The organism is Afifella sp. H1R (assembly GCF_021462425.1).
In the GTDB taxonomy this organism is placed as follows: domain Bacteria; phylum Pseudomonadota; class Alphaproteobacteria; order Rhizobiales; family Afifellaceae; genus Afifella; species Afifella aestuarii.
The window spans coordinates 1,980,575-2,038,245 of the sequence record NZ_JAKEDY010000001.1; the positions used below are offsets into that span (position 1 = coordinate 1,980,575).

At 60.4% G+C, this 57,671-nt stretch carries 38 protein-coding genes, 1 pseudogene and 1 CRISPR repeat array (2 of these 40 running past the window's edge); of the genes and pseudogenes, 10 read left to right on the plus strand and 29 right to left on the minus strand.

The features are described 5' to 3' along the window. The 5 genes from L0F51_RS09430 to L0F51_RS09450 form a co-directional block, all read right to left on the minus strand. Positions 1-60: the 5' end (the start) of an HlyD family type I secretion periplasmic adaptor subunit gene (locus L0F51_RS09430; RefSeq protein WP_234628920.1), read on the minus strand. The gene continues 1,284 nt to the left of window position 1, outside the view; 60 of the gene's 1,344 nt are visible here — the first part of the coding sequence; the start codon lies at positions 58-60; its stop codon lies beyond the left edge, outside the window. Then, positions 57-2,396, minus strand: a complete 2,340-nt coding sequence (locus L0F51_RS09435; protein WP_370642384.1) for a type I secretion system permease/ATPase — start codon at positions 2,394-2,396, stop codon at positions 57-59. Before L0F51_RS09435 ends, L0F51_RS09430 begins: the two co-directional genes overlap by 4 nt. 24 nt (positions 2,397-2,420) lie before the next feature. Beyond that, complete coding sequence (locus L0F51_RS09440) at positions 2,421-4,379, minus strand: hypothetical protein (protein ID WP_234628922.1); 1,959 nt, start codon at positions 4,377-4,379, stop codon at positions 2,421-2,423. A gap of 167 nt (positions 4,380-4,546) precedes the next feature. Then, complete coding sequence (locus tag L0F51_RS09445) at positions 4,547-5,491, minus strand: hypothetical protein (protein ID WP_234628923.1); 945 nt, start codon at positions 5,489-5,491, stop codon at positions 4,547-4,549. A 113-nt stretch (positions 5,492-5,604) separates the two neighbouring features. Continuing rightward, complete coding sequence (locus L0F51_RS09450) at positions 5,605-6,519, minus strand: hypothetical protein (RefSeq protein WP_234628924.1); 915 nt, start codon at positions 6,517-6,519, stop codon at positions 5,605-5,607. Between the two features lie 350 nt (positions 6,520-6,869). Here L0F51_RS09450 and L0F51_RS09455 point away from each other — a divergent pair, with 350 nt between their 5' ends. The 3 genes from L0F51_RS09455 to L0F51_RS09465 all read left to right on the plus strand — a co-directional run bounded on the left by L0F51_RS09455 (position 6,870) and on the right by L0F51_RS09465 (position 8,999). Then, positions 6,870-7,499, plus strand: a complete 630-nt coding sequence (locus tag L0F51_RS09455) for a hypothetical protein (protein ID WP_234628925.1) — start codon at positions 6,870-6,872, stop codon at positions 7,497-7,499. 128 nt (positions 7,500-7,627) lie between these two features. Further along, positions 7,628-8,293, plus strand: coding sequence for a hypothetical protein (locus L0F51_RS09460; RefSeq protein ID WP_234628926.1), 666 nt, complete (start codon positions 7,628-7,630; stop codon positions 8,291-8,293). Further along, positions 8,286-8,999 (plus strand): response regulator transcription factor, encoded by a 714-nt coding sequence (locus L0F51_RS09465; RefSeq protein WP_234628927.1) that lies wholly within the window; start codon positions 8,286-8,288, stop codon positions 8,997-8,999. Before L0F51_RS09460 ends, L0F51_RS09465 begins: the two co-directional genes overlap by 8 nt. Before the next feature lie 32 nt (positions 9,000-9,031). Here the strand turns inward: L0F51_RS09465 and L0F51_RS09470 are convergent, their stop codons facing one another. The 3 genes from L0F51_RS09470 to L0F51_RS09480 are packed head-to-tail and all read right to left on the minus strand — an operon-like array spanning position 9,032 to position 11,590. Beyond that, complete coding sequence (locus L0F51_RS09470) at positions 9,032-9,739, minus strand: hypothetical protein (protein WP_234628928.1); 708 nt, start codon at positions 9,737-9,739, stop codon at positions 9,032-9,034. After that, the gene (locus L0F51_RS09475) at positions 9,736-11,067 is read right to left on the minus strand and encodes a hypothetical protein (RefSeq protein WP_234628929.1); all 1,332 of its coding nucleotides are present in this window, start codon (positions 11,065-11,067) and stop codon (positions 9,736-9,738) included. The genes L0F51_RS09470 and L0F51_RS09475 overlap by 4 nt, the downstream gene beginning before the upstream one ends. Positions 11,068-11,089: 22 nt before the next feature. Beyond that, a complete protein-coding gene (locus L0F51_RS09480; protein WP_234628930.1) occupies positions 11,090-11,590 on the minus strand; it encodes an ECF transporter S component in 501 nt (166 codons plus the stop codon). Positions 11,591-12,023: 433 nt separating this feature from the next. Here L0F51_RS09480 and L0F51_RS09485 point away from each other — a divergent pair, with 433 nt between their 5' ends. Continuing rightward, a complete protein-coding gene (locus L0F51_RS09485) occupies positions 12,024-12,542 on the plus strand; it encodes a hypothetical protein (RefSeq protein ID WP_234628931.1) in 519 nt (172 codons plus the stop codon). Between the two features lie 135 nt (positions 12,543-12,677). After that, positions 12,678-14,078, plus strand: coding sequence for a serine protease (locus tag L0F51_RS09490; RefSeq protein WP_234628932.1), 1,401 nt, complete (start codon positions 12,678-12,680; stop codon positions 14,076-14,078). Positions 14,079-14,102: 24 nt separating this feature from the next. Here L0F51_RS09490 and allS read toward each other — a convergent pair whose 3' ends face one another. The 10 genes from allS to L0F51_RS09540 all read right to left on the minus strand — a co-directional run bounded on the left by allS (position 14,103) and on the right by L0F51_RS09540 (position 29,489). Then, positions 14,103-15,101 (minus strand): HTH-type transcriptional activator AllS, encoded by a 999-nt coding sequence (gene allS, locus L0F51_RS09495; RefSeq protein ID WP_234628933.1) that lies wholly within the window; start codon positions 15,099-15,101, stop codon positions 14,103-14,105. A gap of 100 nt (positions 15,102-15,201) precedes the next feature. Further along, complete coding sequence (locus L0F51_RS20160; RefSeq protein ID WP_234628934.1) at positions 15,202-16,152, minus strand: DUF2877 domain-containing protein; 951 nt, start codon at positions 16,150-16,152, stop codon at positions 15,202-15,204. A gap of 14 nt (positions 16,153-16,166) precedes the next feature. Beyond that, a complete protein-coding gene (locus L0F51_RS09505) occupies positions 16,167-17,132 on the minus strand; it encodes a carbamate kinase (RefSeq protein WP_234628935.1) in 966 nt (321 codons plus the stop codon). A gap of 159 nt (positions 17,133-17,291) precedes the next feature. Then, positions 17,292-18,551, minus strand: coding sequence for a DUF1116 domain-containing protein (locus tag L0F51_RS09510; RefSeq protein ID WP_234628936.1), 1,260 nt, complete (start codon positions 18,549-18,551; stop codon positions 17,292-17,294). Positions 18,552-18,568: 17 nt separating this feature from the next. Further along, positions 18,569-20,233, minus strand: a complete 1,665-nt coding sequence (gene fdrA, locus L0F51_RS09515) for an acyl-CoA synthetase FdrA (protein WP_234628937.1) — start codon at positions 20,231-20,233, stop codon at positions 18,569-18,571. Between the two features lies 1 nt (position 20,234). Next, entirely contained in the window at positions 20,235-21,503 is a 1,269-nt protein-coding gene (locus L0F51_RS09520) for an MFS transporter (RefSeq protein ID WP_234628938.1), read from the minus strand. An 899-nt stretch (positions 21,504-22,402) separates the two neighbouring features. Then, complete coding sequence (locus tag L0F51_RS09525) at positions 22,403-24,223, minus strand: AIPR family protein (RefSeq protein WP_234628939.1); 1,821 nt, start codon at positions 24,221-24,223, stop codon at positions 22,403-22,405. Beyond that, complete coding sequence (locus L0F51_RS09530) at positions 24,216-25,235, minus strand: PD-(D/E)XK motif protein (protein WP_234628940.1); 1,020 nt, start codon at positions 25,233-25,235, stop codon at positions 24,216-24,218. The genes L0F51_RS09525 and L0F51_RS09530 overlap by 8 nt, the downstream gene beginning before the upstream one ends. Next, the gene (locus L0F51_RS09535) at positions 25,232-28,012 is read right to left on the minus strand and encodes a Z1 domain-containing protein (protein WP_234628941.1); all 2,781 of its coding nucleotides are present in this window, start codon (positions 28,010-28,012) and stop codon (positions 25,232-25,234) included. Before L0F51_RS09535 ends, L0F51_RS09530 begins: the two co-directional genes overlap by 4 nt. Before the next feature lie 4 nt (positions 28,013-28,016). Further along, entirely contained in the window at positions 28,017-29,489 is a 1,473-nt protein-coding gene (locus L0F51_RS09540) for an ATP-binding protein (RefSeq protein ID WP_234628942.1), read from the minus strand. On the opposite strand from L0F51_RS09540, the gene L0F51_RS09545 reads away from it, so the two are divergent. Further along, positions 29,465-29,992 carry a very short patch repair endonuclease gene (locus tag L0F51_RS09545; protein ID WP_234628943.1) on the plus strand — a complete coding sequence of 176 codons (528 nt, stop codon included), beginning with the start codon at positions 29,465-29,467 and terminating at the stop codon, positions 29,990-29,992. The genes L0F51_RS09540 and L0F51_RS09545 overlap by 25 nt on opposite strands. Before the next feature lie 50 nt (positions 29,993-30,042). After that, entirely contained in the window at positions 30,043-31,113 is a 1,071-nt protein-coding gene (locus L0F51_RS09550) for a DNA cytosine methyltransferase (protein WP_234628944.1), read from the plus strand. Between the two features lie 67 nt (positions 31,114-31,180). Here L0F51_RS09550 and L0F51_RS09555 read toward each other — a convergent pair whose 3' ends face one another. After that, positions 31,181-31,900 (minus strand): hypothetical protein, encoded by a 720-nt coding sequence (locus L0F51_RS09555; RefSeq protein ID WP_234628945.1) that lies wholly within the window; start codon positions 31,898-31,900, stop codon positions 31,181-31,183. A 72-nt stretch (positions 31,901-31,972) separates the two neighbouring features. On the opposite strand from L0F51_RS09555, the gene L0F51_RS09560 reads away from it, so the two are divergent. Beyond that, positions 31,973-32,449 carry a deaminase gene (locus tag L0F51_RS09560; protein WP_234628946.1) on the plus strand — a complete coding sequence of 159 codons (477 nt, stop codon included), beginning with the start codon at positions 31,973-31,975 and terminating at the stop codon, positions 32,447-32,449. Between the two features lie 223 nt (positions 32,450-32,672). On the opposite strand, the gene L0F51_RS09565 is transcribed toward L0F51_RS09560, so the two are convergent. The 8 genes from L0F51_RS09565 to L0F51_RS09600 all read right to left on the minus strand — a co-directional run bounded on the left by L0F51_RS09565 (position 32,673) and on the right by L0F51_RS09600 (position 48,992). Next, entirely contained in the window at positions 32,673-33,617 is a 945-nt protein-coding gene (locus L0F51_RS09565; RefSeq protein WP_234628947.1) for a hypothetical protein, read from the minus strand. 8 nt (positions 33,618-33,625) lie between these two features. Further along, positions 33,626-33,910: a CRISPR-associated endonuclease Cas2 gene (cas2, locus tag L0F51_RS09570; RefSeq protein ID WP_234628948.1), complete on the minus strand. Its 285-nt coding sequence runs from the start codon at positions 33,908-33,910 to the stop codon at positions 33,626-33,628. Between the two features lies 1 nt (position 33,911). Then, positions 33,912-36,089: a CRISPR-associated endonuclease Cas1 gene (cas1, locus tag L0F51_RS09575; RefSeq protein WP_234628949.1), complete on the minus strand. Its 2,178-nt coding sequence runs from the start codon at positions 36,087-36,089 to the stop codon at positions 33,912-33,914. Between the two features lie 1,305 nt (positions 36,090-37,394). Continuing rightward, positions 37,395-39,893 (minus strand): hypothetical protein, encoded by a 2,499-nt coding sequence (locus tag L0F51_RS09580; RefSeq protein WP_234628950.1) that lies wholly within the window; start codon positions 39,891-39,893, stop codon positions 37,395-37,397. Continuing rightward, entirely contained in the window at positions 39,890-41,293 is a 1,404-nt protein-coding gene (locus tag L0F51_RS09585) for an RAMP superfamily CRISPR-associated protein (RefSeq protein WP_234628951.1), read from the minus strand. Before L0F51_RS09585 ends, L0F51_RS09580 begins: the two co-directional genes overlap by 4 nt. Before the next feature lie 9 nt (positions 41,294-41,302). Next, on the minus strand, positions 41,303-43,186 hold the full coding sequence (locus L0F51_RS09590; protein WP_234628952.1) for an RAMP superfamily CRISPR-associated protein: 1,884 nt from the start codon (positions 43,184-43,186) through the stop codon (positions 41,303-41,305). Beyond that, positions 43,183-44,973, minus strand: coding sequence for a hypothetical protein (locus tag L0F51_RS09595; RefSeq protein WP_234628953.1), 1,791 nt, complete (start codon positions 44,971-44,973; stop codon positions 43,183-43,185). The genes L0F51_RS09590 and L0F51_RS09595 overlap by 4 nt, the downstream gene beginning before the upstream one ends. 208 nt (positions 44,974-45,181) lie before the next feature. Further along, a CRISPR array of direct repeats spans positions 45,182-45,505; the repeat unit is 34 nt; unit sequence CGCGTGAGCGGCGTCTCCGCAGCTCAGCTGTGAG. 1,342 nt (positions 45,506-46,847) lie between these two features. After that, positions 46,848-48,992, minus strand: coding sequence for a hypothetical protein (locus tag L0F51_RS09600; RefSeq protein ID WP_234628954.1), 2,145 nt, complete (start codon positions 48,990-48,992; stop codon positions 46,848-46,850). A gap of 1,219 nt (positions 48,993-50,211) precedes the next feature. On the opposite strand from L0F51_RS09600, the gene L0F51_RS09605 reads away from it, so the two are divergent. After that, on the plus strand, positions 50,212-51,363 hold the full coding sequence (locus L0F51_RS09605) for a hypothetical protein (RefSeq protein ID WP_234628955.1): 1,152 nt from the start codon (positions 50,212-50,214) through the stop codon (positions 51,361-51,363). Between the two features lie 162 nt (positions 51,364-51,525). Here L0F51_RS09605 and L0F51_RS09610 read toward each other — a convergent pair whose 3' ends face one another. After that, complete coding sequence (locus L0F51_RS09610; RefSeq protein WP_234628956.1) at positions 51,526-51,684, minus strand: hypothetical protein; 159 nt, start codon at positions 51,682-51,684, stop codon at positions 51,526-51,528. Positions 51,685-52,710: 1,026 nt separating this feature from the next. Here L0F51_RS09610 and L0F51_RS09615 point away from each other — a divergent pair. Further along, positions 52,711-52,988: pseudogene (locus L0F51_RS09615) on the plus strand (transposase); the annotation flags it as partial. A gap of 139 nt (positions 52,989-53,127) precedes the next feature. Here the strand turns inward: L0F51_RS09615 and L0F51_RS09620 are convergent. Beyond that, a protein-coding gene (locus L0F51_RS09620) for a calcium-binding protein (RefSeq protein ID WP_234628957.1) crosses the window boundary here: on the minus strand, positions 53,128-57,671 show its 3' portion. Its footprint extends 886 nt past the window's final position; only the last 4,544 of its 5,430 coding nucleotides appear in the window; its start codon lies beyond the right edge, outside the window; it ends in the stop codon at positions 53,128-53,130.

Genomic DNA, 57,671 nt, shown 5'->3' on the forward strand with positions numbered 1-57,671 from the left:
GCGAGGAACGGGCGCATACCATTCCTCCAGCGGGTAGTCTCCGCCAGCTTTCTTGCTCATGCCTGGTCTCCCCTCACCTCTCCGCCGGGCGCACCCCCGGGCCCGGGCTTCTTCGGACCGGCGAGAGCCTGCAGCATCGCCTGCCGCTCACCGATCGCCTGAACGGTGCCGTCCTTCATGACCATGATCTTGTCGACGCACCGCAGAAGTGCCGTGCGCTGGGTAATGGCGATAACCGTCGTGCCGACCGTCTTCGCCTTTTCGATCGCCTGGGCGAGCGCCTGCTCGCCGGCCGTGTCGAGATTGGAGTTCGGCTCATCGAGGATGACGAGACGCGGATTGCCGAAGAAGGCGCGGGCCAGGCCGATGCGCTGCTTCTGGCCTCCGGAGAGCGGCGCGCCATCGCCCGCGATCATGGTCTCATAGCCCTGCGGCAGCGACGCGATCAGCTTGTGCACCCCGGCGAGAGAGGCGGCCTCGAAGATCATCTCGTCCGTCACATCCTCGCGCATACGGGCGATGTTCGCCTTGATGGAGGCGGGAAACAGCTGAATGTCCTGCGGAAGATAGCCGATATTCTCGCCGAGCTGCCGCGGATCCCAGTTCTTCAGTTCCATGAGATCGAGCCGCACGCTTCCGGCCGTCGGCACGATCGATCCGACCAGCATTTTGCCCAAAGTCGACTTGCCGGCGCCGGAATCCCCGATGATCGCCAGGGTCTCACCGGGCTCCAGGCTGAAGGTGACGCCGTTCAGAATGACCCGCTTGTTGGGCGGCGGCACAAAGAGCACACGCTCCACATCGAGGCGGCCCGTCGGTTGCGGCAGTCTGAGGCGTTCCACATTGAGCGGTGAAGTCCGAAGCAAGGCGGCGATCCGGTCATAGGCCGCGCGGGACTGGATATAGGTGCGCCATCCCTCGATCGTGCCTTCGACCGGTGCGAGCGCGCGGCTCGCAATGATCGAGGAGGCGATCACCATGCCGCCCGTCAGCCGCCCGTCGAGTGCCAGATGCGCGCCCCAACCGAGCATGGCGATCTGGGCAAAGAGGCGCACCCCCTTGGACACGCCGGTGAAGAAGACGTTGCGATCCTGCGCCGTCACCTGGTGGCGGAGCGAGTTGGCATTCGCACGTCCCCACATGCGCACGGCCTCCGGGATCATGCCGAGCGCATTGATGATCTGCGAATTGCGCGACAGGGATTCCAGGTTGAGGTTGGCCATCGTCAGATGCGCATTGGCTTCCGCGAAGGGTTTCGCCGTGATCTGACGGTTGATGAACGCAACGGCCATCAACAGCACGATCGACGTGCAGACGATGAAACCGAGATGCGGGTGGACGAGGAAAACCGCCAGAATGAAAATCGGCGCGAGCGGCGCATCGAGCATCGCCAGAAGCGTGCCGCCAGTGACGAAGTTGCGGATATGCTGGAGATCCCCCAGCACCTGATAATCGCGACCGCTTCCCCCGAGCGCGGAACGCGCCGCCGCACTCAAAATGGGCGAACTCAGCCGCGTCTCGATCTCCGAGGCGGTGCGCATCAAAATGCGCCGGCGGAAAACGTCGAGAAGCACCTGCCCCACGATCGCGCCCGCCGTGATCAGCGTGAGCATGACGAGCGTATCGACCGAGCGGCTGGTGAGAACGCGGTCGGCGATCTGGAAAAGATAGATCGGCACGGCGAGAACGAGAACGTTCATTGCGATCGTAAAGACGAACACAACCAGCATGTTCGTCTTCACTTTCGCGACCGTCAGCGCGAGCGCCTGGCGGAAATTCGGCTGCGAGACGCGCTCCTGCATCTTCGGCCGGCCATCGGAACCGCCGCCTCCTCCACCGCTGCCACCGGACGGCGGCGGTGGCTTGCCGCCACCTCCCTTTTGCACGGGCAGCTCGGCGCGCTCGTTCTTTTCGATCTCGATCACCGGCGCAAAGGGGGGAGATTTCGCCTTTGCAGGTTCCGGCTCCCGGAACTTCGTCGGATTGGCGTCGTCGAGCTTTCCGGTGCCGCGCCCCTCCCGCTCCTGCGATGGTGGCGCCGACGAAGGCCTTGTCTGAGGCGCCTCTCCACGAGGAGGCTGCGGGCGAGCTTTCGCGGTGGAAGCCAAGGCAAGATCGTCGAGCTGCACCGCCCTCGGAAGACCCTGCCACGAAGCTCTCGGCTCTTTCGTCTTCCCATGCAGCCGGGGCGTCCTTGCGGCCAGCGCGACCACACGAAGAATGTCCTCTTCCATGCGTGTGATCGCCGCCTGGGCTGCGGGCGTCATCTGAAGGCTGCGGGACCGTGAGGCGTCAGACGAGGCGGGCGCCGCGGCCTGCGGCTGTTGCACAGAAGCGCGCTTGCGCGCGCTCGCAGCATCCTCGACGACATCGCCGGCGCTGCCTCCACCTGACATTTCCGTAGACATCAACTTCATGGTTCACCCGAAAAAGCTCGCCAGGCCGTCGCCCGGCATGTCGTATGAGTGGGATGCAAAACCGCCCTCCTCGTCAGGCACATCGATGTCGGGGCTCGTGAAGGCGATCACTTCCGGCGCAAGCTTCGCCGTGTCGAAAACGGACATGTTTCCTCTCGGAACGAGGTCCGCCTGCGCGAGAATGGAATCGGAATAGTAGTCGCCGCCGAGGAAGCGCACGGAACCGGCCGTGTCGTAGTCGATGATCTGGCCCGCATTGACGACCGCGTTGCCGCCGGTCTCGATATGCCAGGGCACGTCCGTCCCGGATTTGTTGACAAGCTCGGCCGCCGTCTGCCGCGCATAATCGACGGTGTCGGCATCGGAGAGGATGGTCGTCTGTTTGAGATGCGTGAGCTCGACCCGGTCGCCGGTCACGTAGAGGATGCGCAGATGCGAGCTGCCGAGAAAGTCGAGCGGCTCGCCGAGGGAGCGGTCGAAGGTCTCCTCCCCACGACCGAAGGCGGAGACGAGATCCGACATCGTCTCCGACACAGGCCGGAAATCGGTTCCGCCGACATTCTGGATGGAGGCAAAGTTGTAGAGGAGATTTCCAGAGCTCGCGATGCTGCCACCGGCCGCCGCCCCGGGCGCGATGTAATCATTGTCGAGAAGGATGCTCACCTGGTCGATGTAGTTTCCTTCGTAGACGCTGCCGCCGAAGATGATGACATCGTAGAAATCCTGGAGGGCCGTAAAATCGACGGAGCCGTATGAGACGTTCCCGCCCGTCTCGATCGCCGTATCCTCGCTGACCGAAGTGAGAACGACCTGATCGTCATCCAGGACGACACGGATCTGTTCGATGAAACGGGAGGTGACGAGGTCGCCGTCGATGACATCCACCTCGTAGTCGTAAGGCACAAAGTAGCCGGCGGGATCGGCGGGTCCGGGGGGCACACCTTCGCTGCGATCGAAAACAGCGACATTGTAGGCATCCGTGTAAGAGCTGCCGGCGCCATCGAAACCGGCCCCGGCCGGGCGCTCGTCGACATCGAGATGCACGGTCAGCTGATTGATCGCATTCGTTTCGTAATAGTCGCCCATGACGATCGTCGTGCGGGCAAACGTGTCGGCCTGCAGGACCGTCGCCTCGTTGACGACGGTGTTGTGGCCGAGGTCGATCTCCGCCGTCACCGCCACATCATGGGGATCTTTCGGCGCTTCGCCGACCTCGTCCTCACCGAGACCGAGCCGGTCGAAAATCTCGTCGGCCGTCGGGTAATCGAGGGACGGCTGCCCGTTCACGTAAGCGCCGTCATGGCCGGTCACTGGCCCGGCACCTTCCGGATCGTGATAGGCCGAGGGGAGAAGCGCCTGGCGGATCTCTGCGGGATTGTGCAGCCCGCCGGTCTCACCGTTCCAGGTGTCCGGTAAGACTTCCCCGCCGGGGTTCTCCGCGCGCCAGACCTCTTCCCGCCAGATCTGCGCGGCATCGATCATCGTCTGCAGGTCCTCGCCCGCATCGGGGACGAAAGAGACCGGGTCCACCCCATCGACCAGCGAGAGTTTGTCGCCGTCGTCGAGCACAGCGTGCTGACGCGCGATCCCGAAGCTTGAATCGACGGCCTCGTTGTAGACCGCCCGCACATCCGGCTCGACGAAGGCGCCGGGCGCGCTGACGCTCGCCGGTTCGCCAGGGCGCATGAAAACCGGGCCGCGATCGCTCAGAAAGACAGGATCATACCCATCGCCCGACGGCACGGGCGCCGGATGATGTCCCGCCGGATCGACCGACACGGACGGATATCCGCCAAGCCGCAGCGAAACGCCGTCCCCGCCCGCAGCTCCATCATCCGGGGCCACATTGACAAGCGTTCCCGGCGCATCCGGGTTCAGCTCAACCGGGCGACGCCCGAAATCGAAGTCGGGATGCTCGATGCGGAACTTCGCGGTCTCATCGACCGGTTCGAAGAACCCCATGAATCTGGATATGGCTTCTGCGACGGCATTGGCACGCACGGCGCGGCTCCGAGATTCTGACCGAGTTGAGGCAGAGAGAGCCGCGACATGGCGCGGCTCTCAGTGTCAGTGTCGCTCGAAGTTCGAGTCTCCTCAGCCTTCGAACACCATTCAGCTGGCTCGGCTGATCAGGCGTCGTCGCCCGCGATATCGCCGTCGTCGGAACCGCCCACGACGCTCGTATCGATGCGCGCATACTGCGTGTTGAGGCCGGTCTCGATCGTCTGGCCGAACGCGGAGAGATTGGCCGAAGCATCGGCAGAGGCCGTCGCATTGGCACCGACATCGCTGTCGCCGCCGACGTCTCCGACGCCCACACCGGAATCGGCCCAGCCGCCATCGATGCACCCGGCATCCTGGCTGACGGAAGCCCAGCCGCTGTTCGAGACAGACGGGCTCATCACCAGATCGTTGTCCGTGAGGAGCTGATCCTGCAGACCGCTGAGGACGTTACCATCTCCGCCGACGCTCAAGATATCGTCGATACGGCCCTGGAGCCCGTCGAGATCGACGAGATCGCTGTCGTCCAGGCAGTATTCGTTGAACGTCTCGGTATGCGAGCTGGCATTGAAGGAATCGGTCAGCGTGTGGTTGCCGACATTGTCGATGTTGACGCCGAGCGTGTTCCCGCTGTTCGTCGTGTTGACATCGTCATCCGACCAGTTGGTCGTGTTTTGCTCGGTGTAGCTCAGATTCTTCGAGATATTGACCGAGGAATTGCCGGAATCTTCCACATCGACGTCGACCGTCTTCGACACCGTGTTGGTGTTGTCGCTGCCGACCGACACGTCCTTGTCCACGGAGAACGAGGAGGTGTTGAGGGAATCGACCACCGCCACGTCGATGTCGTCACCGGCATCGTTGTCGTCGAAATCGAGACCGTCCTGATCGTCGATGTCCTGGTTGTCGTCATCCGAGAGATCGTTGCCGCTCATGAAGGACGAGTTCAGATTGCTCTCGGAGCCGTCGACGAAATTGTGGCTGCTGTCCTGGAATGCACCCACAACGCCGGCGCTGGTGCTGCCGGTGTTGTTTTCTTCGGCTGCCGGGGGAGCCGGATTGAAGTTGAACATAGCGTATTCCTTTGAAAGTCGTCGCTCGCGCAGGCAAAGCCGGTGCGTTTAGGGCCATGCCCGCAAGCGGATGTTGAAAGAATGCGTGTCCGGCCGAAGCCGTGAGCATGCGATCAGGTGTCGTCGCCCATGATGTCGGAGTCCGCGCTGCCGCCGACCACATCGAGATTCATGCTGGCGTACTGGATGTTGCCGCCCATGCTGATGCTCTGGTCGAAGCCGCTGAGGTCCGCGAGAGCGTCCGCGCCGGCATTGGCGTTGCCGCCGACATCGCTGGCACCGTCGACATTCCCGACGCCGGAGGCCGCGTCCGCGTAGCCACCGTCGATATTGTACGCCGCCTGGTCCAGATGACCGTTGTTGGTGACGGTCGGATTGGCGATGAAATCGCTATCCATCATCGTCTGGACCTGGTCGAGCGAGAAGACGTTGCCGTCTCCACCGAGCGACAGGAGATCATCGACATTGCCGCAAAGGCCGTCGATGTCGACGAGGTCGCTGTCGGAGATATGCTCCATCTTGGTATGGATATCGGTGTCCGACCAATTGCCGACGTTGTCGATCTTCTCGTTGAAGCTGTCGGTGACGCCGACACTGGCCGTGTTGTTGCTGCCGGTCGTGTTCACGTCATCGTCGGAGTAGTTGAACGTGTTGGTCGACGAGGCGTTCGAATTGAGGCTCGAGGAGAACGTTTCGTTGCCGACATTGGAGACATCGACCGTCGTATCCGACGTGTAGGTCGATTCATTTCCACTGAAGTAGGATTCGTCGGTGTCGATATCCGTCGTGCTCGAATTGCCGGAGCCGAGGACAGCGACGTCGATGTCGTCGCCACCGTCGTTGTCGTCGATGTCGACAACGTCCTGATCGTCGAGATCGAGATTGTCGTCGTCGCTCGCATCGTTGTTGCTGAGAACGTCGAAATCCTGGTTCGTCACGGACGCATCGACGCCGTTCCCCCAGCTGTCCTGGAATGCGCCGGCAACGCCGGCATTGGCGAATGCCAGATTGTTACGGTCAGTAGCCATTTTCACTTCCCTCTGGTCGAGAGACCGCCGGGGACCGCAACCCGTCATCTACGCGGATTGAACGGCTTCAACAGCCTCTCGCGTTGGTCGGAGCCCTGGTGGGCCCGGTTGCCGGAACATCCAGCAACTGCACCAATGGTGAGCGACGCAGGGGCAAATTGTCTCTCAGGAAATTCCCCGTTTCCGCGTAAAAAATCCTGACACGACAGAGTTATTCCTATACAGATAACAGGCATTACCCTAAAGCGCGTCAGGAATAACCTGACAGGGCGCCTTCTATGCTGCATTGACTTTGAATCTGGATGACGCCGACCTTAACCTCTGCGAGATAAACTCAAAGAGGTTCATCGGTGGACGAGACCTATCCGGCAGACGGCGCCGCAGCCGATTCGCGCCTTCCGGAGCCACCCACCTTCCAGGCGTTCTCCGCCCCGCCCCGAGGTTTGCAGGAGCGGCGGATGCGCATCTTCGCCACCATCGGCAACCTGGTGCTCAACTGGTCGAACAACGAGAGCCTGTTCGTCCACGTCCTCATGCTGCTGATGGAAACCGACCACCCGACCTCGGTCATCGTCTTCGGAACGCTCAACACCACGCGGGCGCGGCTCGATCTCGTCACCCGGCTGGCCAAGGCCAAGCTTCGCGATGAAACCATCGCCAAGAGGTTGAAGCTTCTCGTGAAACGCTTCGAAGCGGCGACGAAGCTGCGCAACGAGCTCAATCATTCCATGTTTGCGGTCGATCAGCTCGGCGAGATCACGCACACAAACCTGATGCGGATCGAGGAGAAGCGGGGCCGCATCTATTTCGGACGCGAGCGCCCGCTCGATGACCAGCGCCTCGACGAGATGAACGAAGCGGCGCGCGAGATGACCGAGCTCAACCGCGACCTCTGGCAATTCCTCCCAGAGCTCGAACGCCATCTGCGGGCAAACACGGAGAAAAACTCCAGCGGGCCTCCTCCCTCCCCTGACCGATGACAATACGAAACGCTCGAAGACACAAATAAACTCGAAAAAACATATAGATTCTAATTTTTAATTAGAATAACCTCTACTTACGGAGCACCCAAGGCACACGCAGAACGTGCCTCTGCTCAGGGGGAAGCATGCAAGCGGAACAGGAATGCGCGCTGTGCGAGGAGATATCGCTGCTGCACGATGTCGTCGGCACGTCTCTGAGCTCACTTAATCTCAAGCTTCTTCAGCTGACACGAAAATATGCCGACGACGAGCTGATCAGAGATATCGGTCGCGACGTCGACCAGCTCTCTCCTCTTATTCATCGCATCTATTCTGCGACACAACTTTCACACACCTGTTCAATCTCTCTCGATGAATTCGTGCGCGCGATGGCTCCGGTCATTGCAGCCCGCTATCATCTGCAGATCGACCTAATTTCCTCGAAAGAAAACGCCGGCTTTTTCCGCCTGCCTTTCTGCCTCGTTGTCGCCTGCGCAATCGAACGGATCATCGCCGCCGCACGCTGCCTCCGGCACGATGATGCTTTTGTCGCAGTCAGCCTTTCGGCCGTAGACCGATTTACAGTTGCAGCTCATATTGAAGCAAATGTTAAAGATGGGTGGGGAAATCCGGAAGGTTCGTTAGAAGACTTTGTTTTTTCGACCGCCATACAGAAGACAAGAGAAGAATTCTCACCACTCAGAGTCGAGATCCGACCCTCGAATGGGCAGAATGCTCGGTTCTCCATCTCCCTGGAGGCAAAAGACGATGCAAGCAGCTATGAAAGCGTATCGCATAGGCGTCGTGGATGATCATCCCTGCGTGATCGCAGGCATCCGTGCTGCACTGGAATATGAAGAGGGTTTTGCATTTTCCGGCGAGGCGCGCACTGCCGCTCAGGCTTTGGCGCTCGCGGAGAGCGGCACCCTTGATGCGCTGGTCGCCGACCTGAGCCTCCCTGGTGCTGCAGAAGGTGCCTGGTTGCCGGAGGCGATCGCAAGGGCGCCGTCTCTTCCGATCCTCGCCTACACCATGCATGCGGACGCGCGCATTCTTCAGCGTGTCTTCGCGCTGGGCGTCACCGGATACGTGCTCAAGAGCTCCGAAGCGCGCCACCTCATCGACGCGTTGCGCCTCGTTCTCTCCGGCAGGCGCTACATCGACCCCTGCCTCGCCACGGAATTGCTGCCCTATGTCGGCGAGACCGAGCAGGACAGCGACGAGACCGAGATCACGCGGCGGGAAGAAGAGACGTTGAAGCTCACGGCTTTCGGCTTCAGCATCAAGGAGATCGCCGGAAAGCTCTGCGTCAGCCCGAAATCCGTCGAGACCTACAAGCGTCGCGCCGCTCAGAAGCTCTCTCTGCAAAGCCGGGCCGATATCGTCCGCTTCGCCCTCGATCGCGGCTGGCTGGACATAGACCGTTCACATCTCACCGCGCTCGATCGCAAGCCGGATGCCTGGATCGCCGACACCTCAGGGGCCTCAGCCTCGCATCGCGGACGCTCCGTCTTCTGAGATCGCGGCGCAAGGATCCGGACAGCGCGCCTTCAGCCTGCGAGGCCGCCCGCTCCGGCCATGTGCCGGACCACGTCTGGCCCCCAGATCCAGATGAGATAGGCCCCGCAGACGAGGCCGTCGGCAACGATTTCGGCGCCGCCTCCATAGTCGCGCCAACGGCGCATCGGCGGCAGCACGCCCCGCGCCTCGATCACGGTCGTCACCCGTTCCACATAGATCACCAGAAACACCATGAGCGTATCGAGACGCCGCGACAGGCGCCGCAACGCCGAGACCGGCCCACGCCCGCTTGCCGCAGGCATGGCCGCCTCGAGCGCATCGGCGGTGTAGCGCGTCTCTCGCATGGCTTCCGCCAGCACCTCCTGCGCCCGCTCCATGAAATGCACGACGTAATTGGCGACCGGCACGCGGCCGAGAAAATCGACGAGTTCGGCACGGTTGTTGTGCACGAAGACGAGGAGGAGAAACATCGCGCAGGGGATGCGAAGAAAGAGGAAGTCGCCGGCGAGCATCTCGAAGGCGGCCCCGGGCGTGGCGCCGCGCACGATCGCCACGCAGAAGGCGGAGACAACGAGGACGCAGGCCGAAATCGCCGGGAGCAGAAACGCATAGACCGGCAGTCTGAAACTCTTGCGCAGATAGAGGCTTCGCGCGACCACGCCGAGCGCCGGCACGACGAAGTCGCCAAGGCTGGTGGCCGCCCCGCAGGCGAAGGCAAGTGCAAGGAAGAAGATCATATGAGACGGCGCACCGTCTCGGCGTCGATCTCTGCCTCATGGCTGAAGATCATCGCCGACAGTCCGGTTGCCGCGTTGATCTGCGCAAGCAGGATTTCCATCTCCGGCCGGTCGAGCCCGGCGAACGGTTCGTCGAGAACGAGGATGTCGAGCGGCATCGCCAGGAAGGCGAGGACATAGAGGAGCTTTTTGCGAGACAGCGGGAGTTCGGCGACCCGCACGTCCCGCCCCACTTCCGGAAAATGGTCGCGAAAGGCACCGCCCCGATCGAGCTCGCCCACCGTTAAATGCACCGGCAGACGGTCGGGATACTGAAAAGTGGCGGCGATCCGGCTCCCCTCCCGCCGCCACAGCCGGCCGCTATGGCGCGCGTCGATGCCGACGAGACCGCGGGCGAGTGACGTCTTCCCCGTTCCGTTCGGGGCCAGGAAGAGCGCATGCTCTCCCTCCCGCAAAAGGGCAGAAAACGGTCGCGCCAGGCCTGCATGACCAAACCCCTCGGCAACCAGGATGGGCTCGGCGCCCTCACGCGCCGGATCGGTGAGGAGAAGCGGCGCTCGCGAGGCGCATGCGTCCCGCACGCTCGCCACCTCGACCGCTGCGACACGCCCGGCGGAAATCGTCGCGGCGCGACGACACAGATCGACGAAATCCCCCCGTCCCCCGTCATAGATGAGGACGATGCGGGTCTCCCGGATCTCGTTCAACAACGCCTTCAGGAACGCCTTGAACTCATGATCGAGATTGGCGGCGCTCAAATCCAGGATCAGGAAGGGCGATCCGGTTTCCACCACGCAGGCGATATTGAGGCGGTGGCTTTCGCCGCCAGAGAGGGACTGCGTCGGATGCGCCAGGATCTTCGTCAGACCGTATTTGTCGAAAGCGAAAAGATCCGAAGGCGCCTCCCGCCCGAGGGCGGCGAAGGAATACCGGATCTCCTCGGCGACGTTGCGCCCGACACTGTACTGCTTCGGCTCGCCGAAAACGAAGCCGATCGTCTGCGCGCGGTGAAGACGGAAATCGAGGCCTGCCGGGCAATCCTCATCCGACAGGGTGAGCTTGAACGACGAACCGTCCGAAAGCCGGAAAGAAAAGAGGTCGAGCCCGCGCACAGGGAAAGGCCGCCGAACCATCCCGCGCCCCTCGACGGGCTGCAAATACCTGGAAAAGCGCGCGAGCCCCGACAAGAGCTCAAGGAACAATGAGGGGCGTTCACTCGAGGCGGCATCGAGATAGATGATGTCGCCCGCTTCCCAGTCGATGCGTTGCGGCACCGAGAAGGCGTGACCGGCAATCTCGGCCGGGCCGGCTTCGAGACGAAGATGCATCCCCGACGACATCACATATGGGTCAGGTATGACCGAGCGGCGTCTTGCGGAGCGCCAGGATCGCGGCAGCCGCGAGCGCCACATTGACCGCGCTCGCCACGAGCAGAACCGGAATGAGCCCGCTTACCGGCGCCTCGAGGGCTGGAAAGACCCAGCCGATCAGCTTTGGCCCGAGATAGCCGTTGCACACGATACCGGCCGGAACGGCGACGACCAGGAACCACACATCGTTCGAATACCGCAGGATGGCGCCGAAGAGATACGCCCAGAGCGCCTGTTCCGCCGCAATGAAGAGATGCACCGGAACCGAGAACGGAAAGCCGCCCGAAACGGCTGAGAGAAGATGCGCGGCGGCGGCCACCGGCGCGCCGAGAAGCGGGCCATAGAAGCCGGCGACGAAATACGAGGGAAACGCGTCGAGGGCGATGGAGCTCGCACCGCCGAATTTCACGAAGCCGAGAAGAAAGGACAAAAGCGAGAAGACGGCGACGATGATCAGGGAGCGGGTCAGAGAGGAACGCATGAAAGGCACCGGAAGCCTTGAGGGGAGGAAACGCAGGGCAAGCGGCCGAAGCCGATTTCGGATGTGGGCGGAAGGGTTTGCCGAACATTTCCCTGACGTCAAGCCACGTCACCTGCATAGCCGCCAACGCCACACGGAAAGAACCGGCGCTCGAGGTGGGGATTTCCACAAGCATTGGCCGGCAACACCCGCCCCGGCGAGGCCTCTCTCTTGCCCGGAGGCGGGCGCGCCGTTTAGTCCCGCTCGAAGGTGAGCCTTCACCCGAGAGCCGCCGCTCGCGCCAAATATTCGGCCACCCAGGCCGGACGGCGCGACACCTCTCGCGGCGAAGGCGGGTCAATGACGCCCTTCACCGCCACCTCCCCAAGAGCCTGCCGGTCCCCCGAACGGCAGCGCTCAAATCACCACACTCAGCCCGATTGGAAATGACGTCATGATGCAAAAGATCGCCTTGGGACTGGCGGGCCTCGTCCTGGCTGGAACGATCTCTTCCGCGAATGCAGGTCCCGCCGACTTGAACGGCCGCCCCGCTCAAGCCGCCTCCTATTTCGAGCAATACTGCCTCGCCAACGGCGGAAACCTCACGAAAGCGATCGCCGCTCTTGCGGGCTCCAAAACCTTCGGCAACCAATCCGGTACGAACGCCGGATCGATCACATATGCGAGCTTCACCGGCCCCGACGGCATCAACGCCTCGGTCAAAATCGGCTTCTCCAGCATCGCCGACCATTGCAGCATCATCGTCATGGGCTCGGGAGACGGCATGGCCCTGAGCAAGGCATTGGCGGACCATTTCGCCGCCAAGACGGGCGCAAACGCCTCCTCCGTGAAGCCCTTCGCCGATTACGGCGAAGGCGGTTACGCGGTTCCCTACGAAAGCGGCCAGATCATCGCCGCACCGATGACGACAGGCATCCAACCCGGCATCGTCCACATCAACTTCTTCCCGTGAGGATCACGCGCGCCGGAGGTCCCACAAAGTCGCGAGTTGCGTAAACCGAAGGCCGCGATCTGTGACATCGAAAAACTTGGATTGCCCATACGCACTCGATAAGCTGCAAGGCATGTCGGGCGCGGGGGATTAACATTGCTGATACGCGTCATTGCATCCGCTCTACTGTGTTTTGCTTTCACCCCTGCCGCACTCGCAGACTATTCGGCGAGCAGGACGTGGTTCCGTTCGCTCGATCAGGACGATCGCCTAGTTCTGCAATTTTCACTAATGTTCACAGATAATTACGTCGCATTGGCAGACGGCTTGTTCGGCCGACGTACCTACGAAGCGTTGATCAACTTTCAGACACGACACGGCCTGCCAAAGGATGGAGTTCTGTCTCCGTCCGAGCGAGACACCCTGATTTCCGAAGCCGCTGCACTTTGGACTCTCACAGGGTTTCGTTTCGTCGATGACGCCGCGGCGGGGTTAACGCTGGGCGTTCCCACGGCATTGCTCCATCCTGCCGGCTCTACGTCGCGGGGAAGCCGTTGGGAGAGTTCGAACGGCACGGTGGAACTGGAAACGGTAAGCATTCCGGTCAACGAAACAGCTTACACGGACCTGTATGATCGGCTGACGACCGAAAAGACGACCCGCCACGTCAGCTACTCAACGATCAAGCCCAGCTTCTTCATCGTAAGCGGCATGACACACGGCAAGATTTTTTATACCCGCTTCCAACGCGGCCGGTTCGAGACCCGCGGCTTCTCGCTCGCCTGGACTCCGGACGTCGACGCAGTATTCAGCCCGCTTGCTATCGCCATATCAAACAGTCTGTCGGTCGGCGGCGCCCGCGTCACCTCAAGCAGCCCGCAAGAAACCCCAGCCCGGCCGGTCACGTCCCCAAGCATCACGCCGAATGCGCCCGAGCCCCATGAAGGCTTCGGCAGCGGCTTTTTCGTTGACGAGAACCATATCGTTACCGCCGGCCACGTCGTCGAAGACTGCGGTGCGATTGAGATCGTCGGTTATGGAAAGGCCTCCCTCCTCCGGACAGATGCAACGAACGATCTTGCGGTCTTAGAGAGCCTCGGAAGGAGCGGAACCCCAGCAAAGCTTCGGCGAGGCCCCGTCCGTCTCGGGGAGGAGATTGTGGCGCTCGGCTATCCCCTGACCATTGCAATGGCCGACACGCTCACGGTGACAGGAGGCAACGTCAATGCCTTAAGTGGGCTGGGCGGAGATAGCCGAATCCTCCGGATCAGCGCACCAATTCAACCCGGCAATTCGGGAGGGCCACTCGTTGACCGTAACGGCAACATCGTGGGTCTCGTCACCAGTAAGCTTGATGAGTTGAGGACGCTTGAGATAGCCGGCACCCTACCTCAGAATGTCAACTTCGCGCTCAAGGCCTCACTTATCGATAACTTCTTAGCCTCCGCTGGCATCGAGCCCGAATATGCCTCAGGAACGTCTGAACCTGCCTCCATCGCGGATGTGGCGGAGATTGCAAAACCATTCACGGTCCAGCTCCACTGTCGGCCCGAATGAAAGGCGGGAGAGCGCGTTCGCCGCTCAGTCGAGAACGATCGCGGGGCGAAGGCTCTGGTCGGTTGCCTGGGAGATCTCCCCCGCATCCTCGACATCCACATGTCTCAGGAGCGGCATGACGACATCGGCCTTGCGCACGAAAAGCTCCTGCAGGTGCGAACACACGCGGCCGGTGGTTCCCTGACGCGACACCAGCGACAGGGGCGAGGATGACCGCGGATGGACCACGCGGCGTGCGACCAGGCGCCCGGCCCGCAGATGCTCGCGCACCATCACCTCGGGCAGAAAGCCGATGCCGGCCCCGGTCAGGTGGCCAAGAAGCTTGGTCTGGAGATCGGGCACGAGCAGTTCCTTCTGACCCGACAATTTCCAGGCGACCCGCTTTACCAGCCGGATCGCCGTGTCCTGGACATTGATCGCGGGAAAGCGCCGCAAATCGTCATCGCTCAGCGGCTCGGGAACCTGCGTCAGCGGATGCTCCGGCGACACCACGAAAACCCAATGGATCGTGCCGAGCGCATGCGTACGGAAATCGTCGTTGATCGTATGAAAGCCCGGCGCGCCCAGCGCCATATGCCCGCCATTGTGCAACAGCTCGTCCCACACGCCCATATAAACGGCGAGCCTGAATTCGAACTCCGTATGAGGAAAGGCGCGGCTCAAATTGTCGAGCAACGCCGCAGCAGCACCGGCATCGTAAAGAAGGTTGTTGATGACGAGCTTGAAGTGCGGCTCGACATTGTTGCCGACCTGGCGCAGCTCGTCCGGCAATTCTTCGAGCCACTCGAAAATCTGCGTGGCTTTTTCCAAAAGAACCATGCCCGCCGAAGTCAACGTCACCTGACGGGTGGTACGCACGAAAAGCGGCGTGCCGACGCGGTCTTCCAGTGCCTTGATCCGGTAGCTGATCGCAGACGTCGTGCGATGCAGATGCTGAGCCGCGGCCGAAAAGCTCTTCAGCCGGGCCACCGCCACGAATGTGCGAATGGCCTCGAGATCGAGATTGGGCAGACCGGAGTTCATGGCGGCAGCATCTCTTTGCGCAAAATGCGGCGGAAAGAACAATCTGAGAAGACTGTAGCGATCCGAACCGCAAGCGGCAAAAAGATTAGCTCGGGATTGCTTAAAGGGGCCGCGCATAGCGACCAAATGCCTCCGCAACGCTTTGCTCGCGGCACACCAATGCCGGCAGCATTGCGCGGGCAGCGAACGCCATTCCCGTCAGGCAGTCCCATCCCGAACTGTGACCGATCTCTGCAACGCGTTCGAGATGCGGGTTGAGATCGGCGCCGCCGTCGGAGATTTCGGCAAAAGCATCGATCAGACTGGCCGCAGCCTCGCCCTTGGCGGCCCAGGCAAGATAGGCGGCGCTGATCGCGTTGGTTTCCGTCGCGGCGAGTGGCAGAACCGAGGAAGCGAGCCGATCGGCGAGGTGCGGCGCACCGAGGCGCTGCAAGGCGACCAGAAAGCCCGCGAGGAAATCGTCGCCGGAGGGCGTCAGGCCCGGCCCGAGGCCGAGCATCCCCTTCACGGAAGGCAGAGGCGCATCTCTGGCGATCTCCGCACGGCCTGCCCACCCCATCAGAGCGTCGATGATCGGCAGAGCCTTGGCGAGGACGGGATCCTCTGAAGCGAGGAAGTCTGCCGGGACATGACCGTCCAAAGAGACAATCAGTTTGCCGAGGCCCGCCGGACGGGCATCCTCCGCCGCGGTTGCCAGCCGGGCGAGGCCGCGGGCAAGACCGTCCGCGGCGGTGAGCGAGGGCGGAGACGCCCGCCACGGCCGAACACTCCGCGCATCGAAGCAGAGATCGTCGACGAAGAGCCTCCCCGCCTCGGCCACCGCCCTCTCTCCGACATCAAGCCATGACCTCCACGACGCGATGCCGGCCATCGGAGCGAGCAGATGCAGGGGCCCCGGACCAAAATCCGGCGGGCCGACGCAGATGAGGCCCGTCTCGAACACCGCATAGAAGCTGCGACGGAACACGGCGATGATCCGCCCCTCGCCACCCGCTGGGAGAACACGAGCAGCCCCGGCACCCGCCATCGTGACCGGAAAGAGACGTATCACCGCCGGTTCCTTTCCTAGGCGAGATCGTCGGCCGTGACGGACGTTCCAGCCTCACCCTTCAGCATGGCGACCGCGTCCTCGATGCGTCCGATGAGGACGCGCTTGCCGCCGTTTTCCAGGAATGTGATGGCCGCATCGATCTTCGGCCCCATGCTGCCCGGGGGAAACTGTCCATCGGCCCGGTGACGGCGGATCTCCGACAGAGTGACCTGCTCGAGAGGCCGCTGTGTCGGCTTGCCGAAATCGATCGCGACCCGCGGCACCGGCGTCAGGATCATCAAATCGTCGATACCGAGAAGGTTCGCCATAAGGACGGAGGTCCGATCCTTGTCGATCACCGCCTCCACGCCGTGGAGATCGCCCTCTGCGTCCCGCACGACGGGGATGCCGCCACCACCACCCGCAATCACAACAGCGCCCGCTGCGGCCGCAGTGCCGATCATCGCCGTCTCCACGATATGACGCGGCTCGGGCGACGGCACGACATGGCGCCAGCCGCGCCCGGAATCCTCGCGCATCTCCCAGCCCATTTCCTGGGTCAGAGCCCGCGCTTCTTCCTCATCGTAAAAATAGCCGATCGGCTTTGTCGGATTGTCGAAGGCGGGATCATCGGCATCGACGACCACCTGCGTCAGCATATAGACGACTTCGCGCGCGATGCCGGCGCGCCTGAGCGCGTTCTCGAACGACTGCATCAGGACATAACCGATACCGCCCTGGCTGTGGCCGCCGCAGACGTCGAGCGACATCGGCGTGACGCGGTCGCGCGCGATCGCGTTGCGCATCAGGATTTTCCCCGCCACCGGGCCGTTGCCATGGGTGAGGACGAGTTCGGTGTTGAGCTCCATCAAAGGCAGGAGCGTTGTCGCCAGACGCGCGCCCACCTCGAATTGTTCCGCCGGAGTGCCGCGAATACCTTCGGGATGGGTGGCGTTTCCACCAATGGCAATCAGCAGGCGCGGAGGGATACCCTCGGTCATCTCGACCTCCTGGTTGTGTGAAGAATTGCTTGGACTTGAGACAATCGGGGGCCGTTCCCGGCCGCGACAGCGGTCGAGGGGAAAACCCGATCAAAAAGCGGTTCGAAAAAGAAAGGGGGCGGGGCTTTAAAGCGCCCGCCCCGTCTCAGCCGATGCGGCTCAGGCGGTCTTGGAACGCGCTTCCACGAGAGCCTCGAACGCCTGTTCGAAGCATTCGAGCGGCGGACGCACGACACCAGCCCCGACCTGGCCGATGCCCGGCTCGCGGTGCGCGATACCGGTGTTGATCACCGGCGTGATGCCGCTTTCCACCACACGCCGCACATCGAGGCCCATGCAGGCGCCCTGGAAATCCCAGGTCGGGATCTGCAGCGTCGTGTTGGCTTCCACATAGATCTCGCGCATCTCTTCAGACGTCTCCAACGCATCGTTGAAGCCGCCCGATCCGACGAAGCGGGTGACACCGGGTGCCGCAACCATCGCCGCCCCGCCGACGCCGAACGTCTCCGTAATGGCGCTGTCGCCGATATCGGGATTGGCGTCATCTTGCGAATAGCCGGTGAAGAAGAGGCCAACCGGCGTGTTGACCGGCGCCGTGAACCATTGCTTGCCGAGGCCGGAGACGCGGATACCGAAATCGCGACCATTGCGGGTCATCGCCGTGACGATGCTGCCCTCGCCCACGGCGTGCCCGGCATCCATGACGCATTTGCAATAGGCCATGGCCACGTTGAGGAAGAACTGGTCGGTCCGCTCCAGGAAGCGCAGAACCTCTTCCTTGTCGGCGGCCGACGCACTGCCGATGGCGATGTCGGCGGCGAGCGCCTTCAACAGAAGCGCCGAGGCGGCGATGTTGCGCTGGTGGAACTCGTCGCCCATCGTGATGGCCTGCGACATGATCGCGGAGAGCTCAAGCCCGTCGGAATTGCGATTCAGAGCCTCAGACAGGACCGGGGCCAGAACATCGCGCATCCACGCAAGCCGCGTCTGCACTTCACCCTCGAAGGCACCGAAGCGCATCACCTTGCCGATGCCCTCGTTGAGGTTGCAATAGGCAAAGTTTCCCTGATTGGCGTTGCGCACGACGAGGACCGGCATATTGGCGGAGGTGATGCCGCCCATCGGGCCAACCGCCGACTGATCGTGGCAGGGCACGAAGCGGACGCTCTTTTGCGCAAACGCTTCGGCCTCTTCGGTCGTCTTCGCCCAACCTTCGTAAAGGCAGGCACCGAGGACCGCCCCCTTCATCGGGCCGGTCATCGCCGCCCATTCGATGGGCGGGCCGGCATGCATCAGGACATGCCCTTCGGAGAGCGCCGGGATGCATTCATGCGCCGGGCGGACATCGACGAGATAAGGCCGCGCGCTGCGCATCTCGTCGAGAACGGCCGCATTGGCTTCGTTGATCGTTGCGTACATTTTTGAAAACTCCAGAATCAGATCAGGGACGCGGCCATGCGACGCAGCTTCTCGGTCTTGTCGGAGACCGGTTCCCATTTGAGGTGGACGACATCGACGTCGTTGCTGGCGAGATCGTCGGCAAAGCCGCGAAGTCCGATATTGATGACGGCAGGCGGCTCGCTCAGAAGCGGAGACGCCTTCGCCGTTTCGGCCCTCGCCGGCGTGATCAGCCGAAGCGCCAGAAGGACGGCCATGCGCACGCTGTCTGCGATGAGGATGCCGGCATCCTCGAGCGTCTTCGCCTGCGCGGCGTAATCCTGCGGATCCTCGCTCACGCCGGTAAGATTGGCGATGACGGTGATCGGCGCCTTGTCGCCGCGCGCCGCCCGCATCTCTTCCACCGCCCGGGCGAGTTCACCGGCAGGATCGGCATGGCTGCCGAAGCCGAGCACGACGTCGACCATGAGAATGCCCGCATCCGCGTCCTCGGCGAGCGCGTGGATCATCTCGTTGCGCCCGAAGGGGTCGATCATCGGATGCGGCCGACCTCTGGTGTAGAGATCATCGCCGAGATCGATGATGCGGTGCTCCGCCGTGCGCAGCATGAAGCCTTCGTCATGGGCGGCATCCGACGACAGATCGAGGGCTTCCGCGAGAAGCTGCGCCGCCTCTCCGGCGAGCGTGCCGCCGGTATAAAGACCGCGGATACCCTTCGCCGTGACGGCCGGCACGCTCGCCGCCTGCTCTTCGACCTTGGCGAGATCGACGGCCAAGGCTGCCGCCTCGTCGAGCGTGCGTGTCAGGTGCAGATTGCCGAAGTCCCGACGGTCGGGATGATCGCCCAGGAAGAGGGCGACGGCCGGCTTGCCAAGCTGCTTCAGCTTGTCGAGGAGCCTGGCCCGCACGGCCGCCGCGGGGGGTTTGGAAACAAAGACGACGACTTTTGACGCCTCGTCGGCCGCCACGAAATCGAGAGCGGTTTCGGCGGAGGTTCCGCCGATCTTCTCCGACAGGTCGCGGCCACCGAGGCCCAGGGCATAGCTGATGCCCATGCCGCCGCGGGCGATCTGACAGGTCACCTCCTGGAGACCGGTGCCGGAGGCGCCGACCACGGCGATCGGCCCCTGCGGGATGCGGTTGGCGAAGGCGAGAGGCGCCTTGCCGACGATCGCCGTGCCGCAATCCGGCCCCATGACCAGGAGCCCGCGCTCCCGCGCCTGCTCCTTGAGGTCACGCTCTTCCTCGACGCTGACATTGTCGGAGAAGATCATCACGTTGAGGCCGGCATCGAGCGCCTCTTTCGCCAGATCGTGGGCGTACTGGCCAGCCACGGAGATCAGCGCGAGATCGGCTTTCGGAAGCTGGTCGCAGGCGCGCCGGAAGCTTCGTGCCACCGGATAGCGGGCCTTCGACCCGCCCTTGGCCATGGCGGCAAGCCGCTCTTCCACCTGGGCGGCGACCTTGTCGGCGACACCCGCATCCTCGCCTTCCGCATCGATGACGATGCACAGATCGTTCGGCGTGGCGTCATCCAGATCGTCGTGCCACATGCCGGTTTCGCGGAAGACGTCCTTGTTGGCGGAGGTTCCCATCATCACCGACACCCGGTTCACCTCGGGAAGGGACGAAAGGTCCCTGGAGAGAACCATCAAGGTCACGGAATCCTGGAAGTTTCCTTTGATCAGTCGAGCACTGAGCATCTCAACTTTCCTTTTCGGCCGCAGACTTGCGGACGTCTTTCATGAACATCATGCCGAGCATGCCCACGATCAGGATGACGGCGGAGAGATAGAAGTTGGCGGCGAGGCTGCCGGTGGCGTCGGCGATCATGCCGGCGATCGTCGGAGCGAGGATCGAGGACGACATGCCGACGAAGTTGAAGATGCCGAAGGCGGTGCCGTAGGATTCCTTCGAGGCGTTGTCGGCGACGTTGGCGATCAGCACGGGATCGAGTGCCAGCTTGCCGAAGAAACCGTAGACGCAGATCGCCGCGATCATCTGGTTCACGTCGTCGAGGAAGGCGATCGAGACGAGGCTGATGGCCGCGATCGGGACGAGGACCAGAACCAGCGGACGACGCTTGCCGAGCCGGTCGGAAATGTGGGCGAAGAGCAGCCCGCCGGGAATCGACACCCAGGCCACGAGCGAGGCGATGTTGCCGATGTTTTCGGCCGGAATGCCGCGCTCTGTCTGCAGATAGTAAGGCAGCCAGGTCAGGATCATGAAGAACCCGAACAGCGAGCAGAACACCATCAGATAGGTGAGGAGCAGGTTGCGGTTCTTGATCAGCGACTTGAAGGACGAGCCTTGCGACGTGCCCTCGGCGCTTTTGGCGCGCGGGCGCTCCTTGACCAGAACCCAGATCAACAGACCCGTGATCATGGTCAAAACCGCGAGCACATAGAACGGCATGCGCCAGCCGAGATCGAGCGTATAGGCCACCCAGCTCGACATCATCAGGCCGAGCGCAATGCCGAAGGCCATGCCGGAATTGATGATGGCGCTGCCGAGGGAGCGGAATTTCTGCGGAATCTGTTCCGAAGAGATACCGTATTGCGGCCCGTAATAGGTGCCCTCGCCCACCCCGGTGATGATGCGCGCGGCAATGAGCTGCGGGAACGTCTTGACCATGCCGCTGACGGCAGTGAAGACGCCGAAGAGCAGGAAGCCCGGTACGAGGACCTTCTTGCGGCCGATGCGGTCGCCGAGGATACCGGCCGGGATCTGCAGGGCGGCATAGGCCAGGAAGAACAGGGAACTGATCAGCCCCAATTCGGTCCCATTCAGGCCGAATTCGGTCTGTATGTCCTGCATCACTGGGCTGAGGACGGTTCGGTCGGCGTACATGAACACCCAACCGAGCCAGAAGAGGAAAATGGTGATCCACCAGCCGGGGATGCCACCTTTTTCTGCGGCCGCCGTCGACGCTGTAGCCGAGGCGCGGCCTTCAATCGGGACTTGCTCGTTCATCCGAGGTCTCACCCTTCAAGGAGTTCGTTTCACTCCTGAGACCCTAGTGATTTTTCGAAGCCGGATTTTACGAAACTTTCCAACAGAGCGGGCCGCGGAGAGGGGCAAAACCCCTTGAAAACCCCGGGATTCCGAGCCGCAAGATTTGTGAAAGCAGAACCGCGGGGGACACCCGAACGTCACTCTTTCAAACAGTCATCGCTCGATTGTTGAAAGGACTGCCGCCGCCCGGCCTCAAAATCCGCCTATCCGCCCTCAAAAACGCCGGCGCGCACAAGCGCAGGCCACGTTTTTGGGCCAGCGCCTGCTCGAAACTCGTCGTGACGGGGCGATGAGCTGCACGGAAATGGACCTTGCCCGAAGCCCCCCGAAGGCACAGGAGATCATCCCTGAAAGACGATGCCGCGCAGCCGAAGCGACCGCTCCCCCTTCAACAACACCGCTCCCAACCACCGCACAAAACGCCGCCCGCACCGCACCCCAGCAAAACGGCCGATCCGAAGACGTGTGGATGTCGAGAGAGAGAGAGAGAGAGAGAGAGAGAGAGTATCCCGAGAAGCGCGCATACCGGACTTTGCGGTCAAAACCCAAACTCCGAAACAAAACCCGCCACATGCCCGCATCAAGGACTTAGGCGCTGGTACTCCCTAGGGGACTCGAACCCATAACACTCCTAAGCCGCTAATAAACAGCTCGATTTTTCGCATTTTTAGGCCGCCTGCGATCGCAAATGGATACGAAATTTCGGCAACGTCGGCAAGACCTCGGCGGCGCAGAGGTGATTTCTGCCGGTTGGCCTATCTCGTCAGAGAGTGCATGCGCCTTCTGCCGCCTCTAGGACTCGCACTGTCGGATTCATCACTCGCGGAGCTGAGGCACGAACGAGGCTGCAGCTGGCATCATCCAACTGCCTCCTGCCGCCCTCCCACCTTCGCTGGGATAGAAACAAATTCTGGTGGAGCGGGATCGGAAACCCGGAACTCGAGCTGACGAATTGCCGTCCAGCAACCCTCCTTCTTCGCCCATTCACTCGGCATCCTGCTGCCTGCAGTGCGTCGCAAAGCGGTGTCCACCTCCCCGGCCCAGTCGCGGATCATCTCGCAAAGCTCCGGCGAGATCGCCTGCCGGTTCCAGATTGCGCTGAGATCAATCTGATCCCCGTGATGCTCAGCGAGCAGCGCAACCAGATAAGCAGCGATGTTGGCCTGATACGCGGGGTATTTGGCAGCGCGCACGAGAGACTGCACGCTGCGATACAGAATCGCCTTTGCGATGAAATCTTTGAACCAAGCGGCGTCCGGCTCAAAGCCCGCCGGGCGTTCATCTTTCATCGCCTGCATGAAGTACTGGAAATTCTTCTGCGTACCGAAACTGACCAGATGGGGAGCGCCACTCCAGGCATTGAGATAACGAGCGAGATCGGTCTTTGAGAACCGTCGGGCCTTCGGAGTCTCCTTGGCGAACCGGCGCTTATTGCCCGCAGAGAAGGAGGCCCGCAATTCCGCGGCGCCGTAGCTTCCCCTTGCACGTTCATAGAACCAGCGGCCGCTGCCGTCCGGAAGCCATGTGTTATTCGCCAGTTGTTCGACTGCGACATGAAAGGAATCATTCGCGGAGAAGTCCGCGGGCTGAACCGTGTTCTGACTATTCGCGGAACGCGAAATGGCACTGACCATCTCATCGAGATGCTCGCCGCCGACCTTGATGATCTTTGCAGGGACAGAGATGCCTTCCAGCGAGACGCGATCGTTGCGCCTGGCGCGGTGCAGGCTGGCCGTTGTCTGGCCGCCATTGACGATCTGAAGACCACGTACCGACTTGATGCCCAAGAGGCCTGGCGCTGTTTCAGTGACCTCGATGTCGTCGACGGTCGCGACAATCCCATTGTTGTAGGCGAGGAATCGCCCAGGCGCCTCACGTATCGTCCCTCGCAGACCAGCATTGACGCTTTTTCGCCCTCTCACCCCGAGGAATGCCCGCACGTTCAGCTCAAGCAGACGGGTGCCGTACTTTTCGTAAATGCTGGCGAGAAGCTCTCCCGGGACAGCAGCCATATAGGCTTCATAATCCGCATCCGTGCCAGAGGCCCTCAGCGCGGGCAGAGGCAAGCCGAGCTCCTCACCGAAATCGATCGCGATGTCGTCCCGTCCGAGCCCCTCTCCGAGAATGCGGTGCAGGCGTTCGATGCCAAACAGATCGACGATGATACGCGTCCCATCCGCGGCCTTCTTCGTGTCGAAGGATCGGAGGCCGGTTATGCCGTCTGACAACAGCAGAATGCGCAACACATGCATATCATCTCGGGCATCAAACACTCTTCGCGCGAGATCACTCGCATCCGTGTTCGAGGGTTCAATCTTCTCGTGCAGCCCCTTACAGCTGCATTCGTAGAATCTGAGCGCCTGCCTGCAGGCGCCCACAACCTCATCGCTCGTGAGCGGACGAGGCGGAACCTCGCCCGTGTGAACGGTCGTAACCAGAAGCAGCCGCTCCTCATCTTCCGGGATTGAATAGCCGGTAATCCGGTATTTCATGCGGCCAAACTGACCAGCCTGCCAGAGGGGCACTGGGTTCTCGACCGCCCCCTCTTCTGCAAGGCGCTCAAGGATGATGCGGGTGAACTCCTCTTCTTCATAGATACTGCCCGCACCGGAGTTCACCGATTCCTCGACCTCGGCCTTCAACTCCCGCGCGAAACTCTCAAGGGCTTCCTCATCCATTGCTGTCTTCCGCCATTGCCTTCGCGGCCCTTCTGAGCGCCCTCTCATCAATCAGGAAGGCTTCGAGAGCTCTTTCATCGATTAGGTAGGAGGCCTCTGTGATCGCCGTCTCCACATTGGAACGGGTAAGCCGCGGAAAATCAGGACTGATGGAATACCCGTATAGCTCTTCAAGTTTGACCTTGAGGCCGTCTGGGGGCCCTTCTGTGCTTAAAATAATCCCCGCACGCAGAAGTCGATCCTTGAAACTCATCAGGACTGCAGGAGCATGGTCTTCAATCTCCGCAATGACCTCCAAAACCATCCCAGACAGCGAAAGGCCTTCAGGGTCTTCACGAAAACGGGGCCGGGCGACAAGTAGCGCAGCAAGGCCGGTAGTATCCAGCTGATCGAGGGCGGATATCGGCAAGAGAGAACCGACGCCAACAGCGCTCTTCACCTCGACTGCTGTCCCTTGCCGATCGAAATCGTGGAGGCCGTCGAGCGGCCCAAGCCACGCACTGACGGCTGCAGCATAGCCGCATTCCTCTGCGATCAGCCGCAACACGACAAGCTCGCCCAGGAGGCCCAGCTGCTCTTCGCTCGACAGGCCAGAGCGGTGTGCTTTGAGACACGCCTGCCAGGCCTCCAATCTTCGAATGACGGCTGCAATTGCGCCGGAAGGCTGGTGGGCCCTAGCCGCCACTTCGACGAGGTCAGCCGCGAGCACCTCAAACACTTCCCGCAAGGCATTCCGCTCAAGCGTGATCGCCAGCCGGATTGTTGTCTCGTTCGGCCTCCGCTGATCCATCAGGGTGATGCCGTCCGAGTGCCATCGCAAACGCCGATGAGGCGCGTCGGAGAGGGGCGCTTCCAGAAGGAGGGCCGGTCGCTCATCCGGCTCACGGATGGCGGCCAGGACGCGCAGCGGTTGTCGAACGGAGAGGGCGATGGCACGCCACTCCGTTCCTCCCGGCTGGCTTGCAGCTGCTTCCTCCCATTTCTGGAGGAGCTCAGAGCGGACGCTGCTCATTCGAGTATTTCAAACCGCTGTTCGACAGTGTTGAACCTGTATCTGACGGCCCTGCCACTTTCCGAGTCTGGAAAGCTCACCACAATGCCGAACACCGGAACATCGAGATCGGAGAGCTCGGCCTTGGACGGGGAAAGCGGGTAGAGCAGAAGGAGAGCCCGCCTCGGGTCCTGGCCTCGGACTTTGCGGATATCCACGCCATCAGGTTTGTCCGCAGCGGGCTTTTCCTGCTTCTCTCGAGTGCGGTTGGTCTCAGCCAGAGCTGCAGCGTACTCCTCATGGGAGAGATCCACCGCTTCGTCTCTTGGTGAGAGAATGGTCTTGACCACGTACCGTCCGACGTCTTTTCCGCGGCTCAGTGGCTTCCGCTCAATCGTTGCGAACAACCATCCAGAGCATTCCCGGCTTTCGCCCCGACCGGACTGAACGGCAATCGTCCATTCCGTCAGTTCGCCCGCCTTCAGCTGCTCGCGCACATAGGAAGACAGGCGCAATCCATTTACGTCCCGCGCCTCTTCCGGGAAGTTCAGCGAACCGAGGAGGTCGGCCACATCAAGCCCAGGCACGCCCTTCCATAGACGTCGCCCTTCATGACGTCTCCAATCGGTCTGGCCATTTCGCTCAACAGGACGCCCCAGCGTCTCGAGGAATTCCACCACCTTCGCCGCATTGTGCTCATTCGGCTTTCGGTCCCGAAAGAACACTGTCTGTATCTTGGCCTCGCCCTGGAATGAGATTTGAAACTCTCGGGAGTGACGCATCTTATTCTGCGCCGTAACCATGAGGATCTCATGCGATTGTATGCGCAGACCATACTGTTCCGGTGTTGAGCCGATGCTCGCCATATGGTCGAGCCGATCCCTGAGTTCTTCCGCCGCTGTGGCTACGTGCCGGAACCAGAGCTGGAGGTCGGATGTGAGATAGAGGCGGCAGAGGTCTGCGTAGCCTGGCCGATACCCGAACCACCGCCCCATTTGCATCAGACTGTCATACATTTTGGAGGGGCGGAGGAAATAGCTGACGGTGAGTCCCTCCAGGGTGAGCCCGCGGGACAGCTTGTCACCTCCGACTGCTATGACATTCAGGCCGAGCCCCTGCTTCTCATAGTCCTCGTATGGAAGGCCCTCCTTCAGATCGCTGTTGACGACCTGGCAGCGAATACGGTCAGCAACGTCCGCGAGCAGAGGTTCGATCGAGGACCATAGGGTGAACGGAATATCCTTCCCGAGGTCAAGATTGCGTACCTTCGCTGAGGTTGGCTCGAAATCAGCCTCCCAAAGCTGGCGCATCCGCTCAACCATTTTCTCCGCCCCAGTGCGGTACCGCAGCGCCCGTTTCAGGTCAGACAGCCATGCATCAAGCTGACCGAAGACCCTCTGATGCACATCCTTGAACCGGGAAACGTGCACCAGCATTGAGTTGTGGGCCTGGGGCTTGCCCCGCGCTGCACGCGCCGCACATGCGAGCACAAAGCTAAGAACCGCTTTTTGCAAGGAAGGAGGGATCTCCTCCTCGTTCTTGAAACGAGGTGTGAAGGTCTTCTTATGACCCTGCCTGATCCAGCCTTCTCTCTCTTGCTTGACAGTGCGAATGACATCCAGGACGCCCTCGCTGGCCTCATCCTCTTCCTGATCAATACCGAAAACCGTTCGGGGCCCGACATAGTTGGACGGGGCGGGCAGATTGACAATAAAGCTTCGCGGAAAGAGATCGTCACCGAAGCCGTCAGCAGTCGCCTGATCATGTATCAGGACATTGGCAAAGGGGGTGGCCGTGTATGCGACGTAAGCCGACCGCGTGAAGGCGTTCAGCAGCCTGCGGATCTGCCCATTAATGCGCTTCGGCTCATAGTCCGGGTCCGGTATCTCATCCTCGTCGAACACCTGTTCGCCAGTGTCCACGGATGCCTGATCTGCCTCATCGTCGACCAGAAGGAGCGGGCGAGCTTCCGTGTCGCCTTTGGGCGTCAGCACCTCGCTCACCCAGTTATTCAGGTTTTCGAGTATCTTGGCATTCTTCTTGACGACCAGCAGGACAGGGCGTTGCTGCACGCCTATTCCAAGATTCTCAGCAAGGCGACGGCTGAAATCACCGTTGACCGCCTGGGTCGTTAGATGTTCGGCGTGGACACTTCCATCCAGTTCCCCCACGCCGATGCGCACGTAGCCATGCCCATTCTTCTTCGGAGGCGTGGTGTCATAGCCCAGGACATCACGATCCAGCCGACGCTGCGTCTGCTGCCGCAGAACATTGTGCATGCCCGCCAGAACGATGATGAGCTTGTAGCCTGCATCAGCTGCCTTGTTGATCAGCCCGGCGTAGTTGGCCGTCTTCCCGGACTGGACGTGCCCCACCACGAGGCCCCGGCGATCCCAGACCCCACTTCGCTGCGGATCCTCCAGTTGCTCCATAATAAGATCGGTCGCTTCGTCGATTGTCTCGACCGTCGCAGCTGGCCATCCCTGGTCCTGCAAGAGAAATTCCGAGTAGCGTCTGAAGAACCGCCTGTCCGATTTACAGTCTCCGAAGTACCACGGAACGTGGTCACGCTGATCCACAAGGGTAGTCGGTTTGCCCACCTTGACCACCAGCCGCGTCTCGATCTCGGCGGCCAGCGCCTCCAGATCAATATCCGGACTATCCGACGTTCCCGTCATGAGAGATGCACATTCCCGGACGGCCCTCGTAATCTCCTCGCGGGTTACGGCACTTCCGCCATGCCGCTGGCGGATGAACACCACCGCCATGGATGTAATGGAGTTCTCGATCTGCGACATGGAATCAGCTCCCCCAAGCTTGGAGAAGCTTCTCGGGCAGATTTTCTATTGTGTCAAAGGGGTCCATTCTGTGTATTCGCGACGCAGCCTCATCTATCGGAATTCCCGTCTTTACCATCATGCGTGCGATGGACATGGCAGCATCAACGAGATTATCTGAACCGGCCCTGGCTGGCACGCCCTGGTCATGGACATCGAACCATACGCGCTCGACCGGGACAGTCCGCTCAATCTGATCAAGCAGTGCACCGAGAAGGCCCCTGCCGGTATCGTCCAGCTGCTCGTTCAAGAGAGCTACAAGGTCGTGATCGCGTCGAATCTTGTAGCGGCGAGAGTCATCCGGGCCTGCAACGTCCCACATGCGCGCCACTTCTTCCTTGGGGGAGCGAGGACCATGGTTTCCACGGTGGATGAAGACCTCCCTCGCCTTACTTCTTATGTCTTCAGCGATCTTGAGAAGCGCCCGACGCGCGGTGTCAGGCGGCCGTGCAATGGCCTTGCGGATGTCTATCCGCCAGTCCTGGTCCGCCGTGTTCGGGATGTCGACTGCGATACGGGCAAGTCGGCTGGGCTCTTCGCGAGTCCAGGCGCGGCTTCCACCAAGCCCGAGCCAGCCACCAGCGGAAAGAAGTCGCTTCTGTCGATAGACGTAGAAGCCCTGATGGACGGTCCAGCCACCGATACCACCCGCAGCCTCGTACTCCTGCTCGCTGCGGAACTGGTCGCGGTGCGGCAGCACGAAGCCTCGTGCTCGGACGAGGCCGCCGGGAGTCCTGACTCTGAGCTCCGGGCTCCGATTGGTCGCGGGATGATTTTCCATGAATGGGTCCCACGGCGAGATCTCTCGCCCATTCAGGAAGATCGAGATTCGCCGGGCATCGCCCCGGAGGAAGCGATGAAATATCATCCCGAGATGGCGCTCGGAGCGTTCCAGGTCGGACAGAAAGGCCGCATGGCTTGGGAAATCCGAAGCACGCCCAAAATCGACCTTCCTCCAGACAACGAGCGTTCCCGATGGTCTGGTAGCCAGGGCATCGAGGCTGTCGGAAGGTAGGCCGTCAGCGCCGTCGATGAGGGACCATGCCCCTCCCGCAGCCTCGACTTGATCCAGGTCCCAGGTGAAGGCGAAGGTCCCCTCGGCTGTCTTGGAAACCACACTCAAACTGCGACACTGGGAGAATGATGCCGTTTTGAGACCGAGACCGAAGCGACCGAGATCTGTCTCGGATCTGACGACCTGCGGCCCCATCCCGCCAAATCGCATCGCTTCCAGAAGAGCCTCTTCGCTCATGCCGCAGCCGTCGTCGGAAATCTCGGCAACCGGATTCCCATCCACCCAGTCCCAGCGCATGTCGATCCGCTGGGCGCCTGCGGCTATGCTGTTATCTACGATATCGGCGAGAGCGGTCTCGAGCGAATACCCGACGCCGCGAAGTGAGCCGATAAGAGCTGATGCTGAAGGAGGAAGCTGACGCATTGCCGGAAGAAAAAGCCCGATCGAGAAAAGTCCGAAACAGGCTACCGAAACTTCAACCTGGTGGCGATGGGACGCGACAGCATCGCGGCGATATCATGAGCGCCGAAACGCGCAGCGCGGTCATGTCCCGGATCAAAGGGCGGGATACAGGACCAGAGCGGGCCGTCGCATCGATCCTTCTTGATCTGGGACTCACACCAGAGCTGCAAGTGCGCGATCTGCCGGGCAGGCCCGACTTCGTATTTCGGGAACAGCGTGTCGCAATCTTCGTCGATGGCGACTTCTGGCACGGATGGCACTTCCCACGCTGGCGTCTGAAACTGTCAGAAAAATGGGAAAAGAAGATCGAGGCGACCCGCCGCCGGGATGCGCGCAACCATGCCCGTCTCCGCCGCTCAGGCTGGAGGGTCCTTAGGATCTGGGAGCATCAGATCGAAGAGACACCTGAACGTGTCCGAGAGCGGATACTCAAGTGCTTGGACGAGCAGAGGCATGAGAAATAGCGGCCACGTGCCACCTGGCTTTTCAGAGCCTTTCTGATAAAGCGTTCCAGATGACGATTCAGGTCCTCGACATGTTCTGCGGCGCCGGAGGTTCCAGCGAAGGAGCACGTATGGCGGGGGCTAAGGTCATACGTGGCATTGATGCCTGGGCTCTCGCCACGCAGACCTATCAGGACAATTTCCCTGATGCGACGGTCGAGACCCGCGAGCTCGGACCGGACAGCCAGCCTGAAACCGAGATACGGGAGGGGGAGATCGACCTCCTCCTGGCCTCGCCGGAATGCACCAACCACAGCCCGGCGAAGGGCTCCAAGCCTCGTTGCGAAGACAGCCGCCGCACATCCCAGTACGTGCTGAATTTTGCGCAGAAACTTCTGCCTCGCTGGATCGTGCTTGAGAATGTCGTGCAGTTACGGAACTGGATTGGCTACGATCCACTGCTGTCTGAATTGCGCAACATCGGCTACCGGATCCGCCCTCAGGTGCTTGATGCCGCTGACTTTGGCGTGCCGCAGACCCGCCGACGTCTCTTCGTGCTCTGTGACCGCGATGGGGAACCCACTCCTGTCCTCCCGGGCGTCATTCGCCATCGCCCGGCAGGCGACGTCGTCCAGCTGGATGGACCCTGGCTTTCAAAGCCGCTCTACTCCGAAAAGAGGGCGAAGCCGACCATCGAGCGTGCAGGACGGGCAATGCAGGAGCTGGGAAAAGGCGTGCCTTTCCTGATCGTTTATTACGGCTCCGATGGTTCCGGGGGCTGGCAGCGCCTGGACAAGCCTTTGCGGACGCTAACCACGCTCGACCGCTTCGGTCTCGTCACCTGGGAAGGCCTGGAGCCGATGCTCCGGATGCTGCAGGTGGACGAGCTCCGCGCCGCGATGGGCTTTCGCGACAGCTATCTTTTCAACCGCGGCAGCCGCCGCGACCGCATCAAGATGCTCGGGAACGGCGTCGCCCCTCCGGTCATGGAGGCCATTCTGCATTCACTCACTGCGATCGGGGACATCCACAGTCCTCTTGCCGGGAAAACGCTCGTTGCGCGAGAAGAGGTCGTTTCCACGCGGCCGTTTTCATCTGCGCCAGCCAAAGATGAACCATCATTCTGGGATGTCGGAAGATAACAAATGCACCAACCTCCGGTCAATTAGGCAGCGATTTGGTCATGTGAGAGGCATTCGGATCTTGGGGTTACTCTTGCCGTTCAGCTTCCAAAGACTCGACCTTCGACTCCAGCTTCTCAATCTTCTGCACCAGAACGCGAACGTCGTTGTCGGATATTGCGCCTCGAAACATATCTGCAATCGGCGGAGAAAGAACTTGAATAGCCGTAAAGAGGATCGCAACAAGAGCGACCCAAGCCAAGCCCTCTAATCGTATCCGCGCAAGCACCTTCTTTCCAGCATTCGCTGCGATTTCCTCGCTATTCAAAAACGTGGTGGGAAACCTAGAGGCAGCGAGGGATTGGATATGCTTATAGTACTCCGAAAGAGGAGGTGACTTCCGAAGCCTTCTTTCATCCACAGGTGGGTGCTGAAACAGGGAGACCCTAAGGAACTTATCTCCTCTATGTATGGTATGCTTTACACTGCTGAAATTTAGCAGGGTGGTGGCGATAGGGCCGTCCCAGCCAGGATCCACAATCCCGACGGTGAGGGCCCATATGCCCTCCTTAGTGAGGCTTGTTTTATAAGTAACGTGGCCAGTTATCGTACTAGGAAGATTAAAAATCTCGGCGGACACAACTTGAACCATATGCCCCGGGTCGAGAGTGAAAGGGCTGCATACCTCTGCCCCCTTGTCGTCGTAAATTCTTCCTATTGAAAGATCAAAACTCGATGCTTGAGGAGAAGGCCGACCACCCCGAAAGAATTTTTCTCGATCTAACTCCTCCCCACTTAGCAGATTCATCTCTGCGACTCGGAAGACTGAAGTGCTGCGAAAACCAGGTAGGCATCTAAGAATTCAAGAAAAACCAGACACATGAGCATTTCCAAACAAGACAAGACATTCATCCAGAAACTACCAGACCTTCAGCTGAACAGCTATGACCCCCATCGCCCTGTGGCCGCAGTCATAGTAGACCAGTCCGGCGACGTTGTCTCGACGGGAGTGAACAGGCCTCCAGAGCGCCTGGGGATAACTAAGGCTCAAGCTCAATCCGAGATCGCAATAAATCCTGACTGGAAATACTATATGATGGAGCACGGTGAGCGCAACGCGATCTTTGATGCCCTTGCGCAGGGACAGAATCTGCGCGGAGCGACCATGTACGCTACACTCTTCCCATGCGCAGACTGCGCCCGCGCGATTGCTATAACGGGCATCCGACGCCTTGTTGTACCAAACGCCGGATGTGACTCAGAGCGCGATGCGCGCTGGATTGAACATTATCGATACGCGAAAGAAGTTCTGGAACTGGCTGAGGTTGATATCGAATACTACACATTTATAGACTGAAGTCAGCTCATTAAAACACAGATAACGCCGACGAAAAATTCAACTTATATTTGACTGCACGCCTTCTTTCTGATCTTGGGTAGGTCTGAGCCCCAGCCCTTCGGCCAACGCCTTTCTTCAGGCGTGGTGAATGGGCTTCAGCCCTGGCTCTACAGGCGCTCATTGAAGGCACTGCCCACCAGTCAACTCCTCGCACACTCAGTGCCAACGCGCGCCGTTGAATTCAAGACCACGGCACACCGATCTCGTAACGCCCATATCCCTGAGGAACGTCGTAGCCCGCATGCGTTAGTGTACCGAGTACGAAGCCCGGCCAGAGTTCCGGCGGGAAGGCATTAACTTTAAGGCTCGCGGAAAAACCCGTCTGAACGCGCTCCTTCGTTTGGAAGGAACGCGAACGTCTGGACACTGACGACAGGCACGGTTCCAACAGCGGATAGACCTCAATTTCGCGCACGAGCTCGTCAATCCGTGAGAACGAGAGATCACGTTCCATCTGAACCCGATGCCAGCGCGCAAGCCCCGCAATGCGCTTGAAAATCGATGCAATCAGCTGCGTCTGACTATGGCGGACAGTTTGCTGGTTACTCAGCCCGAACGGCGTCAGCGAAGAGAGAATGAAGCGCCGCCTGAGCGGCGGAGGAAGGTATTGTCCGCTTTCCTGCCAGAAGAGATCACGCAGCGGCCAGATGCGCCTTGTTCGCCGCCCGTTCATAAGCGAGATCCCGCCTTCACCACCCTTCGCAACAGGCGTCATCACGCGCAGAACGGCCTCGATCAGTTGCTCCCGAAAGCAGCCCGCTTCGCCAAAAAGCGAAATCTCGACACGTATCTGCTCTGCCCCCTCCCTCACCCATATGACGAAGGGTTTGGGCACATGCCATCTTTCCGCAAACATGCAATGGTCGGCGAACATCACATGAAAAAGCGAGCCAAGAGGGTGGCCCGTGTCCCTTTCGGCGATCGCCCGCAATGGCTCGCCCAGCGCCCCACGGATTGCGGCGGGAAGGCGCATGCCACCTTCGAGATCAGCAGGCCTGTCGAAATCGATAGTCACACGTGTGGTGCGCCAGAAGGAGGGAAGCTCCTCAAGCGAGAGCTCCACGATCGGCGTATCAAGAAAATCATCGATCCGTGGATGAGGCTCGGGCTTCCGGTCGGCTGCCATCGCGTTTCTCAAAAAATCAGGAAGTCGCCATCTTCCGCGACAGGCGCACCACCGATCGCGATACAATCTGCAAGCACAGAGCCGGGCACCGGATAGACCCGCAGATTGTCCGGCGGCCGCATCCGCTTCTTCAGCTGGGCAGCCAGCGCCACGGCACCGCGCTGCGTCTCTCGGAGCTCAAAAACACTTTCCTGGACACGCAGTCCGCGGCTTTCGAGAAGGCTCGCCACCCGGCCGCGCCGCCGATCGTCCGCAATGTCATAAGCAAAGACGTAGAGGCGTCGCCCGCTCATCCTAAAGATCCTTCCTGAATGGCTCGTAAGGCTCCTCGCCGAGGACGTGTCGGACATAGCGCGTCACCTGATGGTCGATGGCGCCCCTCCAGCTCGTCTTGCCCCCCTCCGGATGGTTGATTACGTGATCGACATGCCGCTCATAGGCGCGGATGAGCTTCCCCGGCCCCTCCTCGACGATGTGGACTGCCTTTTTTCCGTCGAGCATCATCTCGGAGAAATGCTTGGGCCCAAGCTCTCCGGAAGAAAGAAGCTGGACGGAAAGGGCTTCGGCAATCGGTGCGCGGAACTCCTCCATGAGATCAAAGACGCACCCATGCCGCGCCCGGTCCGGCCGGTGCAGCACACCAAAACCGGCGTGGATGCCGCGCCGCATGATGAGCGTCTCCACGTCGCGCCGCAGCAGATGGGCAGTGAAGTTGAGAACGGTGTTGAAAGCCGTTTCCGGCGGCAGGCGCGAACGGAGGAAACGCTCCTCCCCAAAGCCGCGTTTGACGAGACTCGAAAGAGCAGGCCAGTAGAGCCTTGCTGCAGCCCCCTCCTCTCCCCGTACCGCGTCGACATTTGTATACCCAGGAAACACCTCCGCACGTCTGCGGTGCTGGTCGAGCCGCCCGATCACACGTTCAAGGTTGGAACGTTCTGCCCGTTCTTTGTCGTCCAGACGCTGGCGAAGTTGCTGGATCAGCCGCCGCGCATTGAAGATTCGCCCAGCCACGTAACGGCGGGCGAGATCAAGGGCCAGGCTCTCATCGAAAGCATGCCTTGCCTGGGCAAGGTGGAGACGAGACCGCCACGGCCGCTCATCGGCGAGTGAACTGACGACACGTCCGCGGCCATCGACGAAGAAGACGCAGATCCGCAGCTCGGCGGCCCGGCGGATGGCATCGCTATCGATCGCCGCTCCCGGAAAGACATCGATCCTGTCGATGGTTCCCGGCGCGATCACCGCGAGAAGGTCACCCTCGTCGTAAACCCCGAAGCCAGCATCATAGGGTTTGAGCTCCCGCCCCTTCTGCAGAAGGTAGGCGGGCCGCACAAAAGGAGCGTAGCGCGAGGGGTCCGCGGCCTCGTGCGCTGCGCCCGGACGGGCAGGCTCGTCACCTTCGGCAAGATAGACCGCAAGATCCTCAGCAACCGTCTCAGAGGACGCAGGGCTCGGCAGGCGCGATGACCCGATCTTCCGCAGTTTAAGTTCGCGCCCTGCCACCCGACGCGCAGGCGGTGTCGCAAGCTGACCCCGCAGCGCTCCTGAAGCCGGAGAACCGTCGTTCTCCGGCTCGTCCGGCAGATCCGCAAGAGCCTCGACCTGCGCGGCAAGACCTGTTCCCGTCAGTTGTGCGCCCAGAAAGACATACCCTTCATCGAGGGAACGGATTCTCGTTTTCTCCGGATGCAGCGAAAGATGCAGCTCTTCGAGCCGCCTCGCCACGAACTGCAGAGCCTTCTCGGCGCGCTGGCGGCTTCGGCACAGAACCACGAAATCGTCGGCGTAGCGCACCATGCGAAACCCCGCCTTCGCCACCTCCTCATCCACGTGGTCGAGATAAAGATTCGCCAGAATGGGTGAGATCGGCGCCCCCTGCGGCAACCCTCGCCCTGGCTCTGCCGAAAGCCCCAGCCACTTCAGAACAAGACTGACGAAAGCGGGCTCAGGAACATAATCAGCAAGGACAGACACGAGCGGCACATGCGGGACATTGTCGAAATAGGCTGAGATATCGGCATCGACGACATGCGTGAATCCGGCCGCGTGGAAGGCCCGCACCGCCTCAAGCGCCTGTGGCACAGAACGGCCGGGCCGGTAGCCATAGGAGTGCTCCTCGAATTCCGGCTCCAGAAGAGGCTGCAGCACGAGATGGGCGGCTGTCTGAGCCACCCGGTCGGCAACACATGGGATGCGCAGGGTCCGGACACCCCCACTGCGTTTGGCAATATCAACAGTCGCCACCGGACCTGGCTCGTACGCACCCGTGCGCAATCGATGGGCGAGGCTCTTCAGGCGGAAATCGAGCCCCCTCTCAAAGGCACCGATGGTGACGCGGTCCCCCCCGGCAGCCCCCCTGTTCGCCGCCACGCGGTGGAAGGCCCGGTGCAGCATGGCAAGAGAGGTTGATTCCTCGAACACCGAGAAGTCGCGATGACCGCCTTTCTGGCGACGCGCAAGTCGAACAGACATTGAACCCCCGCGGATTCTGCCTATCTATATGTATATCAAAGCTAATTTCTATCAGAAGCCAGGCAACTTAGAAATTCCATTGCTCTGCGGCAAAATCCCCGCGGAAATACGTAAAATTTCTCAACTTGCATCAAAGGCTTGCCAGGCATAGGCTCAGCATTGATCTGCTTCCACAGCGCTCACGCGACAAAGATCGCACGGGCCTTAGTACTGGCCCATGTTGAAGCTCAGCATTGAGTTGCTTCCACAGCGCTCACGCGACACAGCGACAGTTTTTCGACCTTATCGGCGGTCCTCAGCATTGAGCTGCTTCCACAGCGCTTTTTGCCATCGACTTGACGATGATCGTGCGCGCTCTCGGGAAGGCGCTCTCGGTGGACACCTGAACCCATTTCGCCCCCCCCCCCGGCGGTCGCGCAGTACCAAGGGCCTCCCTGAACGCAGAGCTCCATCACCAGCGGGAAGATACCGTTGGAGAGTAAGGAGAGGTTCGCGTGTAAGGAGGTCACGCCTCTCTGCGGATGACGCAGCCGCTGCTCTTTTGCGGACCTGCGGGGTCAGCCCCGCACCAAAAGCGGCACGAGAAGATGGACTCTTTCCCGAAAGGCTTCACATGACGGCAGAAGGGCTTTTTTTGACGCCAGTCGCACCCACGCACAGGACAGTCTCCCTGCTGTCCGCAACATTCAACGGCTGGCACCCCCGCGGATTAATCTTAAATGCTGGATAGAAAAGAGGTTCTAGACCTGACCGGAAGCATTCGCCCTGCGATAAGGATCGAATTACCAGCCCCCGCGGAGAATAGCGGAAATTTCCGATTTGCAACAATCTCTTGCCCGAGCTAGGGTCAGCCTTGAGCTGCTTTCGGAGCGCTCACGCGACTAAGGCCGGCCAATACAAAAGCCTTTTTTCAGTCAGCCTTGAGCTGCTTTCGGAGCGCTCACGCGATCGCGGCGAGCGCGGTAGCGCCTGGGGACGCAGCGGCCGTCAGTCTCGATCTGAAGCGGGTCCCCTGAGTTCAATCGAAACTGCCCGTTCCGTCGAAGGACGGGTTTCCGCGGGGGACCAGACTGAGTGCAGAGCTCGCGAGATCCGAAACAGGCGCCGCGCGGATATCGCCGCATGTCCGAGACCGGACGGCCCGAAGCATGGGGTCATCGGCAACAAGCAAGAATCAACGAAATGGTCGAAGATGGATCAGATTGCGCAGCAGCCGCATCTGCTGAACAGCTGCCTTGAGCACCACGCCACGGCCAAGTCCTGGCACAGCCTCTCAGAGCGGGCTGAAGAGCTCGCGACCGTGGATCAGTCCGTCTGTCGCCATTTCCGCAGGGCAGCGAGCGGATCGCGCAGCGCTTCCAGGATTGCCAGCTCGCGCCTTTCCCTAAGCAGCGCCTCATCCGGAATCTTAGCTTCCGGCTCGAAGAAGGCGTCCAGCAGCGCCTCGATCGGCCTCTTCACGTAAGGCGACGGATCTGGGTAAGCGGATTTCAGGTAGAGCGCCTTGCGCAATTCAACAAATGGCAGGAAATATTTCGTATTCTTCAATTTATTTCCAGCCGGACCGACAGGAAGATCGTGAATCGGCGAGTCGCCACCCGCTCTTCGCTCTTCGTCCACCCAATCACTTTTACTTAGATTGATCAGTGTCCGAATCGGCGGCGCCATATAAAACGCTTTCATGTCCGGATAGCCGGCTGCGACGGAATCGTTCTCCTTCGAATACTGGGCGCGAAAGCGACGCCCCATCTGGCTCTCAAACGCAAGCAAAAGCGCGTCGATCTGAATGTTCCGGTCACCAAGATCACTCAGGCACAGACCTGACGGCATGGGGTTCTGCCGCAAAGACTTCAAACGGGCATGAGCGGGCCGCAGCCGTCCGAGCCCCTTGTTGCGAAGCCGTCCACCCACATGGCGGTAGTCGCTCACACCGTCCTCGAAAAACACCCTGCGGTCGCCAAACGAAAGGCTCCACAAGAGCCCCCCGAGCTCCAGCGGATGCAGATTTTCAAAGCGGATTTCCAACCGGAACGTCGCACCTGCTTTGAGCGGTTGCACGAGGCTTTCGACCTTGCCGAGCGCCATCTCCTCCGCCCAGGGGTCACCGAAGCTCTCATCAAAAGGGCGGCACGCAGGATAGCGTTTGTGCCCGGCGAGCACCACGGTCTCGCTGTCCCAGGTGCCCTTCATCAGGCTCTTGTCGGACACCTCCGATCCGGGCTGCGTCTCCCATAGATAGTAGGGATCGAACGACGCCTTTGGCGCGCCCTGTGTAACCTTGTAGATGCTTTCCATTGGCTGCGCGTCGTCCGCGGGCGCAAAAGAAAACCGGAGACGCGAAGCGAGCGGGGTCTGCTCACGATCTCTCCCTCGCAGCGTCGACGGGTCGGAACTCTCGCCCCAGGCATCCTCGGAGCCGAAAAGGGCATCGGTCCAGTCGGTGAAACTCTTCCGGTCAAAGCAGATTTTCGGCTGTCGGCTATGCACATCCCCCACGCCGAAGCGATGCGGAATTTTGAACACCTGCGCCGTGCCAAGAAAGATCTGGTCACTGTTCGGGCCCGTCGCAACCGAAGCTTTGGATGGCCGATCCCGCGTCGAAAAGTCAATGTAGTAGACCGGGATGCCCGGAAAGCCCTGCTCCGCAACAGCATGCTGGTTCGGCCGGTCGCTCTCTCCGTTGCTGTCCGGCTTCCCCCAGTAACTGGGCAGGCCCATATCGCGAAGAAGCTCTTCTGCACCTCCGCGGCCCTGAGAACGCAGATACTGCGCATAGTCGGCAAGAAAGAACTGGAGGTTTCCGGTGACGCTGCGCGTGCTTCCATCGGGGAAAACCCCACCTTGCTTGTGGTAGTCCGAATTGATCTTCAGAAAGAGTTCGATAGGTCCGGGGCGGGAATGAAAGCCGGGTGTTTCAGTAAGGATCGGCTCAGCGCCTTTGCTCTTGGCCGCGAAGACCGCCTCCTTTCGTTTCGTCCCGAACGATCCGGTGATCACCAGGTATTCGCCGTCACTAAGGCGATCCTTCAAATTCTTCTGAAACGGTTCTTGACGTGCCTGCTGTCGCCGTCGTCCCAGGTCGTAGTTTCTCCAGTCCTCTTGAAACCGCTTTTGCTTCTCTTGAGAAAGAAAACCCGCCAGATCCGCAAACGACATATCGGAAGACGCGCCTTGTGCTCCGGCCGGAAACAGCGTCCACTCCCACGTCGTCTCATCTGACATCCCTGCCTTGATCTGACGGGGCACGAGCCAGCCGCGCCCAAGCGAAGGAATCGGCGGCTTACCTTTCCCCCCGGAAAAGCCTCGCAACTGCCGATACTCGAAAAAACGACTGCCGAAATGATGATGCTTGTTGACCGGCTCCAGAGCGGAGGCAGTAGCAATACGGTAAACGGATTTGATCATGCCTCGCGCCGCGCGGCCCGGCATGCAGAAGACATTTCTGCCGTTGAGCGGAAGTGAGGTCGGGCGGGTGACGGCAACGCTCTTCTCTACGACATGAGGTTTCTCTGGGTCAGGTTTGACGCGATGCATTTCCTCCTGCGCCATGCCAAAAAGCACCGGTGTTTCGGCGATGAAATCTACACAGATGACCCCAGAAAGGCCGCCGGGCACTGGCCGCAAATGACTGAGCTCGGGTGTCGTCTCGTCGCCCCGCCCCGGCCTGGCGAGCGGAGCAGCTTCGACGCGCGGAGCTGTCGGCACAAACTGATACTCGGAGCCCATCCGAGCTCGGCCCGTGATATTCTTCTTCTTATCTCGCTGCAGATACTCAATCTCGTAGTAGGGACCGTCATCGGTCATGCCGCAGCCTCCTCCAGCCGGAACCAGCCGAAGCCTGCACCCGAGGCGTGGCCCAGCATGATTGCATCCTCCATTCGCGCCCGCTCAAGGACGCGTTCCAGAAATGCAAGGTCCTGCTCTTCCTCGGCAAAGTCCTGCGGGTAACGCCTCTGCTGCACGTCGAGCCAGATCGTTGCCCCGACCCCGACCGGCACCTTCATTTCGACAAGGGCATTGTCGATCGGACCCTGCGTGAATGTGTCGAGCTTGATCGTCTGGGCGCGGTAGACGCCCGGGGGCTCCGGATCGACCAACACACGGTGAACATTGACGATTTTTGCCCAGCCAGGAACACCGAACAGGCGCTGCGTCCTGGTCAGATTTGCAAGACGATCAAGGGATCGGAGATGTCCTCCGGGATCGTCGACCGGGAGATCATTGGCCTCATACGCAAATGGATGACTACCATCCTCAGACAGCGCCTCCTCAAGCTCCAGCCTGGCGGCCACCATGCGCAGACACTGAAGAAAAGCCTTGCCGGTGATGACAGGGTAATTGGGCTCCCGTTGCAGGGCCTGCCAGTCGAGGTTCTCGTCTGTGCGGTGTCGGATCGGATCCTGGATGAAGAACGGCTTTGGACAGGAAATCCGAAACTCTCTGTAATTGCGGCCATTCGATCGTCCCGGCCCGAGTTCGAAAGGGGTCGGAGCGGCGAAACTGCGGCCGACGACGGAATACTTGTGATGGCGAGGCTTGCGCAGCGCACCGGCGAGACGCGCCAAGCCGTACTCATAACCTCGTGCCGCCCCCAGTTTGAAGCCGTCTGGGCACGCCATCAGCGTCAGAAGCGGCTCGACCTTCGATCCAACGGTATCTTCGCTTCCGCGAAACACAGCGTCAAAACAGAATTCAGCACCAGCCGGGACGTATTCCGTGTTGTAGAGCTTGTAGCGCTCCACAGCACCAGTGTCGCGGTCCCGCGCATTGCCTGGCAGAATGTACGTGAGTTTCGCCGGGTCCCAGAATGGCAGCTCCTCACAGCCGCTGGGGATGACTGCGGGGTCGGCCAGCCCACCGCAGAGCCACAGAAGCCCAGCGTGACCGGACTCGACCGTCGCACCGTCCGCCAGGAGTGCGGGACCAAAAAGCTCTTCCGCGAGCTTTTCGTCCTGTTCGGCCAGGAGCCTGCGCAACGCGCCACGCAACCCCGTCGACGCGATCACCGGGAGACCGCGGTCTCCCCGAGCGAAGAGAGCGGTCGTCCCGTCGACATCTTCACCTTTCGTGGCGGCCTCGAAGCGCTTGTACGCCGCCTTCCGATCGCCATCGCAGAGATCTTTGAGCGGCGCCTCGGTTCCGTCGCCCACATGGGTGTCCGAGAGGAGGACGATACGGAAGGAAAAGGTTCGGTATTCCAGCATCTTCGGTGCCTATGACAGACGCTCTGGCGGGCCGACGACAACCTCACCGAAACCGCACTCGCGCAGGAACGGCGCCCTTTCCCAGCCCCGAATGCGATCTGTCGAAGGCAGCCCCAGGCGTGCGATCTCCGCGATCGAACCCGACAAAGCGTCTTGGGCCTTCGTATCGGCCTCGGCCACAGGCAGGATGAATACCGTCCCGGGCTTCGTCAGCAGATAGGGATAGTAGGAGGGCTCTCCGCCGATCTCGCGATCGTAGCGCACCGCCTGGCGTCCTCCGGCCCATTCGTGCCGCGCGAAGATCTCAAGCTTTTCCCAGTCGACAGCGGTCGCGGCTGTCGGCCCAAGCATATCGCGAAGCAGGTCGGCGTAGACGTCTTGAAGCCTCTCCCCGTTCTGCAATCGACGGATTTGCGGGATGTCCAGCAGATGGGCGGGCGTCTGCAGGACGATGCGCCAGCTGCCATCATTCATTGGCACGGCGCCAGGCGGATTACTCTCTTTCAGATCGACGCTGATGACGCCTGACCGCAGCTTGCCGATCTGGATCACATCACTCTTCAGGAAAGCGAGGAGCTGGTGGGCTTTTTCTTTCAGCGCCTCATGCTCTGCCGTTTCTTCCTGCTCACCTTTCTGCGGCAGCACAATACGGCCGTACCAGCGGGTGTGGATTTGGCTGACGCACTGGTAGTTGAAGAGGCGATGCTCATCGGCAGTGAATTCGCCGAGAGTGACAGCTGTGCGCGTGCGCGTCACCCATTTCGGCTCCCACCTGCTCTTCGGGGGATCTTTCCAGTCCACCTCGAATATGTTCCGGCCATCGTTTTTTTCTGCCTCGTGGATGTGACACGGGCAATCCTCTTCGCCGGCTTCAGGGACTTTGACGATATCAAAACCTCGTTCTCTTCCCGGCAGGTCACCATAGGCCTCCGCGGGCCGGAAGTGGCTGACATGCATTCTGGCGAGCGCCGCACCGAACTCCTTCTGAAAGCCCGGACAGGCAAGCGCACCGAATTCGGCGATCGCAGCCTTGATCACAGAACCGGGGATGGTGGCACTGCCATGATAGAGATTGCCGGAATAGAGCTTTGGCGAGACGAGAAGCGGGTGAGAGAGCTCGAAGCTCACCGACCAGTCATCCGGGCCTGCATGTGCACAAGCCGGAATTGAGAGGTCCTTTGTCTCGCGCTTTTCCAGGCAAATGCCATCCGCCTCAACCCGACCGAACCCCTGGCCCTTGTTTGCGCCAATTGCGACGAGCGCATGCCGGAAAGGCTCGAAAGCTCTCTTGAAAGCCTTCGCTTCCTCGTCGGTGCCATAGAGCTCTACGGTGGGCTCGTCGTGTTCGAAGACGGCCGCCGCACCAGGAAGATGGGACTGCTCTAGAATCTGCCATGCGCCTGGAGCGACGGCGCCCGTCATCTCCCCGAGCCGAATACGCGTGCGAGTATGTTTGCCCGGGGTTTTATCCTCTTTTTTGAGCGGCAAATCGCGAAATGTCAGGCGCGCCCGCTCGCTGTCGGCGCTCCAGTCAGGAGCCGAGATCTCGGCTTCGCCCTCATAAACTCCAAGATCCTCCATTTCCTCAGGGTTGCGAAGCTGTCTGCCCGGCCTGCCGAGCCATTTGAAGCGGAGGGCGGATGGTACCAGCGGCTCGACATCAGGCTTGCCGTCCTGCCTTCGCTGTTCATTCGCCGCTTTCTCCGCCGCGGCAACCTGGAAAAGGAAATGACGGAAATGGCCCGCAATCTGGGCGCCAGACAGTGCGATCCGCCCTTCCTCGTCGCGGTAGAGCGTGTTGTCGACACCGGCCAGGAGGCTCTCGTTACCGCCGGTCAGAAAGGGCGCTGTAACCGCAATCTTCAGGGACCAGCTGTACCGCTTCATTTTCATGCTGCCTCTTCCCCCTCGTCCGCACCAAGGTGATCCCAAAGAGCCAGGACATGGTGCAGGAAGGAGAGCGGCGCGGCTGGAAGCCGTTGCACAATCTCTTCTTCGAAATACTCGCTCCCAAACGGCTCGTCATTGCGGCGCAGATATTTCGCCTTGGCGAACAATTCACGGACCGGCTGCACCTCTTTCGCACTCGCCAGATAGCTCCCCGCGAGGTCGCCACACTCTCTGATGTCTTCGAACAGATCGACGAGGCGGGCGCGTGGGATGCCCCTGGCCTCCTCGCCGGAGATCCCGCGGATATCGCCAAGCACATCCAGAATTGTTTCCAGATCTGATAGCGGAAGCGGATAGAATTTCGGCTGGTCCTCCTTCGCGATGTTTTCCGTATGCTCGCGGTCGAGGCCAATACCATTAAGCGGCACTTCGTAGCCTGCCAGCGTGGTGATATCGACAAAGGAGGCGAGGCGGGCGAGATCGAGCTCACGTTCATCATCTCTGATCGCACGCTCCTTGGCGTTGTCGGAGAGCTCCATTGCCAGCTTCCGCACCAGGCGGATCGGCGTCTTGTGACGACAGATCGCAACGCCGATCGCATAGGTGAGAGGCACGCTCCGCCCGTCAGGCAAAGACACCGGCGCGGCATCCCTCAGGAACCTCGCCAGAAAACGCAGGACCGTCAGCAGCCCCCAGGCTGGGAAGACGAAACAGGCCTCGTCTCCACCCCATAGCAGCGTCTCGAAACGGAGCACCGGCATCTGGCGCTCTTCCTTCTCCCCATCCAGCCTCCTCTTTCTCGGCTCTTGCAGAAGGAGGGCATCGGCGGCTTTGCACGCCTCGACCAGCCCCTTCAGAAGCGCTCTGCGATGCGGCGCGATGATGCAGGAGGAGAACTCTCCAGTCCGTTTCTCGGCACCGACAGGATCCTGCCTCACGAAGGCTTTCCGCAAGCGCCCGAACCTGTTTCCGTCCATGTAAAGAACGGCCATGCGCCGCGCGAGGCGTCCCGGAATACTTGAGGGCACGTCTTCCGCTGCAATCTCTTCGAAATCGTCGGAGAAGCCAAAACCCGGCGCCCTGTCGAGCCCTGCATGTTCCTCGTAGAAGATGTTCCGTCTTCCCGTCCGTCCGAAATGCTTGCGCGCCGCAACCGAGGCGGAGACCGGCACGTCCTGCACAGCCCTCCTCTCTCCGTCTTCCGGCCGCAGCACGGAGCGCCAGCCGAATTCCGCCCGCGGCCGCACATTGTCGATGGCGCAGGGGAAGGACGGGTCCAGTCGCCAGGCATCGTCGGTCTTCCCATGCGCCAATCGATCCACTCTCTCGGAGGTGGAAAGCAGCTCCGGCAGATCGACGTCGAGCTGACGGTATTGTTCACGCGCCGCGCTGTTCTCCAGGCCGCGCACGAGATCGGCAAAGTCCCTGCCATCATCCTCCTCGGCAACGACCGTGAAGGTCAGATGCCGCAGGACAGCCTGCAGCTCTTTGGGCCACAGGTTCTTTGCGTCGCCCTGAGCTCGCAGGAGCTGCGACGCGGCCTCGACGACGTCCTCACAGGAGAGCGGCGCGCGGATGCGAAAGAGAGCGGCAGATGCGCCGGCATAAATCTCATCGACGTCCACGTCATCCGACCCGGTCGCAGCGAAATACTCGCAGAAGACAGAGCCAAAACAGGTCGCAGCCGACAGAAGCGCCCAGCTTGAACCGCGGACCGTCGCCAGATCATCCGTATCAAATGCCGTATTCTCGAGATTGACGCCCGCGATTCTGAGGACCAGTCGCGTCATACTGAACCGCCTCCCCCGATGGCAGTCTCTTTATTCGACGAAACAATAACGAGCGTCCGCGAACACGCAAAGCGCAGAAAGCCGCAGGTGATGGCGGCAGATCTCGAGACCGCCTGGGCCAGATGTCACGGACTTCTTTCTGAAGGACAGGAGGTCCGGACACCTTCTCGCCCTCGGGCGAAGAGATATCGACGGCTCTGTGACGTCACGGACGGAGGACATCTCCGCAGCTCAGCTGTGAGTCCACTAGAAAAGTCCTTCTAGAAGGAACAACCCGGCAGTCGCCGTGAGCGGCGTCTCCGCAGCTCAGCTGTGAGTTTATCGCTGAATACGAGGATAAGGCGGGAGCCTATGCTTTGGGCGCGTGAGCGGCGTCTCCGCAGCTCAGCTGTGAGGGACGGTTCTGTCCGCAACAGTTTGAGGTATCGGCGGCGCGTGAGCGGCGTCTCCGCAGCTCAGCTGTGAGAATACAACAGTGAACTCTGCGGCACGCAGAGGCGCGTGAGCGGCGTCTCCGCAGCTCAGCTGTGAGCCTACCCCACGCAAGCATCTCTGCAAAACCAGGAATATTGCCGCAACTCCGCGGGGATAGGATCCGACATCGACCCAAAGGCATACTTTGGAAACAAACACGCCAGTTATACCAGCAAGTTGAGCTGTTTAAAGCATTTCCGCGGGGGTCAAAGGCCATGCTTCACGTTCGAAGATCCGGCTGGCTTCGTCGTCTCCCCCACAGCAACGCCGATGTCGGTGCCACAAGTCTTCGGAAACCGTCATTGGGCAAATTGGCGTGAAACTCCGTCGCCGAGGTAATTGCGTCCAAGGACGATCGCGACAAGACCGCGCGACGAAATTAGTCCCTCACCGCCACCGGAACCACCCGACGGCACGATCTCCGAAACACCCGCGCGGCCAGCGGCGACCACGGCTGGAATGCTGGCAGACAGGCCACTGCCCCATCAGCCTTCACGACCGCATCCATAAACATCAAGGAGCGACCGATGTGAGCAGCGTCTCCGCAGCTCTCTGCTGACCCGCGTCATTGCCCTGCTCGGCCCTCACTGGCCGCGTCGCGTGAGCGGCGTCTCCGCAGCTCTCTGCTGACCCTGAAGTATGCGCAGGAGGCACTCAGCGTCACGTCGCGTGAGCGGCGTCTCCGCAGCTCTCTGCTGACCCTATACCTTCCAAAGACCTCTGACAAATCGAAGATCTGGAGACATTTCCGCGGGGGTAAGCGCATCAACCAGCAAGCTTCAACAAATCGAAGCCTGGAAGTCCGAATTTGTCCTACAGTCAAATGAGTTAAATCATCTCCGCGGGGGTACAAGCTTCTACGGCCGCTCGATCAAGGTGGCGCAGCAAACGGCATCCGAGACAGCCATGGAAACGACCACGACGGCGCGGGCGACCTGACCCATGCGGCAGACGAAGACATTCGCGACCGAGGTCGGCACAGCCGATGAGCCCGAGACATACGAACAAGGTCAGCGCACGTGACCCCTCCTGTGAGCAGCCCCCCCCCCCGCGCAGCTCAGCTGTGAGACTGGCGTCTCGACAAAACGGCCCCCCGTCGCCGCTTTGGGTCGTGTGAGCGGCGTCTCTGCAGCTCAGCTGTGAGACGGGAACACCGTCACTATCTGATCGCCTTGCCGGCCTCTCGACCCTGAGTCGCGTGAGCGGCGTCTCTGCAGCTCAGCTGTGAGCCTACCCCACGCAAGCATCTCCGAAAAACCAGGAATATTGCCGCAACTCCGCGGGGGTCGGAAAATTTGGCAGAAGAGACTGTAAAAATTGACGTCTGAAACCCAAATCACTATGCATTTACATATATTTAGCCTTCGTCCGCGGGGATACAAGCTGCCTCGCACCGAAATTCATTCGAAACGACGCAACAGCCAATCCCAGAAGCGCCCGGAAGATCTCGTGAGGCCACGCAGATGACATGAAATCCGATTGGCAAAGACGAAAACGGCGGCTGAAACTCCCGCGACAACGGCAAAAAAGGCGATCGCTTCTCTGACTTCGCTGCCCATGCCTGCAGGAAGCACGGAAGCGATCCAGGCGACAGGCCAGTAAAGGGCCGCAAGCGCGCTTTCGGTATCCGCAGGCTTTCCGGGGTGCGCCGTCGCAATAAAACCGGCGATGATGAACGGAATTCCGAGATAGTAGAGCACGCCGAGCCGCATCGTGTCCGTGCGGGCATATTCGTCTTCCACCATCCTCTCCAGCGCGCCCACCTTTCGATCGAGCGCATCCCATTCACGATCGAGGCGAAAGCGTTCTGCCAGCTTCTCGGTCAGCTCGCGCCCCTGAAGCTGCGTCGAAAGCATGGTCTGGCGCAGACTCGAGGCGGCGAGGGTCATGCGCTGCCGAAGGTCGGCAACGGCGCTGCGCGTGGCATGCCCAATGGCACGCCGTTCATCGCCACGGGCATTCTCCAGCTCGACCAGCTGGCGGCTGATCGACCGGAGCTCCGCCTCCAGAAAAAGGAAGTGCATGAACATGCGCCGGTACACCCCGTTCATGTGATCGGGATGGATAAAATGCTCGGCAAAACCAAACCGCGCCGGAGCGGCCTCCGCGTGGCCCGGCCAGTCGGAAGGAGGCCGGTTTCCGCCCCGCCAGGAGATGAAGCTCATCGAATGCTCGGTCACGAGGATGTTGGAGCCAAGACTGGCAAAGCGGCGATAAAGGCTCGCCCGCAGCTCCTCCCGGCTCACCTCCTCGTCATAGGGAAAGCCTGTCCCGTAGGGGTCGACCACACTGACGAGAGACAGCGCGATCTCTTGTGCGTCCCTGGCCGAGGGGGCCTTGCCGGGATTGCCGAAAAGAACGAGCGACGTGAGCACACGGGCACGGTCGTCGCTGAGCTGGCTGGAGAGAAGTCGCCTCCCACCAGCACCGAGGGCCCGGGAGAGGAGCCAGGCGACAACAGGCTTTCTTTTCTCAACGGTCATCGTCCCGCCAGGGCCGCTCGCAGGTGCTGAGAAAACGAGCCTGGCCTTCTCCTCACCCTTTGCGGCGAGCGAGAGGACGGCGCTCTTCATCCTGCCGCCCCGGTCGGTCGCAAGGCGCGGATAAGTATGGTGCGTGAACCGACTTTCGGCGTTGAAGTCGATCGCCTGGGCGAGCGTGAGTGGAGGGGTTTCCCGGTTGAGAAGCTGGGTCCAGAGGCTGCGGGATGAGCGCTCCATGGTGGAGACAGGATCGCGTTCATGCCATTCTTCAGGCTGTTTCGTTATCGCCTCGAACTGCGCCGTGACATCCGCCTGCCGCTCCTGCTCACAAGCCCTTTCAGCCTCGTGCTCGACAACCCATTCGAGAAGGACGACCCCACCGCAGAAATGCAGCCATGCGCCTGCGACCGAAAAATCAATCGGCACATCATAATTGCCGTGGTCGAGAACGAGCCGGAGATCCTGTCCCAGAGGAATCTCAAACGAGCGCACCGCGAGCGGCGAAGGATCGGCATCTCCGAAGAGCCTGCCTCGAAGTTCCGGCAGAAAATACGCGCGCTCTTCGTTGGTGGAATTGGCGAGCGTCTGCTCTCTTCGATCCGGCGAGACCCGCGGCCAGCCCGGGAAATACCAGTGTCGCCTCGTAAGACGAATACAGTCTCTCTCCGGATCGTCGAAGGCGGCGAAGAAATGCGTCCGCAAGCGCTCCACGGGCCTGTTGCCGGAAAGCACGCTGTCGATGATCTGGTCCGCAAATGCGCTGAGCCTGTCGGTCTCACCGGCAGACGCCGAAAAGGCGGACGCAAAGGGCCGATCGGCTTCCGCCGAAATGAAGATGCCGGGCATGGCAGCACGCTGCCTGCGCGCGTCGTCCTCCACGACGAGACCAGCCCCCTCCGCGAGAACCTGGATCTCTTCGACCAGCGTCCGCGGGCCGTAGAAGGCGAGCTTTCGAACGGCCCTGAGGGACCCATTGTTGATCAGGCGAGGATACCGCTCGGTCTCGATGCCAAGGATCAACACCGAACGCTCGATCTTGAGCTTCGGGTCGAAAGGAGCCATGGCCGCAGAGGGTCCGCTGTCCGCTTTTTCAATTTCCCAGGCGTCAAGCACCCATGGCAGGTGGCCGACCTTAACGATGCCGAGATCAAGCACCGGACCGAAAGTTCCCGCAGCGGCGCTACGCCGCGTCGTCAGACGGACAGGGAACGGACTGACAGCGTTGGGGTCCTCGGTGTCCAAAGAGGCATACTTGAGAGCATCACCCAGGCGATTTTGTCCCTTAGCGGATGCCTCATGGAGAAGGACGCGGAGACTGTTGCAGAAGTCCTTATGTTTTGCATCCTCCTTCCCGTTCACCGGCGTGCAGATCTTCTCCGCGAGACGGTGGAGTAGTTCGGGGAGACCCGCGACAGTTTGACGGATCGCCGCATCAAGCTCGCGAGCGGACCGGTATTTACGAAAATCTCTTTTCGCAGTCAGCCAGCCGTCGCGGTCACAATGGGCGGCGCGAGCCATGAGCAGCGCGTTCTCGCTGGGACAGAAGCCCTTCCCTGCAAGCCCATGCGCCTTCAGCCATTCGGCCAGAGCCTCAAGGCGCGATGGGTGATCCGTCCAGCAGAGCCTCTCGCAGCGCCCCCCGAGGGCTTCGAGATACTGAGGCACCGCAGGAGCAAAATCGCCAACTAAATAAACAGACATGGAAGACAGAAGCGACGCGGGCTTCGTTTCTCTCGACGATCGTCCAAGCGAATTCGCCAGCTTGGAACGGATATCCTTTCGCATCTCCGTTGCAGGGCTCTCCCCCTGCTGGATAACAAACCACGCGAAATCGACGCCTCTCTCCTTTAACGCTTTGAGCCACCATGCGCATTGGAGCGTATCGAGATCACCAACCGAGACGACCACAAGCGACGACTCTTCCGTTTCCTGCCCCATGCCGCCCTCCAGATTGGCTTGATTCTTTCTGTGGCATGAAGTCGTCAGAAAGGCAGCTCCTCAAAGGTCGCAGTCGCATGCCAGTTCGCGCCCGAAAGCGACATGTCATCGCCACTGGTGATTGAGCCTGATTTCGCCAGATCGCACGATTTCTCGGAGGTTTTTCTTATCTTACCTCTGAAGATGACAGCCTCTGAACCTCGCGGGCAGAGACTTCTTCAACCCATGAAACTAATCGGCCTGCGTGCGCATGTCCTCTTGTGTCTGATGCTGCCGCGTTGCAGGAGCAGCGACTGCCGCAGGGCTTCCCGGCGGCTTGTTCAAACGCGGCAGGAGAAGAGCGGTGGCGCCCCAGATCGACAACGAGAGTTTCCGAGCAGGTTTTGTTCGTTTTCAGGAGCTGATCGAGAGCCGGTCTGGCCATCCCTTTCACGGTTTTCATGAGGGGCTGGCCGCCGTCTGGGAGAACTACAAACCTCGCCTGCGAGACCATGCGCGCGGCAAGCTGGAACTGGAAACATGGGAAGAATCGGACATCGGGTCCGGCACGATCGTCTCAAGAACGATAGAGGCAATCGAGATTCAGGACAGCCACCTCAACCTCACCAACAACCTCGTCTTCTGGCAGAACCGCTTCGGACACGCCAATCGGGAACATCGAGTTCTGCTGGAGGCGCAACAGGACGCCGGTCTCCGCCAAAAGGTTGAGCGGCTTCTTTTCGGCCTCTACCGTCGCAACGAGGACGAAGGCACAATTTTCGAAGCTCTCAACCATCTCTTTCGCGGCCGATATCCTCTCCTCGCTTATCTCTTCTTTCTGAAGGATGACGATCGCTTCATGCCGATTCAGCCAACAGGGTTTGATCGCGCCTTCGCGACACTGAACATCGACTTCACGACGCTCCGCCACTGCAGCTGGGAGAATTACACGACATTCAATTCAGTCCTGAACACACTGCGCCCAATGATCGCCAAAGCTGCGGACATCAAAAACGTCCGGCTCATCGATGCACACTCGTTCTGCTGGATATTCTCGACACTACTGAAGGAGGAGATGGAAACGGGCGGAGCTTCCACAAGCCCAAGAAAGCACGAGGGACGGGTCGTCGGCGGCGTCGAGAAGGCCGTCCTCACGATGCGCATTAATGTCGAAAGCACCGTCCGGAACGCCAATGGGCAGAAGGTGCTGAGAACGTTGAAGAACAAGGAGCTCCGGATGAGCGCCAATGAACTGGAGGCTCATATCCGGGTTCTTCTGGCCCGTCAGCAAAACCGATGCGCATTGACAGGCATCAGGCTCAATCTGCATGAGCCCGATGGTGACAAGAATTTTCTTCCATCGCTCGACCGGATCGACAGCAACGGACATTACGAACTCGGCAACCTCCAAGTCGTCTGTCAGTTCGTCAATTTCTGGAAGGGCGACAGTGATGATGAGGAGTTCCGGCAGCTCCTCGCATGTGTCCGAAGCGGGCATGTGGGAGTGCCCACATAATGCAGACTGATGGTTGATCGCCTTCCAATCTGTTCAACAATGGCGCCTGCTCTCGAACGCTCCGTCTAACATCTCCGCCTCCTGCATTGAGATCGCCGAGAGAATTGCGCCGCATGCCGATGCACAAGACCCGTAACGCCGTTTCAGGGAGTAACGAGGGAATCAAGGCTCTTCGTCGTCGGGAATGCCTTCCTTCATCCGCAGCAGATGGGGTTTGGCGCGGAAGTTCCAGCCGTTTTCGTAGCGTTCTACGATCTCGTCGAAACGACGCCTTGCACCTTCTTCGGAGAAGTCCTGCTCCACCAGGCGGTCGATGACCATCTTGCGCAATCCGGACAGCTGTCTCTCCTAACCGGGTTCGAGGGCGCCGGTGATGGCCCAATGCAGGACGATGCGGGCGACGTCGTCGAGTGACGGGATCCGTTCCACCTTCTGCTTTGCGCGATAGGCTCGCTGTTTTTCTCGCTGCTCCGGGCAACGTGGCTTGGGCTTTCTCGTGACCTCAGCTTACGCAGCCTAGCTGTCCGACGTGACGCGAGACGATGCCGCGGCGCCTCGGCATCCCACGTCATCCTCATTGCCGTGTAGAGGCCTCCGGCGCTCCCCGTCCTGTCGCCACACCCGGACGCAGGCCGCCGCCTCAACGCAGCGTGCGCGTACATTATCCTGCCGTACACACACATCGTGAAACAAAAGTCTCAGGCTTTGGAAACACATGCGTAGCCGGTCGAAACGTCGGCGCAGAGAAGCGGAACGCATGTCTCGACCTTCGAAACCAATGCGCAGAGGTCTGAAACCTTTGTCTCGAGGCCATGTCACAAAAATCCGCAACTCATGATAAATCCGCAACTCATGATAATGTGCAGGCACGTTATCGGCGGTCGGGCCGCTTCCGGCCCCCGGCAGAAGGGCAAAAGGGTGAGTTCGACTTTTCCGAACTGTGCGAACACGCCAGCTGGAAAGAAGTCGACGCAGACGCTGTTCGGCTGAGACGGCATCGGCGCCACGGCATCGCGCCCGGGTGACTGCACTTCCTCCTCCGCCCTCCACCTGTCGCACGCCAACAGCAGGCGTTCCACCAGCCGCCGGAGGACACGCACGGAGCCGCCGGGCCATGCCGCCTGCAGGGCGCCAGTTCCTCCCATCGAGCGGGATCAACCGGCGGGAACCAGCGTCGCCGCGGCACGCCGGGACTCACGTCGAGGCAGGTCGCCTCACCGTCCGTTACGTGAATCATGCTGGCAGCAGATGTGTGTTCAGATGGAAAACAGCCGCCCCCGCAGAATTAAGGGGGACACAACCAGACATCCCGCGCCACTCCGCTACATGGGGTTCAGTGGATGCTTGCAACCCAAGATGGTTGTCAGAGATAACGGCAGCGAGTTCACCTCAAATACCACCCCGGCCTCAGCCACAGGCCAAGGTGGTGTTACATCGCTCATGACAAGCCGATGCTGAACGTCTTCATCGAGAGTTTCGACGGCAGTCTGCGCGACGAGCTTCGGAGTGAGATGCTTCTCTCTTCTTTCGCTCATGCACGGACAACGCTCTGGCACACCGATTACAGCACGGCGCGTCCCAACTCTCAGCTCGGCTGGAACACTCCAGCCGAGTTCTCCGCAACCCTCTAACTACGACGGCTCCGGCGCGTCGTTCCGTGAATGGCTTCACGCTGCTCCCCCGCTCATAGGGACAACCCAACCGCCGGAACCCAATTTCAACTTAGATCAAACCGAGGGGGCAACGTCACCTTCACGAAAAACCTCAAGCAAACACGAAGCACTCTTCAGACATAGCGTCTAGGTCGAGGCCCATTATTAAGAGGGTGTTTCCAGAGTCCGTTGCTATTCGAATACCATCCCCTTCGTGAGTAGAGACAGTTTGGAGGGCTTCATAGCTTGAAATTAGCGTGGCGTCGAATTCGATCACGTCGTGTCCGGGGCCGGTCGGATTGAAGTCGAGGATGATATCCTGACCAAAACTTGGTCCGAAAACAAACCGATCGCTTCCTCCCGAGCCTGATAACGTATCGGCGCCACTGCCGCCATTGATCGTGTCGTCGGTGAGGAAGCCTTCGATAAGATCATCGCCCGCGGTGCTATGCTGATCGAGATAGATCTGCCGCAGGTCGACCGCATCCCAAATCGTCCCATCGTCAAAGCGGAATTCTTCGATCTGATGGCCGTCGGCGTAAAACTGCCCGATGATCTCCAGGGTCTGGCCATCGGCCATGACGAGCTTCGCATCCTGAGTGTCGGCAGAGCCTCGTTCGATGGCGATCTCGTCTGGATCAATGCCGGGGCCGAACTCAACCGCATCGACATCGCTCATCGGCCCCCAATCGATAATGGTGTCGTTTCCTGACCCCAGGCCGTAGACGAACACGTCGGAGCCCGTTGAGCCATCGACTTCATCGTCGCCCGCTCCACCATCGAGGCGGTCGTCTCCATCGCTACCGCCGATGGTGTCATTTCCGTCTCCGCCATAGATCGTGTCGTTTCCGGGTTGACCGTTGATCTCGTCGTCCCCGCCACGGCCATAAATGACATCGTCACCCGATGTCCCGGAGAGCCACTCTCCGGCATCTGTCCCGGAGGTCTCGAACGCGAAATTTGCGGCATGGAGAGAGGCGAGTGCCACGCCCTGAAGTTCGATCGAACCTTCCTCGCCGAAATCAAGCTGCGTGGAGCCTTCCACTTCCGTCGCCAGCGACAACACGTCTGAAAAGCTTGCGAGTCCGGAGAGATTGCGCAGCAGCAGGACATCGGACCCGACATCGAAATCGCTGATGAGATCGGCCCCGTCGTGGGCGTTGAACACAAACGCGTCCGCACCCGCGCCACCACTCAGCGTGTCGGCACCCTCCCCGCCTTCGATCGTATCGGCGCCACTGCCGCCGTTGATCGTGTCGTCGAAGAGGAAGCCTTCGATGAAATCATCGCCCGCGGTGCTATGCCGATCGAGATAGGTCTGCCGCAGGTCTGCTGCATCCCAAATGGTCCCGTCGTCAAAGCGGAACTCTTCGATCTGATGGCCGTCGGCGTAAAACTGCCCGATGATCTCCAAGGCCTGGCCATCGGCCATGACAAGCTTCGCATCCTGAGTGTCGGCAGAGCCTCGTTCGATGGCGATCTCGTCTGGATCAATGCCGGGGCCGAACTCAACCGCATCGACATCGCTCATCGGCCCCCAATCGATAATGGTGTCGTTTCCTGACCCCAGGCCGTAGACGAACACGTCGGAGCCCGTTGAGCCATCAACCTCATCGTCGCCCGCTCCACCATCGAGGCGGTCATCTCCATCACTTCCGCCGATAGTGTCATTTCCGTCTCCGCCATAGATCGTGTCGTTTCCGGGTTGACCGTTGATCTCGTCGTCCCCGCCACGGCCATAAATGAGATCGTCACCCGATGTCCCGGAGAGCCACTCTCCGGCATCTGTCCCGGAGGTCTCGAACGCGAAATTTGCGGCATGGAGAGAGGCGAGTGCCACGCCCTGAAGTTCGATCGAACCTTCCTCGCCGAAATCAAGCTGCGTGGAGCCTTCCACTTCCGTCGCCAGCGACAACACGTCTGAAAAGCTTGCGAGTCCGGAGAGATTGCGCAGCAGCAGGACATCGGACCCGACATCGAAATCGCTGATGAGATCGGCCCCGTCGTGGGCGTTGAACACAAACGCGTCCGCACCCGCGCCACCACTCAGCGTGTCGGCACCCTCCCCGCCTTCGATCGTATCGGCGCCACTGCCGCCGTTGATCGTGTCGTCGAAGAGGAAGCCTTCGATGAAATCATCGCCCGCGGTGCTATGCCGATCGAGATAGGTCTGCCGCAGGTCTGCTGCATCCCAAATGGTCCCGTCGTCAAAGCGGAACTCTTCGATCTGATGGCCGTCGGCGTAAAACTGCCCGATGATCTCCAAGGCCTGGCCATCGGCCATGACAAGCTTCGCATCCTGAGTGTCGGCAGAGCCTCGTTCGATGGCGATCTCGTCTGGATCAATGCCGGGGCCGAACTCAACCGCATCGACATCGCTCATCGGCCCCCAATCGATAATGGTGTCGTTTCCTGACCCCAGGCCGTAGACGAACACGTCGGAGCCCGTTGAGCCATCAACCTCATCGTCGCCCGCTCCACCATCGAGGCGGTCATCTCCATCACTTCCGCCGATAGTGTCATTTCCGTCTCCGCCATAGATCGTGTCGTTTCCGGGTTGACCGTTGATCTCGTCGTCCCCGCCACGGCCATAAATGAGATCGTCACCCGATGTCCCGGAGAGCCACTCTCCGGCATCTGTCCCGGAGGTCTCGAACGCGAAATTTGCGGCATGGAGAGAGGCGAGTGCCACGCCCTGCAGTTCGATCGAACCTTCCTCGCCGAAATCAAGCTGCGTGGAGCCTTCCACTTCCGTCGCCAGCGACAACACGTCTGAAAAGCTTGCAAGCCCGGAGAGATTGCGCAGCAGCAGGACATCGGACCCGACATCGAAATCGCTGATGAGATCGGCCCCGTCGTGGGCGTTGAACACAAACGCGTCCGCACCCGCGCCACCACTCAGTGTGTCGGCGCCCTCTCCGCCTTCGATTGTGTCGTCGCTGAAGAAGCCTTCGATAAGATCATCGCCCGCGGTGCTTTGCTGATCGAGATAGGACCGCCTCAGATCGGCCGCATCCCAAATAGTTCCGTCGAGAAAACGGAACTCTTCGATACACCCCTCTTCACTGGAAAACTGGTTCGTTAAAACGATGGAGCTTCCTGAAAACGTGAGACCGGCGTTGCCGTGGGCGGCGCCGAGCCGCGCGACCACAACATCCTCAGGATTTATATCAGGCCCAAAGAAAACGACGTCGCGGTCTCCCTCAATGGACTGCTCTGAAATCGTATCCGCTCCGTCCGCTCCTCCAAAGGCATAGGTATCGCTCCCCACTCCGCCCCAAAGTACGTCGTCGCCGGCCGCGCCATAAAGGATATCATTCCCGGATTCACCGTGGATGAACTCGTCTTCATCCGTACCTTGAAGCACGTCATCCCCCGCGGAGCCTCCGCCATTGGGAGGCAACTCCTGGCTTCCATCACCTCCGCAGCGCTCTGCCACGCTTTCCCACGTATCCATTTCTTCGAAATTCGCGTCATTAAAAAATCTGTCAAATGCCTCTCTTGCAGTCTGCTCTCCCCCATAGCCCCATTCTGGCACCCTATCGATAGGAGGAAGCCTCAATCCAGAATCAAATTCGAAGCCCAAGTCCCCGGGTTCGATGTTAGATATTGTGACATCGCATATTATTTCTCCATCGTCTACCTCTGTGGGATTGTCTCCCAACCAAACCGTTACTTCCATGTCATTTCTATTGTTAACATAATACCAAACACTTATATAATCATGATCTCCCCACATGTTTACAAATTCATAGCTCAAAATATTCCCATTAAGCAAAACCTCATAAGGAGGTATTGTTGTATAGAATGCTGCAGAAAAGAATGAGGACAATTCAAGCGATGGTGCGGGCGCACCTCCGTCGTGGTACGCAACCCCTCCGAGTAACGGAACAAGCATGTCCGCTTCCGATTCTTTTGGATCAGGAATCCGAAAAAAAAGCCGGTCTCCACTCTCCGCATCGCGAATAACATTCCCTTCACTTGAAATAACAAAAACGTCATTACCCGCGCCACCGCTGAGAACATTAGCCTCCGATCCACCGTCGAGCCAGTCATCTTGGTCCCCGCCAATGAGTGTGTCCCGCCCATCGCCGCCATAAGTCATGCGTCGTCCCGCAGAGCGCGAGCTTTCCTCTGCAGAACGATCTATTAAATCATTATACTTCGACCCGATAAATGTATCGACGTCGAAGACGGTTAGGCCGCCGTCGCCTAACCTCCCAGATCGATACAAGATCGGTGAATCTGAATAGCTCCCGTTGACAACGTTTCCGATCTCGCTATCCGCATCCATGAGATCTAATTTAATCGTATCGTCGTAATCGCCTTTATTTAAATAAAACGACGAATACAAGAGAACTGTGTCTGAATAATCAGTTCCAGCTATCGTCTCGACAGAAGTGACATAATCTTTCCCCTCCTGGAGCTCGGACCCAATCCTTATCCCGAGCTGCTCGTCTCCTTCGCGGTTAAATGGATCCAGCTCGATGGTGATGCCTCCAGGCGCCAACACGCCTCCGCCATCTCCGTCGTAATGAACGGTGTCAGAGCCAGGCCCTCCATCCACCACGTCCCCACCGCTCTTGGGGCCTACTAGTGCCGAGTCGTCGTAGATGACGTCGTCTCCAGCATCTCCCGAGATCTGATCAGATCCGC

Bases quoted from the DNA above. Each gene is read 5' to 3' on its own strand.
- L0F51_RS09435 (WP_370642384.1), bottom strand. From the start codon at position 2,396: ATGTCAGGTGGAGGCAGCGCCGGCGATGTCGTCGAGGATGCTGCGAGC.
- L0F51_RS09440 (WP_234628922.1), bottom strand. From the start codon at position 4,379: ATGGGGTTCTTCGAACCGGTCGATGAGACCGCGAAGTTCCGCATCGAG.
- L0F51_RS09445 (WP_234628923.1), bottom strand. From the start codon at position 5,491: ATGTTCAACTTCAATCCGGCTCCCCCGGCAGCCGAAGAAAACAACACC.
- L0F51_RS09450 (WP_234628924.1), bottom strand. From the start codon at position 6,519: ATGGCTACTGACCGTAACAATCTGGCATTCGCCAATGCCGGCGTTGCC.
- L0F51_RS09460 (WP_234628926.1), top strand. From the start codon at position 7,628: ATGCAAGCGGAACAGGAATGCGCGCTGTGCGAGGAGATATCGCTGCTG.
- L0F51_RS09470 (WP_234628928.1), bottom strand. From the start codon at position 9,739: ATGATCTTCTTCCTTGCACTTGCCTTCGCCTGCGGGGCGGCCACCAGC.
- L0F51_RS09475 (WP_234628929.1), bottom strand. From the start codon at position 11,067: ATGCATCTTCGTCTCGAAGCCGGCCCGGCCGAGATTGCCGGTCACGCC.
- L0F51_RS09480 (WP_234628930.1), bottom strand. From the start codon at position 11,590: ATGCGTTCCTCTCTGACCCGCTCCCTGATCATCGTCGCCGTCTTCTCG.
- L0F51_RS09485 (WP_234628931.1), top strand. From the start codon at position 12,024: ATGATGCAAAAGATCGCCTTGGGACTGGCGGGCCTCGTCCTGGCTGGA.
- allS (WP_234628933.1), bottom strand. From the start codon at position 15,101: ATGAACTCCGGTCTGCCCAATCTCGATCTCGAGGCCATTCGCACATTC.
- L0F51_RS09505 (WP_234628935.1), bottom strand. From the start codon at position 17,132: ATGACCGAGGGTATCCCTCCGCGCCTGCTGATTGCCATTGGTGGAAAC.
- L0F51_RS09510 (WP_234628936.1), bottom strand. From the start codon at position 18,551: ATGTACGCAACGATCAACGAAGCCAATGCGGCCGTTCTCGACGAGATG.
- fdrA (WP_234628937.1), bottom strand. From the start codon at position 20,233: ATGCTCAGTGCTCGACTGATCAAAGGAAACTTCCAGGATTCCGTGACC.
- L0F51_RS09520 (WP_234628938.1), bottom strand. From the start codon at position 21,503: ATGAACGAGCAAGTCCCGATTGAAGGCCGCGCCTCGGCTACAGCGTCG.
- L0F51_RS09525 (WP_234628939.1), bottom strand. From the start codon at position 24,223: ATGGATGAGGAAGCCCTTGAGAGTTTCGCGCGGGAGTTGAAGGCCGAG.
- L0F51_RS09530 (WP_234628940.1), bottom strand. From the start codon at position 25,235: ATGAGCAGCGTCCGCTCTGAGCTCCTCCAGAAATGGGAGGAAGCAGCT.
- L0F51_RS09535 (WP_234628941.1), bottom strand. From the start codon at position 28,012: ATGTCGCAGATCGAGAACTCCATTACATCCATGGCGGTGGTGTTCATC.
- L0F51_RS09545 (WP_234628943.1), top strand. From the start codon at position 29,465: ATGCTGAAGGAGGAAGCTGACGCATTGCCGGAAGAAAAAGCCCGATCG.
- L0F51_RS09540 (WP_234628942.1), bottom strand. From the start codon at position 29,489: ATGCGTCAGCTTCCTCCTTCAGCATCAGCTCTTATCGGCTCACTTCGC.
- L0F51_RS09550 (WP_234628944.1), top strand. From the start codon at position 30,043: ATGACGATTCAGGTCCTCGACATGTTCTGCGGCGCCGGAGGTTCCAGC.
- L0F51_RS09555 (WP_234628945.1), bottom strand. From the start codon at position 31,900: ATGAATCTGCTAAGTGGGGAGGAGTTAGATCGAGAAAAATTCTTTCGG.
- L0F51_RS09560 (WP_234628946.1), top strand. From the start codon at position 31,973: ATGAGCATTTCCAAACAAGACAAGACATTCATCCAGAAACTACCAGAC.
- L0F51_RS09565 (WP_234628947.1), bottom strand. From the start codon at position 33,617: ATGGCAGCCGACCGGAAGCCCGAGCCTCATCCACGGATCGATGATTTT.
- cas2 (WP_234628948.1), bottom strand. From the start codon at position 33,910: ATGAGCGGGCGACGCCTCTACGTCTTTGCTTATGACATTGCGGACGAT.
- cas1 (WP_234628949.1), bottom strand. From the start codon at position 36,089: ATGTCTGTTCGACTTGCGCGTCGCCAGAAAGGCGGTCATCGCGACTTC.
- L0F51_RS09580 (WP_234628950.1), bottom strand. From the start codon at position 39,893: ATGACCGATGACGGTCCCTACTACGAGATTGAGTATCTGCAGCGAGAT.
- L0F51_RS09585 (WP_234628951.1), bottom strand. From the start codon at position 41,293: ATGCTGGAATACCGAACCTTTTCCTTCCGTATCGTCCTCCTCTCGGAC.
- L0F51_RS09590 (WP_234628952.1), bottom strand. From the start codon at position 43,186: ATGAAAATGAAGCGGTACAGCTGGTCCCTGAAGATTGCGGTTACAGCG.
- L0F51_RS09595 (WP_234628953.1), bottom strand. From the start codon at position 44,973: ATGACGCGACTGGTCCTCAGAATCGCGGGCGTCAATCTCGAGAATACG.
- L0F51_RS09600 (WP_234628954.1), bottom strand. From the start codon at position 48,992: ATGGCTCCTTTCGACCCGAAGCTCAAGATCGAGCGTTCGGTGTTGATC.
- L0F51_RS09610 (WP_234628956.1), bottom strand. From the start codon at position 51,684: ATGGTCATCGACCGCCTGGTGGAGCAGGACTTCTCCGAAGAAGGTGCA.